This is a genomic window from Methylobacterium sp. 22177 (assembly GCF_052045615.1).
GTDB lineage: Bacteria > Pseudomonadota > Alphaproteobacteria > Rhizobiales > Beijerinckiaceae > Methylobacterium > Methylobacterium radiotolerans.
On record NZ_JBQEPK010000003.1, the window covers coordinates 1 to 55,311 of the forward strand.

53 protein-coding genes and 1 pseudogene are annotated in these 55,311 nt (G+C 73.1%); 27 read left to right on the forward strand and 27 right to left on the reverse strand.

Annotated features, from left to right (window positions below; genetic code table 11):
- Positions 1–387: CheR family methyltransferase (locus tag ACTJK8_RS04405; protein ID WP_440761575.1), on the forward strand; the 387-nt coding region annotated here is incomplete at its 5' end.
- Entirely contained in the window at positions 384–1,469 is a 1,086-nt protein-coding gene (locus ACTJK8_RS04410) for a protein-glutamate methylesterase/protein-glutamine glutaminase (protein ID WP_440761576.1), read from the forward strand. The genes ACTJK8_RS04405 and ACTJK8_RS04410, both read left to right, overlap by 4 nt.
- 14 nt (positions 1,470–1,483) lie before the next feature.
- On the opposite strand, the gene ACTJK8_RS04415 is transcribed toward ACTJK8_RS04410, so the two are convergent.
- The 3 genes from ACTJK8_RS04415 to alr all read right to left on the reverse strand — a co-directional run bounded on the left by ACTJK8_RS04415 (position 1,484) and on the right by alr (position 4,778).
- Positions 1,484–1,819 (reverse strand): hypothetical protein, encoded by a 336-nt coding sequence (locus tag ACTJK8_RS04415; protein ID WP_024828563.1) that lies wholly within the window; start codon positions 1,817–1,819, stop codon positions 1,484–1,486.
- 305 nt (positions 1,820–2,124) lie between these two features.
- Entirely contained in the window at positions 2,125–3,384 is a 1,260-nt protein-coding gene (locus ACTJK8_RS04420; RefSeq protein ID WP_024828562.1) for a D-amino acid dehydrogenase, read from the reverse strand.
- Positions 3,385–3,392: 8 nt separating this feature from the next.
- Positions 3,393–4,778 (reverse strand): alanine racemase, encoded by a 1,386-nt coding sequence (alr, locus tag ACTJK8_RS04425; protein ID WP_440761577.1) that lies wholly within the window; start codon positions 4,776–4,778, stop codon positions 3,393–3,395.
- Here alr and ACTJK8_RS04430 point away from each other — a divergent pair.
- The 7 genes from ACTJK8_RS04430 (at position 4,674) to ACTJK8_RS04460 (ending at position 12,526) form a co-directional block, all read left to right on the forward strand.
- Complete coding sequence (locus ACTJK8_RS04430; protein WP_053621892.1) at positions 4,674–5,123, forward strand: Lrp/AsnC family transcriptional regulator; 450 nt, start codon at positions 4,674–4,676, stop codon at positions 5,121–5,123. The two genes, alr and ACTJK8_RS04430, sit on opposite strands and share 105 nt — an antisense overlap.
- Before the next feature lie 14 nt (positions 5,124–5,137).
- Positions 5,138–6,379 carry an amidohydrolase gene (locus ACTJK8_RS04435; RefSeq protein WP_440761578.1) on the forward strand — a complete coding sequence of 414 codons (1,242 nt, stop codon included), beginning with the start codon at positions 5,138–5,140 and terminating at the stop codon, positions 6,377–6,379.
- The gene (locus tag ACTJK8_RS04440; protein ID WP_012321736.1) at positions 6,376–7,287 is read left to right on the forward strand and encodes a LysR family transcriptional regulator; all 912 of its coding nucleotides are present in this window, start codon (positions 6,376–6,378) and stop codon (positions 7,285–7,287) included. Before ACTJK8_RS04435 ends, ACTJK8_RS04440 begins: the two co-directional genes overlap by 4 nt.
- 101 nt (positions 7,288–7,388) lie before the next feature.
- Positions 7,389–8,273, forward strand: a complete 885-nt coding sequence (locus tag ACTJK8_RS04445; protein ID WP_182178524.1) for an NAD(P)-dependent oxidoreductase — start codon at positions 7,389–7,391, stop codon at positions 8,271–8,273.
- Positions 8,273–9,811, forward strand: coding sequence for an aldehyde dehydrogenase family protein (locus tag ACTJK8_RS04450; protein ID WP_209650887.1), 1,539 nt, complete (start codon positions 8,273–8,275; stop codon positions 9,809–9,811). Before ACTJK8_RS04445 ends, ACTJK8_RS04450 begins: the two co-directional genes overlap by 1 nt.
- Before the next feature lie 100 nt (positions 9,812–9,911).
- On the forward strand, positions 9,912–11,294 hold the full coding sequence (locus tag ACTJK8_RS04455) for a DUF3100 domain-containing protein (protein ID WP_182178527.1): 1,383 nt from the start codon (positions 9,912–9,914) through the stop codon (positions 11,292–11,294).
- A gap of 77 nt (positions 11,295–11,371) precedes the next feature.
- On the forward strand, positions 11,372–12,526 hold the full coding sequence (locus ACTJK8_RS04460; RefSeq protein WP_059409409.1) for a M20 aminoacylase family protein: 1,155 nt from the start codon (positions 11,372–11,374) through the stop codon (positions 12,524–12,526).
- Between the two features lie 59 nt (positions 12,527–12,585).
- Here ACTJK8_RS04460 and katG read toward each other — a convergent pair whose 3' ends face one another.
- From katG to ACTJK8_RS04475, 3 genes are all read right to left on the reverse strand, one after another.
- A complete protein-coding gene (gene katG, locus ACTJK8_RS04465; RefSeq protein ID WP_440761579.1) occupies positions 12,586–14,904 on the reverse strand; it encodes a catalase/peroxidase HPI in 2,319 nt (772 codons plus the stop codon).
- 146 nt (positions 14,905–15,050) lie between these two features.
- A complete protein-coding gene (locus ACTJK8_RS04470) occupies positions 15,051–15,230 on the reverse strand; it encodes a hypothetical protein (protein ID WP_029359534.1) in 180 nt (59 codons plus the stop codon).
- Between the two features lie 60 nt (positions 15,231–15,290).
- A complete protein-coding gene (locus tag ACTJK8_RS04475; protein ID WP_440761580.1) occupies positions 15,291–15,530 on the reverse strand; it encodes a hypothetical protein in 240 nt (79 codons plus the stop codon).
- Positions 15,531–15,689: 159 nt separating this feature from the next.
- On the opposite strand from ACTJK8_RS04475, the gene ACTJK8_RS04480 reads away from it, so the two are divergent.
- The 4 genes from ACTJK8_RS04480 (at position 15,690) to ACTJK8_RS04495 (ending at position 20,067) form a co-directional block, all read left to right on the forward strand.
- Entirely contained in the window at positions 15,690–16,430 is a 741-nt protein-coding gene (locus tag ACTJK8_RS04480) for a GntR family transcriptional regulator (protein ID WP_024828552.1), read from the forward strand.
- 86 nt (positions 16,431–16,516) lie between these two features.
- On the forward strand, positions 16,517–17,752 hold the full coding sequence (locus tag ACTJK8_RS04485) for an MFS transporter (protein ID WP_024828551.1): 1,236 nt from the start codon (positions 16,517–16,519) through the stop codon (positions 17,750–17,752).
- A gap of 4 nt (positions 17,753–17,756) precedes the next feature.
- On the forward strand, positions 17,757–18,668 hold the full coding sequence (locus ACTJK8_RS04490; protein ID WP_012321746.1) for an amidohydrolase family protein: 912 nt from the start codon (positions 17,757–17,759) through the stop codon (positions 18,666–18,668).
- Positions 18,669–18,708: 40 nt separating this feature from the next.
- Complete coding sequence (locus tag ACTJK8_RS04495) at positions 18,709–20,067, forward strand: MFS transporter (RefSeq protein ID WP_024828549.1); 1,359 nt, start codon at positions 18,709–18,711, stop codon at positions 20,065–20,067.
- Positions 20,068–20,081: 14 nt separating this feature from the next.
- Here the strand turns inward: ACTJK8_RS04495 and ACTJK8_RS04500 are convergent, their stop codons facing one another.
- From ACTJK8_RS04500 to ACTJK8_RS04510, 3 genes are read right to left on the reverse strand one after another with little or no spacing between them, the layout of a single operon-like run.
- On the reverse strand, positions 20,082–20,873 hold the full coding sequence (locus tag ACTJK8_RS04500) for an ABC transporter ATP-binding protein (RefSeq protein ID WP_440761581.1): 792 nt from the start codon (positions 20,871–20,873) through the stop codon (positions 20,082–20,084).
- On the reverse strand, positions 20,867–21,871 hold the full coding sequence (locus tag ACTJK8_RS04505; RefSeq protein WP_440761582.1) for an ABC transporter permease: 1,005 nt from the start codon (positions 21,869–21,871) through the stop codon (positions 20,867–20,869). The genes ACTJK8_RS04500 and ACTJK8_RS04505 overlap by 7 nt, the downstream gene beginning before the upstream one ends.
- Before the next feature lie 8 nt (positions 21,872–21,879).
- On the reverse strand, positions 21,880–22,980 hold the full coding sequence (locus ACTJK8_RS04510) for an ABC transporter substrate-binding protein (RefSeq protein WP_440761583.1): 1,101 nt from the start codon (positions 22,978–22,980) through the stop codon (positions 21,880–21,882).
- Between the two features lie 489 nt (positions 22,981–23,469).
- On the opposite strand from ACTJK8_RS04510, the gene ACTJK8_RS04515 reads away from it, so the two are divergent.
- The 7 genes from ACTJK8_RS04515 (at position 23,470) to ACTJK8_RS04545 (ending at position 29,931) form a co-directional block, all read left to right on the forward strand.
- Positions 23,470–24,615 (forward strand): acyl-CoA dehydrogenase, encoded by a 1,146-nt coding sequence (locus tag ACTJK8_RS04515; RefSeq protein WP_440761584.1) that lies wholly within the window; start codon positions 23,470–23,472, stop codon positions 24,613–24,615.
- 27 nt (positions 24,616–24,642) lie between these two features.
- Positions 24,643–25,737, forward strand: a complete 1,095-nt coding sequence (locus ACTJK8_RS04520) for an LLM class flavin-dependent oxidoreductase (RefSeq protein WP_440761585.1) — start codon at positions 24,643–24,645, stop codon at positions 25,735–25,737.
- Complete coding sequence (locus ACTJK8_RS04525) at positions 25,737–26,675, forward strand: ABC transporter substrate-binding protein (RefSeq protein WP_234741011.1); 939 nt, start codon at positions 25,737–25,739, stop codon at positions 26,673–26,675. The genes ACTJK8_RS04520 and ACTJK8_RS04525 overlap by 1 nt, the downstream gene beginning before the upstream one ends.
- A 19-nt stretch (positions 26,676–26,694) precedes the next feature.
- The gene (locus ACTJK8_RS04530; protein WP_440761586.1) at positions 26,695–27,249 is read left to right on the forward strand and encodes a cupin domain-containing protein; all 555 of its coding nucleotides are present in this window, start codon (positions 26,695–26,697) and stop codon (positions 27,247–27,249) included.
- Between the two features lie 19 nt (positions 27,250–27,268).
- A complete protein-coding gene (locus ACTJK8_RS04535; RefSeq protein WP_209650893.1) occupies positions 27,269–28,615 on the forward strand; it encodes an LLM class flavin-dependent oxidoreductase in 1,347 nt (448 codons plus the stop codon).
- Between the two features lie 77 nt (positions 28,616–28,692).
- Positions 28,693–29,328, forward strand: a complete 636-nt coding sequence (locus tag ACTJK8_RS04540) for a hypothetical protein (RefSeq protein WP_043074818.1) — start codon at positions 28,693–28,695, stop codon at positions 29,326–29,328.
- Positions 29,329–29,550: 222 nt separating this feature from the next.
- Complete coding sequence (locus ACTJK8_RS04545; protein ID WP_012321757.1) at positions 29,551–29,931, forward strand: response regulator; 381 nt, start codon at positions 29,551–29,553, stop codon at positions 29,929–29,931.
- Positions 29,932–29,944: 13 nt separating this feature from the next.
- On the opposite strand, the gene ACTJK8_RS04550 is transcribed toward ACTJK8_RS04545, so the two are convergent.
- On the reverse strand, positions 29,945–30,805 hold the full coding sequence (locus ACTJK8_RS04550) for a hypothetical protein (protein WP_012321758.1): 861 nt from the start codon (positions 30,803–30,805) through the stop codon (positions 29,945–29,947).
- 57 nt (positions 30,806–30,862) lie between these two features.
- Entirely contained in the window at positions 30,863–31,138 is a 276-nt protein-coding gene (locus ACTJK8_RS04555; protein WP_012321759.1) for a hypothetical protein, read from the reverse strand.
- Between the two features lie 154 nt (positions 31,139–31,292).
- Between ACTJK8_RS04555 and ACTJK8_RS04560 the strand changes: the two are divergent.
- From ACTJK8_RS04560 to ACTJK8_RS04570, 3 genes and pseudogenes are all read left to right on the forward strand, one after another.
- Positions 31,293–31,714: pseudogene (locus tag ACTJK8_RS04560) on the forward strand (polyphosphate kinase 2); the annotation flags it as partial.
- Between the two features lie 110 nt (positions 31,715–31,824).
- Positions 31,825–32,073: a hypothetical protein gene (locus ACTJK8_RS04565; protein ID WP_182178593.1), complete on the forward strand. Its 249-nt coding sequence runs from the start codon at positions 31,825–31,827 to the stop codon at positions 32,071–32,073.
- 595 nt (positions 32,074–32,668) lie between these two features.
- Positions 32,669–32,896, forward strand: a complete 228-nt coding sequence (locus ACTJK8_RS04570; RefSeq protein WP_024828541.1) for a hypothetical protein — start codon at positions 32,669–32,671, stop codon at positions 32,894–32,896.
- Between the two features lie 7 nt (positions 32,897–32,903).
- Here the strand turns inward: ACTJK8_RS04570 and ACTJK8_RS04575 are convergent, their stop codons facing one another.
- The gene (locus ACTJK8_RS04575) at positions 32,904–33,872 is read right to left on the reverse strand and encodes a helix-turn-helix domain-containing protein (protein ID WP_058606319.1); all 969 of its coding nucleotides are present in this window, start codon (positions 33,870–33,872) and stop codon (positions 32,904–32,906) included.
- Between the two features lie 121 nt (positions 33,873–33,993).
- Between ACTJK8_RS04575 and ACTJK8_RS04580 the strand changes: the two genes are divergently transcribed.
- Positions 33,994–34,434 carry a MucR family transcriptional regulator gene (locus tag ACTJK8_RS04580; RefSeq protein WP_012321763.1) on the forward strand — a complete coding sequence of 147 codons (441 nt, stop codon included), beginning with the start codon at positions 33,994–33,996 and terminating at the stop codon, positions 34,432–34,434.
- 77 nt (positions 34,435–34,511) lie between these two features.
- Here ACTJK8_RS04580 and ACTJK8_RS04585 read toward each other — a convergent pair whose 3' ends face one another.
- The 14 genes from ACTJK8_RS04585 to ACTJK8_RS04650 form a co-directional block, all read right to left on the reverse strand.
- Positions 34,512–35,030: a hypothetical protein gene (locus ACTJK8_RS04585; protein WP_012321764.1), complete on the reverse strand. Its 519-nt coding sequence runs from the start codon at positions 35,028–35,030 to the stop codon at positions 34,512–34,514.
- Between the two features lie 31 nt (positions 35,031–35,061).
- On the reverse strand, positions 35,062–35,625 hold the full coding sequence (locus ACTJK8_RS04590; RefSeq protein ID WP_440761587.1) for a hypothetical protein: 564 nt from the start codon (positions 35,623–35,625) through the stop codon (positions 35,062–35,064).
- 166 nt (positions 35,626–35,791) lie between these two features.
- Positions 35,792–36,730 carry a pirin family protein gene (locus ACTJK8_RS04595; RefSeq protein ID WP_024828537.1) on the reverse strand — a complete coding sequence of 313 codons (939 nt, stop codon included), beginning with the start codon at positions 36,728–36,730 and terminating at the stop codon, positions 35,792–35,794.
- A 160-nt stretch (positions 36,731–36,890) separates the two neighbouring features.
- On the reverse strand, positions 36,891–37,922 hold the full coding sequence (locus ACTJK8_RS04600; RefSeq protein ID WP_012321767.1) for an aldo/keto reductase: 1,032 nt from the start codon (positions 37,920–37,922) through the stop codon (positions 36,891–36,893).
- 103 nt (positions 37,923–38,025) lie between these two features.
- Positions 38,026–39,021 (reverse strand): HlyD family secretion protein, encoded by a 996-nt coding sequence (locus tag ACTJK8_RS04605; RefSeq protein WP_440761588.1) that lies wholly within the window; start codon positions 39,019–39,021, stop codon positions 38,026–38,028.
- A gap of 1 nt (position 39,022) precedes the next feature.
- Positions 39,023–39,247: a DUF1656 domain-containing protein gene (locus tag ACTJK8_RS04610; RefSeq protein ID WP_012321769.1), complete on the reverse strand. Its 225-nt coding sequence runs from the start codon at positions 39,245–39,247 to the stop codon at positions 39,023–39,025.
- Positions 39,244–41,100: an FUSC family protein gene (locus ACTJK8_RS04615; RefSeq protein WP_440761589.1), complete on the reverse strand. Its 1,857-nt coding sequence runs from the start codon at positions 41,098–41,100 to the stop codon at positions 39,244–39,246. The genes ACTJK8_RS04610 and ACTJK8_RS04615 overlap by 4 nt, the downstream gene beginning before the upstream one ends.
- 47 nt (positions 41,101–41,147) lie before the next feature.
- Positions 41,148–42,134: a cytochrome d ubiquinol oxidase subunit II gene (cydB, locus tag ACTJK8_RS04620; RefSeq protein ID WP_012321771.1), complete on the reverse strand. Its 987-nt coding sequence runs from the start codon at positions 42,132–42,134 to the stop codon at positions 41,148–41,150.
- Between the two features lie 6 nt (positions 42,135–42,140).
- Entirely contained in the window at positions 42,141–43,553 is a 1,413-nt protein-coding gene (locus tag ACTJK8_RS04625; protein ID WP_012321772.1) for a cytochrome ubiquinol oxidase subunit I, read from the reverse strand.
- 107 nt (positions 43,554–43,660) lie between these two features.
- Positions 43,661–45,172 (reverse strand): malate dehydrogenase (quinone), encoded by a 1,512-nt coding sequence (gene mqo / locus ACTJK8_RS04630; protein ID WP_012321773.1) that lies wholly within the window; start codon positions 45,170–45,172, stop codon positions 43,661–43,663.
- A gap of 11 nt (positions 45,173–45,183) precedes the next feature.
- The gene (locus tag ACTJK8_RS04635) at positions 45,184–45,582 is read right to left on the reverse strand and encodes a hypothetical protein (protein WP_071000240.1); all 399 of its coding nucleotides are present in this window, start codon (positions 45,580–45,582) and stop codon (positions 45,184–45,186) included.
- A gap of 30 nt (positions 45,583–45,612) precedes the next feature.
- Positions 45,613–47,340: a ubiquinone-dependent pyruvate dehydrogenase gene (poxB, locus tag ACTJK8_RS04640; protein WP_440761590.1), complete on the reverse strand. Its 1,728-nt coding sequence runs from the start codon at positions 47,338–47,340 to the stop codon at positions 45,613–45,615.
- Between the two features lie 45 nt (positions 47,341–47,385).
- On the reverse strand, positions 47,386–48,843 hold the full coding sequence (gene fumC, locus ACTJK8_RS04645) for a class II fumarate hydratase (RefSeq protein ID WP_440761591.1): 1,458 nt from the start codon (positions 48,841–48,843) through the stop codon (positions 47,386–47,388).
- A gap of 276 nt (positions 48,844–49,119) precedes the next feature.
- Positions 49,120–50,568 carry a CoA transferase gene (locus ACTJK8_RS04650; RefSeq protein WP_024828532.1) on the reverse strand — a complete coding sequence of 483 codons (1,449 nt, stop codon included), beginning with the start codon at positions 50,566–50,568 and terminating at the stop codon, positions 49,120–49,122.
- Between the two features lie 75 nt (positions 50,569–50,643).
- On the opposite strand from ACTJK8_RS04650, the gene ACTJK8_RS04655 reads away from it, so the two are divergent.
- A complete protein-coding gene (locus ACTJK8_RS04655; RefSeq protein WP_081437823.1) occupies positions 50,644–51,783 on the forward strand; it encodes a citrate synthase family protein in 1,140 nt (379 codons plus the stop codon).
- A gap of 34 nt (positions 51,784–51,817) precedes the next feature.
- Here ACTJK8_RS04655 and ACTJK8_RS04660 read toward each other — a convergent pair whose 3' ends face one another.
- On the reverse strand, positions 51,818–52,681 hold the full coding sequence (locus ACTJK8_RS04660; protein ID WP_012321779.1) for a class II aldolase/adducin family protein: 864 nt from the start codon (positions 52,679–52,681) through the stop codon (positions 51,818–51,820).
- Positions 52,682–52,810: 129 nt separating this feature from the next.
- Between ACTJK8_RS04660 and ACTJK8_RS04665 the strand changes: the two genes are divergently transcribed.
- Both ACTJK8_RS04665 and ACTJK8_RS04670 read left to right on the forward strand, forming a co-directional pair.
- Positions 52,811–53,743, forward strand: coding sequence for a LysR substrate-binding domain-containing protein (locus ACTJK8_RS04665; RefSeq protein ID WP_440761592.1), 933 nt, complete (start codon positions 52,811–52,813; stop codon positions 53,741–53,743).
- 177 nt (positions 53,744–53,920) lie between these two features.
- Positions 53,921–55,282 (forward strand): NAD(P)H-dependent oxidoreductase, encoded by a 1,362-nt coding sequence (locus tag ACTJK8_RS04670; protein ID WP_024828529.1) that lies wholly within the window; start codon positions 53,921–53,923, stop codon positions 55,280–55,282.
- Positions 55,283–55,311: the final 29 nt, after the last annotated feature.

Below are 55,311 nucleotides of genomic sequence, written 5' to 3' on the forward strand. Positions count from 1 at the left end.
GCCCGCACGGCGATCTACCCGGAGGAGATGCTGGCCGCCGTGCCGCCGGACCTGCGGCGGCGCTACGTGATGGTCGCGCGCGACCGGGCCCGGCGCGAGGGGCGGATCGTGCCGGAGCTGCGCGCCCGGGTGCGTTTCCAGCGGCTCAACCTGATGGACGAGGCCTACCCGATCGACCGGGACGTCGACCTCGTCTTCTGCCGCAACGTGCTGATCTACTTCGACAAGCCGACCCAGAAGGCCGTGGTCGCGCGCCTCGCCGCGCATCTGCGCCCCGGCGGCTACCTGATCGTCGGCCATTCCGAATCGATGGCGGGCGTCGGCGTGGCGGGCCTCGACCAGATGTCCTCGACCGTCTTCAGCAAGCTGAGGGATTCCGGCCGGTGAGTGCGTCGAGACCGATCCGCGTCCTCATCGTCGACGACTCGGCCTCCGTCCGCCAGACCCTGTGCGGCATCCTGGAGACGGCGCCCGACATCGAAATCCTGGGTACCGCGGCCGATCCGTTCATCGCCGCGCGCCGGATCCAGGAGGAGATCCCGGACGTCATCATCCTCGATCTCGAAATGCCGCGCATGGACGGCCTGACCTTCCTGCGCAAGATCATGGCGCAGAAGCCGCTCCCGGTGATCGTCTGCTCGACCCTGACCGAGGCGGGTTCCCGGATCCTGTTCGAGGTGCTGGAGGCGGGCGCCGTCGACGTACTGCCGAAGCCGCGGGTCGACACCCGCCAGTTCCTGCTCGAATCCACGGTGCGGGTCTGCGACGCGGTGCGTGCGGCCGCCCGGGCCAAGCTGCGCGGCAGCCGGCCGCCGCGACAGCTCGTCGAAGCGAAGCTCTCGGCCGATGTCGTCCTGCCGCCGCCCGTGCCCGGACGCGTCGTGGTCGAGACCGACCGGATCGTCTGCATCGGCGCGTCGACGGGCGGGACGGAAGCCCTGCGCGACGTGCTCGAGGTGCTGCCCGCCGAGTCCCCCGGCCTCGTCATCGTGCAGCACATGCCGGAGCATTTCACGGCGGCGTTCGCCAAGCGCCTGAACGGGCTCTGCGCGATCGCCGTCAAGGAGGCGGAGGACGGCGACCTTGTGCTCCGCGGCCGCGCCCTGATCGCTCCGGGCGGGCGGCACCTCATGGTCGAGCGCCGCGGAGCCAGCTACGCGGTGTCGGTGAAGGACGGGCCCCTCGTCGCGCGCCATCGGCCGTCGGTCGACGTCCTGTTCCGGTCGGCCGCCCGGGCGGCCGGCGCGAACGCCCTCGGCATCCTGATGACCGGCATGGGCGACGACGGCGCCAACGGTCTGCTGGAGATGCGCCGGGTCGGGGCCCAGACCGTCGCGCAGGACGAGGCGAGCTGCGTCGTGTTCGGCATGCCCAAGGAGGCGATCGACCGCGGCGCGGCCGCCAAGGTCCTGCCGCTCGAGCAGATGCACCTGGAGATCCGGCGCTTCGGCCTGTCAGCGGCGCGCTGAGGCCGGGGCCGGACTCAGGACGGGTCGCGTTGCCCGGACTGCGCCTCGGCCATCGCCCGGCGCCCGCGCGCGCGGCTGGACGGGCGAGCCGCTCCGCGACGCGTCCCGCGGGTGCCCGTCTTCACCGACCGGGCCCCGGGAGGCCCCTGGTTCCCGCCGCGCCGCGCGCCGCGCTGGACGACCTGCCCGGGGCGGTCACCCTCGTCCCGCGTTCCGGCATCCAGCAGGTCCTGAACGCCGGGCGGGTGATCGGGCACGCGGAACAGGCGGGCCAGCCCGTCGGCGACGCCCCGGAGAACGGCGTCCGCCTGCTCGTGATCTTCCTGGCCCTGTACGACGATGAAACTCATCTGCGCACCCGGATCGTTCGTTCAGATCCTAAACTCGATCCGGTGCGAGGGGTTGCCCGAGTCTGTCAGAAGTTATGCCGCGATGTCGTGACTCCGCCATTCATGGACATCATGTAATCAACCGGTGGTCGTATCGCGATGAATAATGAATGACCGTGCCGGGGTCGCGAACATGCCTCGCGGTGACTCGCGGCGCATTTTTCAACGCAGAGTCATGTCTCGTTCTGCACTGCGCGGGGCAGGGTTGTGCTGGTGCGCAACGACACGCGTCGCGCGGCGCGCCGGCGTTGCCATGACCGCGCGGCTCACGCGGCGTAGCGGTCGAGCGCCAGATCGTCGCTCGCGATCTCGGGGGCGCGGCCGGACACGAGGTCGGCGAGCAGGCGGCCCGAGCCGCAGGCCATGGTCCAGCCCAGCGTGCCGTGACCGGTGTTGGTGAACAGGTTCCCGACCCGCGTGCCCCCGACGATCGGCGTGCCGTCCGGCGTCATCGGCCGCAGGCCGGTCCAGAACGAGGCGCGGTCGAGATCGCCGCCGGCCGGGAACAGGTCCTGCACCGAGCGCGCGAGGGTCTCGCGGCGCGGCCCGCGCAGGGCGTTGCTGAAGCCGGCGAGCTCGGCGGTGCCGCCGACGCGGATGCGGTCGCCCAGCCGGGTGATCGCGACCTTGTAGGTCTCGTCCATCACCGTCGAGACCGGCGCGGCCTCCGCGTCGGTGATCGGCAGCGTCAGGGAGTAGCCCTTCACCGGGTAGACCGGCAGGGCGATCCCGAGGGGGCGCAGCAGGGCCGGCGTGTAGCTGCCCAGCGCCGCCACGTAGGCGTCCGCCCGCAGAAGCGCCCCGTCGGCGGTCTCGACCGCCGTCACCCGGTCGCCGGCGTGATGCAGCCGCGCGATCGCCGTGCCGTAGCGGAAGGTCACGCCGAGGCTCTCGCAGAGCGCGGCGAGGCGCTGTGTGAACAGGTGCGCGTCGCCGGTCTCGTCGCCCGGCAGCCGCAGGCCGCCGACGAACACGTCGCGCACGGCGGCGAGTGCCGGCTCGGCCGCGATGCAGCCGGCCGGATCCAGCACCGTGTAGGGCACGCCGTAGGCGTCGAGGACGCGGGTGTCGTCGCCGACATGGTCGAGCTGCTTCCGCGTCCGGAAGAGCTGCAGCGTGCCCTTCTCCCGGTGATCGTAGGCGATGCCGGTCTCGGTGCGCAGGTCGCGCAGCGCGTCGCGGCTGTACTCGGCCAGCCGCACCATGCGGCCCTTGTTCCGCCGGTAGGCCTCCTCGGTGCAGTTCGCGAGCATGCGCGTGAGCCACGCGTAGAGGCGGGGCTCCAGCCGCGGCCACAGCACCAGGGGCCGGTGCCGCATCATCAGCCACCTGAGCGCCTTCACGGGGATCCCGGGCGCCGCCCAGGGGGCCGAGTAGCCCGGCGAGACCTGGCCGGCATTGGCGAAGCTGGTCTCCAGGCCGGCGCCGGGCTGGCGCTCCAGCACGGTGACCTGATGGCCGGCCCGGGCGAGGTAGTAGGCCGAGGTGACGCCGACGACGCCGCCGCCGAGGATGAGCACGTGCATGGCGGGCCTCAGGCTCCGAGATAGACGCGGTGGAAGCGGTGGCCGAGGTTGGTCAGGACCTCGTAGCCGATCGTGCCGGCCGCGGCGGCGGCGGCGTCGACGTCGCGCTCCGGCCCGACGATGTCGACGAGCGCGCCCGGGCCGAGGGTGCCGGGCGCCGCGTCGGTGACGTCGAGGACGAGGCTGTCCATCGAGACGCGCCCGACCACCGGCAGGCGAACGCCGCCGAACCACGCCGCGCCGCCCGCCGTGCTGCGGAAGAACCCGTCGGCGTAGCCGATCGCGACCGTGGCGAGGCGGCTGTCCCGGGCGACCGTGGCCGCGTGCCCGTAGCCGACCGGCGTCCCCGCCGGGACGCTGCGCGTCTGCATCACCCGGGCCCGCAGCCCGATCACCGGCCGCATCGGGTTCGGCGCGCCCTCCTGCGGGGCGATCCCGTAGAGGGCGGCGCCGGGGCGCACCAGGTCGAAGTGGAAGTCCGGACCGAGGAAGATCCCCGACGAGGCCGCGAGGCTCGCCGGCACCGCGGGCAGGCACCGGCGGACGGCCCGGAAGACGGACAGCTGCGCCGCGTTGACCGGGCTGTCCGGCTCGCCCGCGCAGGCGAGGTGGCTCATCACCAGCCGCAGGTCGAGGCCCGCGAGGGCGTCCGGCCGGTCGAGCAGCACGCCGACTTCGTCCGGCGCGAAGCCGAAGCGGGCCATGCCGGTGTCGACCTGGAGGATCGCGGGCAGGCGCCGCGCGCGCCGCCGGGCCAGGCCCTGCCAGCCGTCGAGCTGGGACCGGTCGTTGAGGACGGGCACGAGGTCGTGGTCCGCGCAGGTCGCCTCGCTGCCCGGGGCGGCGCCGTTGAGCACGGCGATCACCGCGCCGGGTCCGAGGATCGACCGGAGCGCCACGCCCTCGCCGACCTGGGCGACGAAGAAGTGCCGGCAGCCCGCGGCGGCCAGAACCGGCGCGACCCGGTCGGCGCCGAGCCCGTAGGCGTCCGCCTTGACGACGGCCGCGCAGGTCGCGGTCCCCGCCCGGGCGGCGAGCAGGCGGTAATTCTCCGCGAGGGCCGCGAGATCGATCGTGAGGAGTGCGGAGGCCGTCCCGGCCGGGCCCGCATCGGGCCGGAGATCGCGATCGATCATGCTCATGGCGGCCCTCGGGACAGCGCTCGGATGCAGTGCCGGAAGGCTACACGGAGGATCGTCGAATGAGCGTGCGTCCTGTCGAAGGCCTTTGAATTCGAAGCTTGGCTGTGCAAGTTTCTGCGGCCTCATCGAAGATCCTGCGAGTCGCGCGTGGACGAGATCGACCGCCGCATCATCCAGGCCCTGCGCGGCGACGGCCGGATCAGCAACGCGGATCTCGCCGCGGCGGTCGGCCTGTCGGCCTCGGCCTGCCATCGCCGCGTGCGGCTGCTGGAGGAATCCGGCACCATCCGGGGCTATACGGCGCTGATCGGCGGCGCGGTCGACGGGCCGGGCCTCGTGGTCCTCACCCAGTTCACCCTGGACCGCCAGACCGAGGATTACCTCAACCGGTTCGAGGCGGCCGTCCGGCGCTGTCCCGAGGTGCAGGACTGCTATCTGATGACCGGGACGGCCGATTACCTCGTGAAGCTCAAGGTGATCGACGCGGCCGATTACGAGCGGCTGCACAAGGATGTGCTGTCGCGGCTGCCGGGGGTCGCCCGGCTGCAGTCGAGCTTCGCCATCCGGACCGTCGTGGCGGCGGGCCGGCCGCTCTGAAGGAAGTCCCCGCCATGACGTCGATCGCCGAACCGCCCGCGGACGCTCCCTGCGACCTGCGCCTCCGCGACGCCGCGCTCGCCGACGGAAGCCGGGCAACCGTCGACATCCGGGGCGACCGCGTGGCGGCGCTGCGAGATCCCGGCGCGCCGCTGCCGCCCGCCGGCCGCACGATCGATCTCGGCGGCGCCCTGGTCTTGCCGGGCCTGACCGACGGGCACGTCCATCTCGACAAGTGCCTGCTCGGCCTCCCGTGGCGCCCGCACGCGGCGGCGGGATCCGTCCGGGCGATCATCGACGACGAGAAGAGGTTCCGCCGCGCCACGCGGATCCCGCTCGCCGAGCAGGGCGCCGAGGCGCTGCTCGAACGCATGCTCCGCGGCGGCACGACCAGCTTGCGGACCCATGTCGACATCGACGACGTCACGCGGCTCGACCACCTCGCCCAGATCCTCGAGCTCCGGGCGCGCTGGTCCGACCGCCTGCAGATCCAGATCGTCGCCTTCCCGCAGAGCGGGATCCTGGGATGCCCGCCGGTCGCCGACGACCTGGACGCCGCCCTGCGGATGGGCGCGGACCTCGTCGGCGGCCTCGACCCCGTCGGCATCGACGGCGACCGCGACGGTCACCTGGACGTCGTCTTCGCCCTGGCCGAGCGGCACGGCAGGGGCATCGACATCCATCTCCACGAGGGCGGCGCGGCCGGCCTCGCCACGATCGCGGCGATCGCGGCCCGCACCGAGGCGGCCGGGCTCGGCGGGCAGGTCACGATCAGCCACGCCTTCGCCCTCGCGGAGGCCGACGACCTGGAGCTCGGCCGGATCGCGGAGGCCCTGAACCGGGCCGGCGTCGCGATCCTCAGCAGCGTGCCGGGCGGGACCCGCTGCCCGCCGATCCTGCGATTGCGGGACCTCGGCGTCCCGGTCTGCTTCGGCACCGACAACGTCCGCGACTGCTGGAATCCCGCCACCGTCACCAGCATGGTGGCCCGCGCCCAGCTCGCCGCCTACCGGTTCGACCTGCGCACCGACGCCGACCTCGCGGCGCTGCTGGCGCCGATCACCGCCGTCCCGGCGCGGATGCTTGGCCTCGGTCCGGGTGCGGTGGCGCCCGGCGCGCGGGCCGACCTGATCGCCTTCGCGGCCGGCGGCGTGCCGCAGGTGATCGTCGAGCGCCAGGAACCGGTGCTCGTCGTGGCGCGGGGCGCCGTCGCGGTCGACCGGCGCGGCGCGGCAGACGGGAACCCGCCGCCGTGAACGACCGCGCCCTGCGCTACCTGCTGGCCGTCGTGCGCGCGGGCTCTGTCCGGGCGGCCGCCGAGGTGCTGAACGTCGCCGCCTCGGCGGTGAGCCGGCAGATCATCGAACTCGAGGCGCAGGTCGGCGAGACCCTGCTCGAGCGCCTGCCCCGGGGTGTCGTCCCCACCGAGGCCGGCCGTCTGGTCGCCGCGCACGCGCAGCGGCAGGCCGACGAGGCGGCGCTGCTGGAGGACCAGCTGAAGCGCCTGCGCGGGGTGCAGCGGGGCACGGTCAGCCTGCGCTGCGGCGCCGGCTTCCTGATCGACCTCCTCGACAATGCACTCGCCGGGTTCGCGCAGGACCATCCGGGCATCGCCTATCAGGTCGAGATCGGCACCACCGACGGGATCCTCGCGGCCATAGCCCGGGGGGACGCGGATATCGGCCTCGTCTACAACCCGCCCGCGCATCCGGATGTCCGCGGAATCGTCACCGCCCGGCAGCCGCTGCTCGCCATCCTGCCGAAAAACCATCCCCTCGCGGATGGATCGGCGCCGGTTCCGCTGCGCAGCTTCGCTACCGAGCCCGCCGCTCTTCTGCCGCCCGACCACGGGGTGCGCCAGCTGATCGGCCGCGTCGAGGCGGATGGCGGCTTCCGGCTGGTGCCGCGGCTGGAGACGGCGTCCTTCGAGCTGCATCGCCGCTTCGTCATGGCCGCGATGGGCGTCGCCTTCCTGCCCCGCTTCGTGGTCGCGGCCGAGCTGCGGGCCGACCTCCTCGACGCTGTGCCGCTGCGCGACAGCATCCTGTCCGAGGCGACCGCCCACCTCGTCATCCGGGCCGGGCGACGGCTGCCCGAGGGCGCGGCGCGCCTGCTCGGCTGGCTGGCCGACCACATGGTGGCGTTCCGTCCGCCACCGGCCTGACCCTACCGTGCTGGATTTCCGCACGTTACGTGCAGAAATCCATGATTGTAGCAACGCTCGTTTGCCGAGATCATCCTCCCGCACGGTGAGGACGGATCGGTATGACCATCGCAACGGTAGGGGTCGTCGGGCTCGGCAATATGGGTCTGGGCATGGCCGCGACCCTGGCCCGCAAGGGCTTCGCGGTCCTCGGCTACGACATCGACGCGGGCCGGCGCCCCGCTGCCGAGGCGGCCGGCGTCACCACCCTCGACGCCCTCAACGACGTGCTCCGCCGGGCCGACGCCCTGGTGTTCTCGCTGCCGCTGGCGCGGGACGTGGAGGCGGTGGTCACCGCGGAGGGCGGCCTCCTGTCCCGGACCGACCGGAAGGTCGTGGTGATCGACACCTCGACCTCGGATCCCGGCACGACACGGCGCCTCGCCGAGCGCCTCGCCGCGGCCGGTCACGCGCTCCTCGACGCCCCGGTGAGCGGCGGCCCGTCCGGCGCCGCCGAGGGCACCCTGACCATGATGATCGGCGGAGCGGAGGCGGATTACGAACTGGCCCGTCCGGTCCTGGAAGCCATGTCGGCCCGCGCGCCGCATGTCGGGCCGTCGGGCGCCGGCAACATCGTCAAGCTCGTCAACAACCTGCTGGTGGCGGCCCATCTCGTGACCACCGGCGAGGCCCTGCGCCTGTCCGAGGCGGCGGGCCTCTCGGCCGAGGAGGCCGTCAAGGTCGTGAACACCGCGACCGGCCGCAGCGCGATCAGCGAAATCATGGTCCCGCGCTGGGTCCAGTCCGGCACCTTCGACAGCGGCTTCTCGGCCGGCCTGATGCGCAAGGACGTGCGCCTCGCCCTCGAACTCGCCGCCGAATGCGGGATCGACCTGCCGCTCTCCGCCGAGGTGAAGCGCATCTGGCAGGCCACGCAGGCCGCCATCCCCGACGCGGCCGACTTCACCCGCATGGCCGATTACCGCGATCCCAAGGGAGCCCACTGATGTCCGGCACGCCGCACTCGCCCGCCGCCGATCGGGTCGCCGCCCTCCTGGCCGACCTGCTGCCGGGCGGCCGCATCGGCAGCGTCGTGGCCGGCGAGATCCTCGCCGGGACCGGCGCCGCCCTCGATCTCACCAACCCCGCCGACGGCGGCGTGCTCGCGACCTTCGCCGATGCCGGCCCGTCGGTCGTCGAGGCCGCCATGGCGGCGGCCCGCGACGCCCAGCGCGCGTGGTGGGGCATGAGCGCCGCCGCCCGCGGCCGCGCGCTGTGGGCGGTCGCCGCCCTGGTCCGGCAGCACGCCGGCGCGCTCGCCGAGCTGGAGACCCTCTCGGCCGGCAAGCCGATCCGCGACACCCGCGGCGAGGTCGCCAAGGTCGCCGAGATGTTCGAGTACTACGCCGGCTGGTGCGACAAGCTCCACGGCGACGTCATCCCGGTCCCGACCTCGCACCTGAACTACACCCGCCACGAGCCGTTCGGCACCGTGGTGCAGATCACCCCCTGGAACGCCCCGATCTTCACCGCGGGCTGGCAGATCGCGCCGGCGCTCTGCGCCGGCAACGCCGTGGTGCTGAAGCCCTCCGAGCTGACGCCCCTGACCTCGCTGGCGCTGGGCCTGCTCTGCGACCGGGCCGAGGGGATGCCGCGCGGCCTCGTCTCGGTGCTGGCGGGCGCCGGCCCGACCACCGGCGCCGCCGCGGTGGCCCATCCCGAGACCCGGCTGGTCGTGTTCGTCGGCTCGGCCGAGGCCGGTGCGCAGATCGCCGCCGCGGCGGCCCGCGCCATCGTGCCGAGCGTGCTGGAGCTCGGCGGCAAGTCGGCCAACATCGTGTTCGCCGACGCCGATCTCGACCGGGCGCTGATCGGCGCGCAGGCCGCGATCTTCGGCGGCGCCGGGCAGAGCTGCGTGGCCGGCTCCCGGCTCCTCGTGCACCGCTCGATCCACGCGTCCTTCGTCGAGCGCCTGTCCCACGCCGCCGCGCGCATCCCGGTGGGCGCGCCGACCGACCCGGCGACGCAGATCGGCCCGATCAACAACCGGCGCCAGCGGGATAAGATCGCCGCCATGGTCGAGGCCGCCGCGGGGGCGGGGGCGACGATCGCGGCGGGCGGGGCCTGCCCCGCAGCCCTGCGGGACACGGGCGGCTTCTACTACGGCCCGACCATCGTGGACGGCGTCGCGCCGGACGCCGCGATCGCCCGGGAGGAGGTGTTCGGCCCGGTCCTGGCGGTCCTGCCGTTCGACGGCGAGGACGAGGCGGTCGCGCTGGCCAACGGCACGCCTTACGGCCTCGCCGGCGCGGTCTGGACCGGCGACGGCGGGCGCGGCCACCGGGTCGCGGCGGCGCTCCGGGCGGGCACCGTTTGGGTCAACGGCTACAAGACCATCAACGTGGCCTCGCCCTTCGGCGGCTTCGGCCGTTCGGGCTTCGGCCGCTCCTCGGGCCGCGAGGCGCTGATGGCCTACACCCAGACCAAGAGCGTCTGGGTCGAGACCGCCGCCGCGCCGGCCGTGACCTTCGGCTACGTGGGCTGAGCCCGACGCCGGGCGGACCGTTCGACAGGATCAGGCGACAAGACCGGCGATCGAGACCGGCAGGCGGAGCAACAGGCAGGCCCGAGCAGGGCAGGGGAGAATGACGATGGCGGGCGAACTCTATGCGGCGGAGGCGAGACCGGTCGCGCCCGCCGTCTCGGGCGGCGGGAAGCTGACGCTGTTCCTGCTCGCCCTGGTCATCGTCGTCATCGCGGAGGCGATCGGCAACGTCAGCATCCCGGTGGGGTCGGGCAAGATCGTGCTGCTCCCGCTGCTCTGGGCCCTGCTGCTGGGCGGCGCGCTGGGGCTGATGAGCCCGCGCCTGCCCGCGCCGCTGCGGCTGTCGGGCGCCCTGCAGAACGCGGCCGGCGCCTACCTGCAGCCGGCGCTCCTGATCTTCATCGCCAAGCTCGGCCTGCTCGTCGGCGGGTCGCTGCCGAAGATCCTGGCCTCGGGCTGGGCCCTGGCCTTCCAGGAGTTCGGCCACTTCTTCGGCACGATGGTGTTCGGCCTGCCGGTCGCGCTCCTGCTCGGCATCAAGCGCGAGGCGATCGGCGCGACCTTCTCGGTCGGCCGCGAGCCGAGCCTCGCCATCATCGGCGAGCGCTACGGCATGGATTCGCCGGAGGGGCGCGGCGTGCTGGCCGAGTACCTGACCGGCACGGTGTTCGGCGCGGTGTTCATCGCCCTGCTGGCCGGGCTGGTCACCAGCCTCGGGATCTTCAACCCGCTGGCGCTGGCGATGGGCGCCGGCGTCGGCTCCGGCAGCATGATGGCCGCGGCCTCGGGGGCGATCGCGGCCCAGCAGACGCCCGAGATCGCCAAGGACGTCGCCACCTTCGCGGCGGCCAGCAACCTCGTCACCACCACGATCGGCACGTACTTCACGCTGTTCCTGTCGCTGCCCTTCACGATCTGGGCCTACGGCAAGCTGGAGCCGATCCTCGGCCGCAACCGGCCGGACGCCGCCCGCCCGGCGGCCGCCGACCCGCAGGGCGCCGCGCAGGCGGCCGCGCCGGCCCATCAGGAGGTGCGGATCGGCCTCGGCGAGACCGTGCTCGCCTGGATCCTGATCGGCGCCTACGGGCTCATCGGCAACTGGCTCACCTACGGCGTCGTCCCCGACGCGCAGGTCGTGGCCGGGATGGCGATCATCATCGGCACCGTGCTCGCCGGCTGGGGCCTCTACCTGCTCCTCGGCCGGCGCCTGCCCGCCGTCCTCTGGGTCTCGATCATCGGCATGGCGCTGACCTATCCCGGCACGCCCTACGCCGCCGAGATCGCCGCCCTGACCGGCAAGCTCAACTTCCTGGCGCTGGCCACGCCGATCCTGACCTTCGCGGGGCTCTCGGTCGCCAAGGACGTGCCCGCCTTCCGCCGCCTCGGCTGGCGGATCGTCGTGGTCTCGTTCATGGCCAATGCCGGGACCTTCCTCGGCGCGGTCCTGATCGCCCAGTTCTTCATGCACGCCCCGCTGGGGTGAACCGCCGCGCCGATCGGCGTAGGGTCCGGACGGGGGATCGAGGCGCTCCGGCAGCGCCGGCATTTGAGAGAGGTCGCATGGGCATCGAGGCGGAGACCGTGGAGCGGATGGTCGCGTGGCGGCGCGACCTGCACGCCCACCCCGAGCTGGCCTTCCAGGAGGTCCGCACGGCGGAGCTCGTCGCCCGGGAACTGGCCGCCTGCGGCCTCTCGGTGAAGACCGGGCTCGGCCGCACCGGCGTGGTCGGGACCCTGAGCCGGGGCGACGGGCCGACCGTCGGCCTGCGGGCCGACATGGACGCCCTGCCCATCCAGGAGGCGACGGGCGCGAGTTACGCCTCCCGGACGCCCGGCGTGATGCATGCCTGCGGGCACGACGGCCACGTGGCGATGCTGCTCGGCGCGGCGCGGCACCTCGCGTCGCGCACCGACCTCTCCGGCACGGTGCACTTCATCTTCCAGCCGGCGGAGGAGTGCGAGGGCGGCGGGCGCGCCATGGTCGAGGACGGCCTGTTCCGGCTGTTCCCGTGCGATTCCGTCTACGGCCTGCACAACTGGCCGGGCCTGCCGCTGGGGACCTTCGCGACCCGGGTCGGCGCCATCATGGCCTCCCTCGACACGTTCGAGATCACGGTCGCCGGGTTCGGGACCCACGCGGCCATGCCGGAGCGCGGCACCGACACGCTGGTGGTCGCTTCCGAGATCGTCCTCGCCCTGCAGACCATCGTGAGCCGCCGGATCGCGCCCACGGACCCGGTCGTGCTCAGCGTCACGCAGATCCACGGCGGCGACGCCTACAACGTCATCCCCGAGCGCGCGGTCATCCGCGGCACGGTCCGGTGCCTGGACGAGGCCGTGCGCAAGCGCGTCGCGGAGCTCGTCGCGGCCATCGCGGGCGGGACGGCCGGCACGCACGGCGCCCGCGCGGAGGTGGACTACCGGTTCGGGTACCCCGCCACCGTCAACACCGCCGACGCCGTCGGCACCGCCCTGGAGGCGGCCGGGACCGTGCCGGACATCACCGCGCGCCGCGGCGAGGTCGGACCCTCCATGGCGTCGGAGGATTTCGCCTACATGCTCCAGGCCTGTCCCGGCGCCTATGCCTGGATCGGGACCGACGGGGCGCAGCGGAGCCTGCCGCTCCACAATCCGGGCTACGACTTCAACGACGAGGCGCTGCCGGTCGGCGCCGCGTACTGGGCCGCGCTGGCGTCGCACAGCCTCAGGCCGTGAGGCGAGCGCTCTGAGGGACCGCCCGCGCCGGGAGGCGCGGGCGGTCCCGATGGCGGGTCTCAGGCCGCCATCGGCCCGTAGCGCCGGTGACCCTTCACGTCGAAGCGGTCGAGCATCATGACCTTGTCCCAGGCCTTGACGAAGTCCGCCACGAAGCGGCGCTGGCCGTCGCTGCCCGCGTAGGCGTCGGCGATGGACCGGAGCTGCGCGTTCGACCCGAAGACGAGGTCGCTGCGGGTCGCCTCGAACTTCCTCTGCCCGCTCGCGCGGTCCTTGAGCGCGAAGGTCATCCCGTCCGCGTCCGCCTTCTCCCAGACCAGGTCGACGTCGGTCAGGTTGCGGAAGAAGTCGGTCGTCAGCACCCCGACCCGGTCGGTCAGGACGCCCCGGTTCGACCCGTCGTGGTTGGCGTTGAGCGCGCGCAGGCCGCCGGTCAGGACGGTCCATTCCGGGGCCGTCAGCGTCAGCAGGTTGGCCTTGTCGAGGAACATCTCCTCCGGCGACACGCTGCGCGTCATCTGCCCGAAGCCGTCGTCGACGTAGTTGCGGAACCCGTCCACCACCGGCTTCAGCCACTCGAACATCTCGAGGTCGGTGAGCGCCTGCGTCGTGTCCACCCGGCCCGGCGTGAACGGGACCGGCGTCTCGACCCCGGCGTCGCGGGCCGCCCTCTCCACGGCGACGCAGCCGCCCAGCACGATCAGGTCCGCCAGCGAGATCTTCTTCCCGTCGCTGCGCCCGTCGTTGAAGGTCGCCATCACGCCGCGCAGGGCCTCGACCACGGGCGCGGCCCGCCGGTTGACGGCCCAGTCCTTCTGCGGCGCGAGCGCGAGGCGGCCGCCGTTGGCGCCGCCGCGCTTGTCGCTGTCGCGGTAGGTCGAGGCCGCCGAGAAGGCCGTGAAGGCGAGATCGGAGACCGACAGGCCGGTCGCGGCGATCGCCTGCTTCAGCGCGGCGATCTCGGCCTCGCCGACGAGCGCGTAGTCCCGCTCGGGCAGCGGGTCCTGCCACAGGAGCCCGTCCTCGATCACCGCCTCCGGGCCGAGGTAGCGGTGCTTCGGACCCATGTCGCGGTGGGTCAGCTTGTACCACGCCTTGGAGAAGGCCTGGGTGAAGGCGTCGAAGTCGTTGAGGAACTTCTCGCAGACCTTGCGGTAGTCGGGGTCGACCTTCAGGGCGATGTCGGAGGTCATCATCATCAGCGGGTGCATCTGGCCCGCGACGTGGGCGTCCGGCGTCTTCGGCGCGTCGGGATCCTTGGGCGTCCACTGGAGGGCGCCCGCCGGGCTCCTGGTCTGCTCCCACTCGAACCTGAAGAGGTTCTCCAGGTAGGCGTTGTCCCACTTGGTCGGATCGGGCGTCCAGCTGCCCTCGATGCCGTTGGTCATCGTGTCCTTGCCGGCGCCGGACCCCTTCGGATTGTGCCAGCCGAGGCCCATCGCCTCCATCGGCGCCATCTCGGGGGGCGGACCGATCTCCTTGGCGGGGGTCATGCCGTGGCTCTTGCCGAAGGCGTGCCCGCCCGCGATCAGCGCCACCGTCTCCTCGTCGTTCATCGCCATGCGGGTGAAGGTGATCCGGATGTCGCGCGCGGAGGCCAGGGGGTCGCCGCTCGCGTAGGGGCCCTCCGGGTTCACGTAGATCAGCGCCTGGTGGGAGGCGGCCAGCGGGTTCTCCAGGTCGTAATCGGCGTCGCCGTTCTTGCCCCGCCAGCGCTTGTCGCGGTTCACCATGTCGTCGAAGCTCGAGACCGAGCCCATCTCGACCACCTCCGGACCCCAGTAGGTGGCGTTGTCCGCCTCCCAGGCGTCGAGGCGGCCGGCGGCGAAGCCGTAGGTCGGCAGGCCCATGATCTCGAGGGCGCAGTTGCCGGTGAGCACCATCAGGTCGGCCCACGACAGGGCGTTGCCGTACTTGTGCTTGATCGGCTGCAGGAGGCGCCGCGACTTGTCGGTGTTGCCGTTGTCCCACCAGCTGGAGATCGGGGCGAAGCGCTGCAGGCCGGTGCCGGCGCCGCCGCGCCCGTCGGCGATCCGGTAGGTGCCGGCCGAGTGCCAGGCCATCCGGATCATCTGCGGGCCGTAATTGCCGTAGTCGGACGGCCACCACTCCACCGACGAGGTCAGGAACTGCTTGATGTCGCGCTTGAGCGCCTCGAAGTCGATCTTGGCGAACTCGGCCGCGTAGTCGAAATCCGGGCCGAGGGGATCGGCCGCCAGCCCGTTCTGGTGGAGCACCTCCACCCGCAGGCGATGGGGATACCAGTTCTCCAGCGTCGGCCGGTTGCCGAGGGCGCCGCCGATCCGGTCGCCGCCGAACGGGCATTTGCCTTCCATGTGAAACGTCGTCGTGTCCGTCTTGTCGATCGTCTCGCTCATCGGGTGGTCCCCCTTGGGTGTTGCGCGACGACCGGGCGCGCGGGGCTCGGACGTCGACGGCGTTGGGCGGTGCAGGCGGTCCGAACCCTCAGGCGCTTCCCGTCGCGCTCGAGCCTCGTGACGAAATGAGGCGGTTCCCGGCGGGATCAAGTTCGGGTCGCCGAAGTCTTGCCCGGGCGCCCGGTCGACGACCGCGCAATGATCGCGATGACGTTGTCGCGATCAGCCCTGTCGCCGGCATCGCCGAGCGACGGCGTCGACTCGACGTCGACGCGGGCCCGCGCCCGGGCATTACCCTTCGTCTTGGGGGCGTCGTCGAGCGTCATGAGGGACGTCTCGGCTCCCCTCGAAGGCCGGGCGAGGCCGCCGGTGCCCGTCGTCGTGGGTCAGGGCGCGGACCGCGGGCCGGACGGCGCGGCGCCCGCGCCGCTCCCGGAGCCGGTGACGGCCGTGCGGGCGGCGGCCTGGCTCTGGCTGGCGTAATCGGGCGGCGCGGTCTCACCCTGCCAGATCATCAGCCCGGCCAGGGCGGCGATCATGAGCCCCACGCTGACGAGCAGCACGACCAGCACCGGCCTGCCGCGCCGGCCCTGTCGGCTCTCCTGGGCCGTGTGACCTTCGACCATCCGCGCCTCGCTGGAGGTTGGTTCCGGGAAATCCCGGCGAGAACCCGCGACCCCGCGGATAGATCCAGTCCTGCGACGCTGTGGACCGGCCCCTCGGGCACGCCGACACCGCTGTGCCACCCATTGGCGTCCGCCGGCGTTGGTCATACAGTCATACACATGACCGCAACGTCCGCGCCGCAGCCCGATCTCCGTCTGCCGCTCTATCAGCGCCTGCGGGACGAGATCGCCTTCCAGATCGCCCGCAACGTCTGGCGCTCGGGCGAGCCGATCCCCACGGAGGCGGAGCTGGCGGCGACCCACCGGGTCGCCATCGGCACCGTGCGCAAGGCGATCGACGTCCTCGTCGCCGACGGCCTCGTCGAGCGTCAGCAGGGCCGCGGCACCTTCGTGCGGCGGCCGCGCTTCGACCGGTCCCTGTTCCGGTTCTTCCGGCATCTCGGGCCGGATGGCACGCAGGCGGTGCCGGAGGGGCGGATCCTGTCGCGCGAGGCCCGTCCGGCCCCCGCGGCCGCACGCGAGGCCCTCGGTCTCGACGCGCGCGGCGCGGCGATCCGCCTGATCCGGACGCGCCACCTGCAGGGCCGCCCGATCCTGTCCGAGGCGATCTGGCTGCCGGCCGCACGGTTCGCACCGATCCTGACCGCCCCGCTGACTGAGATCGGCGACCTCCTCTACCCCGCCTACGAGCGCCTCTGCGGCGAGATCGTCGCCCGCGCCGAGGAGACCCTGACCGTCGGCATCGCCGACGCGACCGACGCCGAGCGCCTCGAGATCGCGGACGGAGACCCGGTCGTGGTCATCGAGCGCCTCGCCTTCGGCTTCGACGCCCGCCCGATCGAGTGGCGCGTGACCCGCGGTGCGGCCAAGGACTTCCGGTATCACGTCGACATCCGCTGAGAGGCCGGCGCCTTGACGCGCCGGCGCGCGCGTGCTCATTTATTCATATAAATGACTAGTCCTCTTCGGAGGGCGGAGGAAAGCCCGTGTTCCGCTGGTACCGCGACGTCGGTCCGGCCGAGCGTCGCACCTTCTGGGCCTGTCTGGGCGGGTGGTCGCTCGACGCCCTGGACGTGCAGATGTTCAGCCTCGCCATCCCCGCGCTGGTCGCGAGCTTCGGGCTCAGCCGCTCGGAGGCCGGCCTGATCGGCGCGGTCACGCTCGTCGCGGCGGCGCTCGGCGGCTGGCTCGGCGGCCTCGCGGCGGACCGGATCGGCCGCGTCCGGGCCCTTCAGATCACGGTGCTGTGGTTCGCGGTCGCGACCTTCCTGGCGGCCTTCGCGCAGAGCTTCGCCCAGCTGCTGACCCTGAAGGCGCTGCAGGGGATCGGCTTCGGCGCCGAGTGGGCGGCCGGCGCCGCGCTGATGGCGGAGGCGATCGGGCCCGAGCACCGCGGCCGGGCGCTGGGCGCCGTGCAGGGGGGCTGGGCCCTCGGCTGGGGGGCGGCCGTGCTCCTGGCCACCGCGGCCTTCTCGGTGCTGGATCAGGAGACCGCCTGGCGGGCCCTGTTCGCCTGCGGCCTCGCGCCCGCGCTCCTCCTGATCTACCTGCGCCGCTCGGTCCCGGAGCCGGCGCGGCCGGTCGGAAGGCCGGCCCGGCCGCCGGCCGGATCGCTCGCGATCTTCGCGCCCGGCCTGCGCCGGGTCACGGTGCTCGCGACGCTGCTCGGCCTGGGCGCCCACGGGGGCTTCCACGCCCTGTTCACGTGGCTGCCCACCTACCTGAGCGTCGAGCGCGGCGCCTCGGTCCTCGGCACCGGGCTCTACCTCGCGATCATCATCGCGGCCTTCGGCCTCGGCTGCCTCGTCGCCGGCGGGCTCGTGGACCGGCTCGGGCGGCGCCGGACGGTGGCGCTCTACGCGGCCGGCTGCATGGCGCTGGTCGTCCTCTACCTGCTGCTGCCGGTCGGCGGCACGGGCCTGCTCCTCCTCGGGGCCCCCCTCGGCTTCTGCACCGCCGGCATCCCCGCGAGCCTCGCGGCCCTGTTCAGCGAGCTCTTCCCGGACGGCCTGCGCGGGACCGGGATGGGCTTCTGCTACAACGCCGGCCGCCTCGCCTCCGGCCTGCTGCCCCTCGGCGTCGGCCTGCTCAGCGAGATCCTCGGGCTCGGCCCGGCGATCGGCCTGTCGGCCCTCGGTGCCTACGGGCTCGTCCTCCTCGCCGTCGCGCTCCTGCCGGATCGGCAGTCCGGCGGCGCGCTGATCCCCCAGACCGTGAGATGATCCGATGAACCGGCGCCGCTTCTGCCGCACCCTGCTCGCGGGCGGCGTCACGCTCGCGCTTCCGGCCCGCGGCCGCGCGGCCGGGCCCGGCTCCGCCGCCGACGGCGTGGCGGCGGTCGACACCCACGCCCACGTCTTCACCCGGTCCCTCACCCTCACGGGGGACCGCCGCTACGCCCCCGACTACGACGCGAGCATCGCCGACTACCGCGCCATGCTGGACCGGAACGGCATGGCCCGCGGCGTGCTGATCCAGCCGAGCTTCCTCGGTACCGACAACGGCTACATGGTCTCGGCCCTGCGGTCCGCGCCGGAGCGGCTGCGCGGCATCGCCGTGCTGGCCCCGGAGGCCGAGACCGCCGCGCTGCGCGACCTCGCCGGGCAGGGCGTCGTCGGCCTGCGCCTGAACCTGATCGGGCGGCCGGACCCGGACTTCGCCGGCCCGGTCTGGCGCGCCCACCTCGCGCGCGTGGCGGATCTCGGCTGGCAGATCGAGGTCCAGGCCGAGGCGCGGCGCCTCGCGCGGCTGCTGCCGCCGCTGGTCGAGGCGGGCGTCCCCGTCGTGGTCGACCATTTCGGCCGGATCGACCCGGCCCTCGGCATCGCCGATCCGGGCTTCGCCGACCTGCTCGGCTTCGGCCGCGGCGGCCGCGTCTGGGTCAAGCTGTCGGGCGCCTACCGCATCGGCAGCGGCGAGGCCGGCCGGCAGACGGCGCTGCAGGCCGCCGAGCGCCTGCGCGGCGCCTTCGGGGCGCGGCGCCTGCTCTGGGGCAGCGACTGGCCGCACACGCAGTTCGAGACCCAGGCCAGCCCCGCCGAGGCCCGGCGCGACCTCGACGCCTGGGTGCCGGACCCGGCCGAGCGCCGGATCGTCCTGGCCGAGACGCCCGCCGAACTCTTCCGCTTCGACCGCTAGGCCGGGGCGCGCCCGCCCGAATTCCAGCGAGGACAGGACCATGGCAACACCGACCACGCCACACGCGGCGGACGCGGCCGCCTTCGAGAGCCGAACGATGCGGAAGGTCGGCCTGCGCCTGATCCCCTTCCTCGTGCTCTGCTACTTCATCGCCTACGTCGACCGGGTCAATGTCGGCTTCGCGGCGCTGACCATGAACCACGATCTGGGCCTCTCCGCCGCGGCCTTCGGCCTGGGCGGCGGCCTGTTCTTCGTCGCCTACGTCCTGTTCGAGGTGCCGAGCAACCTCGCGATGGAGCGCGTCGGCGCGCGGATCTGGATCGCGCGGATCATGATCACCTGGGGGCTCGTCGGCATCGGCTCGGCCTTCGTCACCGGTCCGGTCAGCTTCGCCACCGCCCGTTTCCTGCTGGGCGCGGCCGAGGCCGGGTTCTTCCCGGGCGTGATCCTGTACCTGACCTACTGGTTCCCCAAGGCCTACCGGGCGCGGATCGTGGCGATGTTCATGGTCGCGATCCCGCTCTCCAGCTTCTTCGGCTCGCCGCTCTCGGCGGCGCTGCTCACCCTCGACGGCGCCGCGTCCCTGCGCGGCTGGCAGTGGCTGCTGATCATGGAGGCGGTCCCGGCCGTCATCCTCGGCGTCGCCGCCCTCGCGCTGCTGCCGAGCCGGCCGGCCGAGGCGACCTTCCTGAGCCCGGCGGAGCGCGGCTGGCTGACGGACCGGCTGGAGGCCGAGCGGCGCGCCGCCGAGGCGGGCGCCGGGCACCACGCCCACGGCCTCGCGGCGGTCTGGGCGGTGCTCGCGAGCCGGCAGGTCTGGCTGCTGGCCGTGATCTACGCGGGCAGCTCGGCCACCAGCAACACGCTGTCGCTGTGGATGCCGCAGATCCTCAAGGGGTTCGGCCTCAGCAACCTGCAGACCGGCCTGCTGAACATGATCCCGTTCGGCATCGCCTCGGTCTTCATGATCGTCTGGGGCCTGCGGGCGGACCGCAGCGGCGAGCGGATCTGGAGCACGGCCCTGCCGCTGGCGCTGACCTCGGTGAGCTTCGCCCTGACGCTGCTGACCGGCTCGCTCTGGATGACGCTGGTCCTGCTCTCGCTGGTCCTGCTCGGCAACTACGCGATCAAGGGCCCGTTCTTCGCCCTGGCGACCGAGACGCTGCCGCCGGCCCAGACGGCCGCCGGCATCGCGGCGATCAACACCCTGGCGCATCTCGGCACCGGGGCGATCACCTCGCTGATCGGGGTGCTGCGCGAGCAGACCGGCAGCTTCCCCGTCGCCCTGCTCCCGCTCTGCGCCCTCACCGGCGCCGGCTGCGCCCTGGTCTTCTGGATCGGCCGGCACCGGCCGCGGGCAGCGGCCGTCGGGGCGGCCCCGTCGGCGGCGCGGGGCTGACGCGGCGGCGACGCTCAGGCCGGCTGGCCGAGGATTCCCAGGATCTCCCGGCGCAGCCGCACGATCTCGGGATCGTCGCGGTGGCGCGGATAGGGCACCGCGACCGGCAGCGCGGCCCGGATCGCGGCCGGGCGGTCGGAGAGCACGATCACGCGCTCGGCCAGCACCAGCGCCTCCTCGACGTCGTGGGTGACGAGGAGCGCGGTGAAGCGCTTCTCCTGCCAGAGCCGCAGGATCTCGGCCTGCATGGCCAGCCGCGTCAGGGCGTCGAGCTTGCCGAGCGGCTCGTCGAGGAGCAGCAGCCGCGGCGCGTTGACGAGCGCCCGGGCAAGGGCCGCCCGCTGCGCCATGCCGCCGGAGAGCTGGTGCGGGTAGACATCCGCGAAGCCGGACAGGCCGACGAGCCCCAGCGCCCGGTCGACCCGGGCCGCCCGCGACCGCCCGACGCCGCGGGCCTCGAGCCCGAGGGCGACGTTGCCGCGCACGGTCCGCCACGGGTAGAGGGTCGGGTCCTGGAAGACGAGGAGCCGGGACGGGTCCGGGCCCTCGACCGGGTCGCCGTCGACCCGGATCGCGCCCTGGTCGGGCGGCTCCAGGCCGGCGACGAGCCGCAGCAGGGTGGACTTGCCGCAGCCCGAGGGGCCGAGCAGCGCGACGAAGCCGCCGGGCTCCACGTCGAGGCTCACCCGGTCGAGGACCGGCAGGGGCGCGCCGCGGATCGCGAAGGCGTGGCTGACGGACTCGACCGTCAGGCGGGCGCCGGCCGCGCCGGCTTCGGGGCGTTCGAGGGTCGCGGCGGCTACCATTGCACCAGCCCCTTCTGCCAGGCGAGCAGGCGGTCGCGCAGGCGGAACAGCAGCGTGATCAGGGACGAGCACATCAGCGCCATCACGATCAGCACCGCGTACATGTTGGCGTAGGCGGCCCAGCCCTGCGCCCACTGGAGGTACCAGCCGAGGCCGGACTTCACGCCGAGCATCTCGGCGACGACCAGCACCGCGAAGGAGCCGCCGAGCCCCATGAACAGCCCGACGAAGACGTGCGGCAGCGCCGCCGGGATCGCCACGCGCAGGATCAGGAAGCCGCGCGAGGCGCCGAGCGTCCGCGCCACGTCGAAATAGGCCTTGTTGACGCCCGCCACGCCCGACCAGGTGAGCACCGTGACCGGGAAGCCGGTGGCCAGAGCCACCAGGAAGGTGCTGGCCGACCACGAGGACGGGAAGACGAAGAAGGCGAGGGGCAGCCACGCCGTGGCCGGCAGCGGCCCGACGAGGCGCAGCACCGGATGGGCCCAGTAGCCCACCGCCCGGAAGCTGCCGATGGCGACGCCCAGGACGAAGCCGGTCGCCGCCCCGATGGCGTAGCCGCCGGAGAGCAGGATCAGCGAGTTGAGGATGCTGCCGCCGAGCTTCGGCCAGTCGTCGAGGAAGACCTCCAGGATCGCCTGGGGCGAGGGGAAGAACGGCATCGGCAGCAGGGCGAGCTTCGCCGTGACCGCCTCCCAGGCGATCAGCGCCAGGGCCAGCGCCGCGAGCCAGGGGCTCCCGTGCCGCAGCCGCGCCCCGAGGGTGCCGAGGCGGCCGGCCGCGGGCGCGAGGACCAGGAGGGCGAGGCCGAGCGCCGCCGCGCCGGAGCCGAGGGCCGCGGTCTCGGGCAGGTCGTCCGCCTCGGGCAGGCCGAGGGTCACCCCGGCCAGGGCGAGCCAGGCGGCACCCGCGAGGACGATCCGCCAGGGCGGCCGCGGCAGCCTTCGGGACGGGGCGGCGGCCCGCGGGGCGACGCCGGCGGCGATGCTTCCGGACATGGCGCGCCTCAGCTCAGCACTTCGGCGTAGATCCGCTCGGCGAACTTCGCCGTGTCGGTGGACCGCCGCAGGACGTTCACCTGCTTCAACTCGTCCCCGTAGAGCGCGAGCTGCTGCTTGAGATCCCCGCCGACCGGGCTGTCGCCGTGCTGCTGGCTGCGCAGCATCGCGGCGAGATCCGCGATCGAGCCCTTGCCGCCGTAGCCGGAGAACGCCCGGGCCGCGGCCTCGGGATCCCGGTGGACGGCGTGGCCGCCCTCCAGGATCGCCCGGGTCAGCGCGCGCGCCACCGCGCGGTCGTTCCGGATCAGGCTGCCGCGGGCCGCCACGACGCAGCAGGTCCGGCTGGCGTATTCTCCGGACAGGTTGGTGGCGACCTCGGTGAAGCGCGGGTCCTTCAGCCAGATCCAGGTCCGCGGGTCGGAATCGGCCAGCGCCTGCGCCTCGCCCTTCTCCACCGCGAGGTTCAGCAGGTCGGCCGGGTACTGCCGCCACTCGACCCCGCTCTCCGGGTCGATCCCCGCCTTGGCGAGCAGCAGGCCGAAGAAGTTCTTGGCCGGGCTCGCCTGGTCGCTGATCGCGACGGTCTTGCCCTTCAGCCCGGCGATGTCGGCGATGCCGGAGGATTTGGCGCTGAGCAGCCGCAGGCAGCCGCCGTGCAGCCCCGCGGTGATCTTCACGTCGAAGCCCTGCTCCAGGGGCTTGAGCCAGCGCAGGGCCATGCCGATCCCGGCATCGGCCTTGCCCGTGGCGATCGCCTCCAGCAGGGCCTCGGTCGAGCCGCCGAAATTGACGAACTCCACGTCGAGGCCGTGCCGGGCGAAGATCCCCTGCTCCTTGGCGAGCGGCGCGGCCGCCGTGCAGATGGCCGTGGCGTTCCAGGCCAGCTTCACGGTCCGGAGCGGGCCCGCGGGCGCCTCCGCGGCGGCGGGCCGGCAGAGCGGGCCGGGATCGAACGGTGCCCCCGGTCCGGGCGCCCAGGCGCGGCCGGTGCCCATGCCGAGGCCGAGCGGCAGGGCCGCGGCCGCGGCGCCGACCTGCAGCAGGCGCCGCCGGGAGGGCGCGGGATCGGAGGAGGGGCTGCCCGGTCGGGAGGGCGCGTCGGTCATCTCGGGTCTCCGGGCCGCGCGACCGCGCGGCGGGAACGGCGCGCGTCACCGCCCCGGTCGCGCGACCGGGCGGATCTGGCGTCCTCGTCTTCGGGAATGATCCGTCGAGGGATCAGGGTGCCGAGTATTCGATCGCTGCGAGACCGAGTCAACGAAAGCGTTTCCTCTATTTTCGCGCGATCGGGTAAGATCATTCACGGATCGGCGCCGTCGCGCGGCGCTCGGGCGGCTCGGCTCATCGGCGCGAGGCATCGTTCGTCTGTCTCTCGATGATGGGATGCCGAACGATGACGGGAGAAGGTTCGATGCCGGCCCCCTGTGGGCGGAACCACGTTCTCCTTCGCCGTCCGACGACGCGGCAACATCCTCCTGCCGATCCATGAATATTGGGAACGGCATTCCGTTGACGCGAACCGGGTCCGGGCGGACCATCGCGGCTCCCGGGATGGCGCCGCGCGGCCGCCCGCCGATCACGTCGCCGAACACCCCATGACCGTCGCCGTCCCGCCCCCCGACATCGTCAGCAGCCTCGCCGGGCGGCTCGCCGCCCGCGCGGCCGACCACGACCGCGCGGGGACCTTCCCGCACGATTCCCTCGCGGCGCTCCGGGAGGCCGGGCTCCTGGCTCTCACCGTGCCGCGGCGTCTCGGCGGCGGCGGTGTGGGCCTCGCGCGGGCCGCCGCTCTGGTGCGGGCGCTCGGCGCCGCCGACCCGGCGACCGCCCTGGTCGTGGCGATGCAGTATCTCCAGCACGGGCTGATCCACCGGCCGGATACCCCGTGGCCGCGCGCGCTCGCCGACGCGGTCGGCGCGGCGGCGGTGGCGCGGGGGGCGCTGATCAACGCCCTGCGGGTCGAGTCCGAACTCGGCACGCCCGCGCGGGGCGGCCTGCCGGCCACGGTCGCCCGCCGCGACGGCGCGGGCTGGCGGATCTCCGGGCACAAGATCTACGCGACCGGCGCGCCGGGGCTCGCCTACGGCCTCGTCTTCGTCCTCACCGACGAGGCGGAGCCGCGCACCGGCAACGTCCTGGTGCCGTTCGACGCGCCGGGCATCCGCATCGCGGAGACCTGGGACCATCTCGGCCTGCGCGCCTCCGGCAGCCACGACGTCCACTTCACGGACGTGCCGATCCCCGGGGACCACGCCGTCGACCTGCGGCCGCCGGGCGGCTGGTCGGGGCCCGATCCCTGGCAGCAGGCCTGGAGCTGCACCCTGCTCGCCGCCCTCTACGACGGCGTGGCCCGGGCGGCGCAGGACTGGTTCACCGGCTTCCTGCGGGCGCGCCGGCCCGGCAGCCTCGGGGCGCCGCTCGCGAGCCTGCCGCGCTTCCACGAGGCGGTCGGCGAGAACGAGCGGCTGCTCGCCGTCAACGCGCGCCTCGTCGCCGGGCTCGCCGCCGAGGTCGACGCGGGACATCCCCCGCCGCCGCGCGAGTCCGGATTCGTGAAGCTCACGGCAACGGAGAACGCCGTCGCGGCGGTCCAGCGCGCCGCGGAGCTGTGCGGCAACGCCGCCCTGTCCCGGGCGAACCCGCTGGAGCGGCACCTGCGCGACGTCCTGTGCGCGCGCATCCACTGGCCGCAAGGGGACGCCGTCCGCGCCGCCGCCGGCAGGGCCGCCCTCGGCGCCTGAACCCGCCCTCGACCCGGAGATCGCCCCATGAGCCTGCTTCCCCCCGACGCCGTCGAGTTCATCGGCTTCGTCGCCCCCCGCCACACCTCCGAGATCCACCCGGCCGCGGGGCCGGCCATCGACCGCGACTACCTGAAGCTCCTGGCGCAGGCGCACGAATGGGGCGGGTTCGACCGGGTGCTGGTGGCCTTCCACGCGACCACGCCGGACGCGCTCCTGCTCGCAGGGCAGGTCGCCGCCGTGACCGAGCGGCTGGGGCTGATGATCGCCCACCGCACCGGATTCACGGCACCGACCGTGGCGGCGCGGCAGTTCGCGACCCTCGACCAGCTCACCGGCGGCCGGGTCGCGATCCACGTGATCAGCGGCGGCGACGACCGGGAACTCGCCCAGGACGGCGACCACCTCACCAAGGACGCGCGCTACGCCCGCACCCGGGAGTTCCTCGACATCGTCCGGCAGAGCTGGTCCGCCGCGGAGCCGTTCGACTACGCGGGCGATCACTACCGGGTGGAGCGCGGCTTCTCCGAGGTGAAGCCGGTCAACGCGATCCCGGTCTATTTCGGCGGCGCCTCGCCGGCGGCGCTGGCGGTGGCCGGCCGCCACGCCGACACCTACGCCCTCTGGGGCGAGACGCACGCGCAGGTCGCCGAGCTGATCGGCCGGGTGCGGGCGGCGGCCGCGCCCCACGGGCGGGCGCCGCGCTTCAGCCTGTCGGTCCGGCCGATCCTGGCCGAGACGGAGGCGCGCGCCTGGGAGCGCGCCGAGGACATCCTGGCCCGGACGCGGGCGGTCCGGGCCGCCAGGGGGCTCGGCCCGGCCGCGACGCCGCAGAACGAGGGCTCCCGGCGGCTCCTCGCGGCCGCCGCCGCGGGGCCGCGCCACGACAAGCGCCTGTTCACCGCCATCGCGGCCGAGACCGGGGCGGCGGGCAACTCGACCGCCCTGGTCGGCACCCCCGAGCAGGTCGCCGACGCCCTGCTCGACTATCACGACCTGGGCGTGCGGACCTTCCTGATCCGCGGCTTCGACCCGCTGGAGGACGCGCTCCAGTACGGCCGGGCGCTGCTGCCCGCCTTCCGGGACGCCCTCGGGCGCCGCGGCGCCGCCGAGGCCGCCTGATGCGCGCCGTCATCCTCGCCCTGCTGGCGATCCTGGCGGTCCGGCCGGCGCAGGCCCAGGACGTGCTGCGGGTCGGCGACCAGCGCGGCAATGCCCGCGCGCTGATGGAGGCGGCCGGCGTGCTCGACGGACTGCCCTACCGGCTCGACTGGAGCGAGTTCCCGGCGGCCGCGCCCCTGCTCGAGGCGCTGAACGCCGGCGCGATCGACGCGGGCGGCGTCGGCGACGCGCCCTTCACGTTCGCGGCCGCCGCCGGGGTGCCGGTGAAGGCCTTCCTGGCCTTCCGCAACCGGCAGGACGGGTTGGCGATCCTGGTCCTGAAGGAATCGCCCCTGCGCACCGTGGCGGACCTGAAGGGCAAGCGCGTCGCGACGAACCGCGGCTCGATCGGCCATCAGGTGGTCCTGGCGGCGCTGGAGGAGGCGGGGCTGCCCGCCGACAGCGTGACCTTCAGCTTCCTGCCGCCGGCCGACGCCAAGATCGCGCTGGCTTCCGGGGCGGTCGACGCCTGGTCGACCTGGGAGCCCTACACCTCCACGGCGGAGCTCGCCGGCCTCGTCCGGGTGATCCGCGACGGCAACGGCATCACCCCGGGCCTGACCTTCGCGGTGGCGAGCGACGACGCGATCCGGACCAAGCGGGCGCTGCTCGCCGATTTCGGCGCGCGCCTCGCCCGCGCCCGGGCCTGGGCCCTGACGGATCCGGCGCCCTACGCGGCCGTCTGGTCGAAGCTCATCGGCCTGCCCGAGGCGGTGCCGCTGCGCTGGTTCGGCCGCGCCGCCTACCGGGCCGTCCCGATCGACGCGTCCGTGATCGCCGACGAGCAGCGCAGCATCGATCTCTACGTCCGCGCCGGGCTGATCCCGAAGGCCCGCGCGCCGCGGGCCGAGGCGATCCTCGACACGAGCGTCTCGCAAACCGCCGCCGCCGTGCAATGATGGCGCGGGAGGATCCGACATGCACGACAGCGGCGACGACCACGGCCACGCGCACGAACATGGCCACGCGCAGGACCACGCCCACGCCCACGCCCACGCCCACGCCCACGGGGCGTCCGAGCGCTGGAAGCACGACGGCGTGCGGGTGATCCCCGGCGACCGGCTCGACGCCAACACCGCGCAGACGCCCGGCATGTACCGGCAGGCGGCGATCAACGCCGCCCGGGTCGGCGCCCAGAAGATCTGGGCCGGCACGGTGGCGATCCAGCCCGACGCCAAGACCGGCGTGCACCACCACGGCGCGCTGGAGAGCGTGATCTACGTGGTCTCGGGCCGCGCCCGGATGCGCTGGGGCGACAAACTCGAATACGTCGCCGAGGCCGGGCCGGGCGACTTCATCTTCGTGCCGCCCTTCGTGCCGCACCAGGAGATCAACGCCTCGACCGACGAGCCCCTGCACTGCGTGCTGGTTCGCTCCGACAACGAGGCGGTGGTGGTCAACCTGCCCGACGTCGAGGCCGCCGAGGCGCCCGAGACCGTGTACTGGGTCGACCCGATCCACAAGCATCCGTGAGAGACCGGAGCGGACAGCGATGAGCCGGGACCGCCAGCTGCATCTCGGCGCCTTCATGCGCCCGGTCGGCATCCACACCGCGTGGTGGCGCTATCCGGGCGGCTATCCGGACGCGAACTTCAACTTCGAGCACCTGGCGCACTTCGCCCGGCGGCTGGAGGCCGCGAAGTTCGACGCGTTCTTCATGGCCGACCATCTGGCGGTGATGAACATGCCGGTGGCGGCACTCCGCCGCTCGGCCACCGTGACGTCGTTCGACCCGCTGACCCTGCTGCCGGCGCTCGCCGTGCTCACCGAGCGGATCGGCCTGATCGCCACCGCGTCGACCACCTACAACGAGCCCTACCACGTGGCCCGCAAGTTCGCCTCCCTCGACCACATCTCGAAGGGGCGGGCCGGCTGGAACCTCGTCACCTCCGGCAACCCGGACGAGGCCCTGAACTTCGGCCGCGACGCGCATCTGGAGCACGCCACCCGCTACGCCCGCGCCCGCGAGTTCTTCGACGTGGTGACCGGCCTGTGGGATTCCTTCGCCGACGACGCCTTCACGATGGATCCGGCGAGCGGCCTGTTCCTCGATCCGGCGAAGATGCACGTCCTCGACCACCGCGGCGACTTCCTGAAGGTGAAGGGCCCGCTCAACGTCGCCCGGCCGGTGCAGGGCTGGCCGGTGATCGTCCAGGCCGGCGCCTCCGAGGCCGGCAAGCAGATCGCCGCCGAGACCGCCGAGATGGTGTTCGGCGCGGGCTCGACCCTGGAGGCGGCGCAAGCCTTCTACGCCGACGTGAAGGGTCGGATGCCGGCGGCGGGGCGCGACCCGGACCAGCTCAAGATCCTGCCCGGCTGCTTCGTCGTCCTGGGCCAGACGGAGGACGAGGCGCGGGCCAAGAAGGCGCGCCTCGACGACCTCGTCCATCCCGACAGCGGCCTCGCCAACCTCTCGGTCCGCCTCGGCGTCGACGCGACGGGCTTCGACCTCGACGCGCCGCTGCCGGAGCTCCCCGAGAGCAACGCCAGCAAGAGCGGGCAGGCCCAGATCGTCGACTACGCCCGGCGCACCGGCGCGACCGTGCGGGCGCTCGCCCGCAAGGTCGGCGGCTACGGCGGCCTGCAGATGGTCGGCACGCCCGCGCAGGTGGCCGACCGGATGGAGGAATGGCTGGAGACGCGCGCCTGCGACGGTTTCAACGTGATGTTCCCGTTCGTGCCCGAGGGGCTCGACGACGTGGTCGACCGGCTGGTGCCGGAGTTGCAGCGGCGCGGGCTGTTCCGCCGGGACTACGCGGGAACGACGCTGCGCGACCATCTCGGCCTCGCGCGACCGGCCAACCGCTTCTTCCCGCCCGGCGCCCCGCCACCCGCATGAGCGCGGCCGGGCGCCGAACAACGCCGAGAAGCGGGGGTTGAACCACAGGTGATCCCAAGCGTCTGAAGGGAACCTGTATGCGCCTGTTCAACCTGCTTCGCGGGGCCGCGGCCCTGACCGCCCTCACCACGATCCCGGCCGCCGCCCTCGCCCAGGAGGGCGGCCCCTGCACGGACGCCATCGCCCAGCTGAGGCGGGACATGGGCAACCAAGTCGGGATGGGGGCACCCACCTCCGAGCCCGATTACGGGCAGCGCAAGGGGCCTGAGAACGCCGCGAGCCGGCAGACGGCCGGCACGACCACGGGCACCACCACGGGTAGCGCGGCCAAGCCGGTCGGCACGCCCGACACGGACCGCGCCCAGAAGGGCGGGGCCTCCCGCGAGAGCGGCGGCACGCCCGGCACCGTGGGCGGTGTGTCGGGACCGGTCGGGGCGGCGAGCGGCAAGGGGCAGGCCGACGACGTGGCGAGTGGCCGGGTCGCGACCTCGCCGGACGATGTCCGGCGCCAGTCCGAGAACCGGCCGACGGCGGCCGCCGCGGCCGCGCAGGGCGGCGACGCCAAGGCCGCGCCGGGCCTCGCGTCGGAGGACAAGGTCTCGCAGGCCAAAACCGCCCTCCAGCGCGCCGTCGACCTCAACGCGAAGGGCGACCAGGGCTGCCGGGACGCCGTGCAAGAGGCCCGCAACCTGCTGCCGAAATCGGATCGCTGAGACTTGCGGCGCGGGATCTGACACAGGTAAGTTCGCGCCGGCGCGACCGGTGACATGCTCGATCCGCCGACGGTTCGCCGTCGGTGTGGCCCCGCCCCGACGTTCCTCCGACACAGCCGGGTGGGGCCACGCTTTCGAGCGCGCGGCCGATCCTCTGGACGGGCGAACCTCCGGTGGTTGCGCGGGATCGCGGTTGAAGGTCGCGCAAGGACGGGAGGGGTCGTGCCCGAGGCTGTTCCCCCGCTCTCGGGGTGCCGCGTCCTCGTCGTCGAGGACGAGTATCTCATCGCCAGCGAGGTCAAACGCTGGTTGCGCAGCGCCGGGGCCGAGGTGATCGGTCCGGTCTCGCGCGCCGATCTCGCGCTGGATCTGATCGCGGAGCGGAAGCCCGACGCCGCGGTGCTCGACGTGAATCTGGGGGACGGGGACACCGTCTATCCGGTCGCCGACCGGCTGGGCGTCCTCGGCGTGCCGTACCTGTTCGCCACCGGCGACGTGCGGGTCTCCGGCGCCTCGGCCGGAGCCAGCCGGCCCATCCTCGAGAAGCCGTTCGTGGCGTCGGAGCTCGTCCGGGCGCTGACCAAGCTCGTCGCGGTCCCCTGAGGTCGCCGCGGCCTCAGAGGGGGCCCGGTCCCGGATGCGGGCCCATGCGCCGGCGGTCGTGCTCGATGGCGAAGACGTGGGCGTAGAGGTTCGCGACCCAGCCCCGCCCCTCGACCGTGAGGTCGAGGAACCGGATCGCGTCCCCGATCACGGGCTCGATCTTGCCCCAGAAGAACGACGGGTAGCGCTCCGCGAGGTCGGCCGGGCTGTCGTAGCCGAGTTCGGCGTTGACGCCGATCTCGGCGAATTCGTGGAACAGGGCGTTCAATTTGCGCGGGTAGAGCGGGTCTCCGAGCTGACCGATCAGGTCGGCCGCCCGCAACAGGCCGGCCTCGGTTCCGGTCTCGCGATGGGAATCGGCTTCCGGCACCGGGAAGCGGGTCAGCTCGATCGCCCGGATGACCCGGGCCGCGTCGACGAGATCGTGCGTGCCGAAGCGCTCCTGCACGGCGAGCTTCGAGCGCTCGACGTGGTAGGGCGCCAGCGCCGCGTCCGAGGCGCCCCGGGGCAGGCTGACGGTCGTGCCCTGCGCGTCGATGACGAAGGCCTGCAGCCGGTCCCCGGCGCAGACGCCGCGCACGTAGCCGATGTCGTGGTAGAGGGCGGCCAGGATCATGTGCAGCCAGTCCTCGGGCGTGATGCCCTGCTGCAGGAAGCGGCCGCGGAGGATGTCCTGGGCGACCAGGGTGACGAGGGCCGTGTGGTCGCCGTCGTGGTAGAGGGCGTCGCTCCCGACGAGCCGCTCGATCGTCAGGCGCGCCGCGGCCTCGATGATTTCGGCGTAGCGCGGCTCCCGGCTGCCGAAGGTCCGCTGGTAGGTGAGGGCGAGGTGCTCGCCGAGGGCGTCGGCGAGCATCTTCGTCGCGTCGAACATGGTATCCTCGCGGTCAGCTGCGGTGGGCGGCGGCGCGCCCGGCCGGGTCGATGGAGATCACGCGGATCGCTCCCCGCGATCGACGAGCCGCTCTTCGAGATAGGCCGCCGCGTCCGCGTAGAGTTCGTAGCGGCGCAGCAGCACCGCGCGCTTGTCGGCCTTCGTCGCCGCGTCGAGCTTGGCGTGGGCCTTGTCGGCGCGGGCGCGCAGCTTCCCGGCGAGCTTCTCGAAGGCGGCATCGATGCGCGCGCCGACCTTCTCGCCCTCGGCGCGCGCCGGATCCGGATCGTCCCGCCGACGCTTCGGCGCGGCCCTCGTCGCTTCTCCAGCCATGACGCATCTCCGGTCGCCCTGATCGGTGGCGGAACCGTATGACGGAACGATCACCGGCGCGACACGGGAACGGCCGCCGGCGGCGCGGCGCTTTCTCAGGCGTGTCACGGAACACTGCCCTGGCTCGATCCCGCGACGCGCAGGAGAACCGGCGATGCGGCCCGACGACAGTGCCGTCCTGGACGCCACCCCGGATGCCACCTTGGAGGTGATCCGGCACGACCTCGCCGACAGCTGCGACGAGGAGCCGGGCCTCGGGCTCGAGGAGGAGCGCCCCGACCGGCTGGCGGCGGACCACGGCGGCGCACCGCCCGGTCGCCTCGACCGCAAGGTCCACGTCCGCGAACGGCTCCGGCTGCAGCACGAGCTGGTCCCCCGGCAGGACTGGGTGCAGGATCGGAAGCTGCGCGTGGTCGTGCTGCTCGAGAGCCGCGACTCGGCCGGCAAGGGCGGGGTGATCGAGCGGATCACGCAGCGCCTCAATCCCCGCGTCTGCCGCGTGGCCGCCTTGCCCGCCCGAGCGAGCGCGAGCGGACGCGATGGTATTTCCAGCGCTACGTCTCTCATCTGCCCTCCCCACCGCGATGGTCGGGCCGAGCGCGTCCTGACCGCGGCGCAGAGAGCGGCAGGGAGTCGTGATCCTGTCGCGGTGGCGCGGCTATAGCGCCGCCATGGCGAAGCGCCCGATGACTCTCGACCTGTTCACGACCCTGGATATCGTCGATGACGACGTCTCGGCCGTCGTCGACGCCTATCTGGCCGATCCCACGCCCGGTTCGGTGGCGTTCGGGGACGGCTTCCGCATCGACCCCGCGGCGGCGGTGGCCTCGCATCCCTTCGCCCGGACGCTGATCGATCAGCCCTGGGCCGATGCCGGGCTGCGCCGGGCCGCCATCCGCGCCGCCATCCTGCTGGCGGAGCCGGAACGGGCCTGACCCGACCGGCCGTGTGTCACGCGACGGCCGCGCGACAAGTCACGCGCCTGTCATGCGGCTGTCGTGCGGCTGTCATGGGCAGAATGGCAGGTCGCCGCCACGGCGAACCTCCCGACCCTATGCCGCCACTTCGCCCGCCCGGTCCTGCCGTGGCGGGCTTTTGTCTGCCCGCGGGACGGCCTTCGACGGAGCGCGTCGGATCGGTGCGGCATCCGATCCCGGTCACGGACGGCAGCGCTCCGCCGGTTCCTACGCCTAAAACGGTACGTGCGCGGCCCTCCGCCTGCACGTCGCTCGGTTGTAGCCTCCGGCGGATACGGGGCGGATGAACGGCGTGCCGCCACGGTGAACGGTTGGTTTACCCAAACCGCACAATTGCGCCGACCGCCCCGATCCGGGCGCGATCGGCGGGCGTTCTACGGGCAGGTCCACCGGAGACGTGCTGTCATGCTGATCCTGAACCCGATGACCGGACAGATGGTCGAGGTGCGCGTGCCCCGGCCGAAGCCGAAAACCGCCTGACCGCACGCGTCCTCCGCCCCTTTCCCGCACGCCCGCGACCCGGACGGCGTGCTCTCCCAGCCCCGCGCGACCCATGATGCCGACCGACCTCGACAGGCCCGCCGAACTGACCCTCTGGCCGGGCTACGCGCCCGCCCGGGTGGCCGTGTCACACAGCTTCCCCACGCTGCGGGCAGCCCTCGCCGCCGCGATCGCGGCGATCGACGCCGAGGATGCCAATCCCTGGATCATCACCGAGGGCGGCGACATCCTCGCTCCGGGATGGATCCGCGCGAACACGGCGGGCGCCGTCCTGCAGTAGCGGATCGTCAGCCGACGAGTTCGGGCGCGCTCCGGTTGCGCCACCGGTACTCGCTCGGTGAGATCCCGTAGCTGTCCTTGAAACGTCGGCTGAAATGGCTCTGGGTGCAGAAGCCGCAGCTATAGGCCAGTTCCCCGACGGCGAGATGGGCGAAGCCGGGATCGGCCAGACGCTGCGCGGCGATCTCCAGGCGCCGCCGCCAGATCCAGTCGGCGATGTTCCTGTCCTGCTCGCGGAACAGGGCCTGGAGGTGGCGCAGCGACACGCCCACGGCCGCCGCGAGCCGGGCGGGGTCGAGGTTCAGGTCGCCGAGATGGGCCTCGATATGCGCCAGGGCGCGCTGGAAGATCAGGACGCCCTGGATGTTCTTGGGGGTGTCGTGCGCGAGGCGCTCCGCGATGCTCGCGACGATGAGATCGATGCCGACCGACGCCATGCGGTTCGACATGTCGGGCGTCAGCCGCCCGGCATTGCGGACCAGTTCCTGGAAGAAGGTCGTGACCATCGACGTGCCGACCTGATCCGCGCCGATCGTGAGGGACGTGAAGCGGCGCGTCGAGCCGAGGGCGCGCTCCAGCGACTCGCGCGGCAGTTCGACGAACAGCGTCTGCGTGTCGACGTCGGAGGCCATCGTGGCCGGCCGCCGGTCCATCACGACGATGTCGCCGGGATTCTGGATGGCGGTGCGGTCGTCCTGCGCGCTGTACACGCGGCCCTTCAGCGTGATCGCGACGTTCAGGGTCTCGTGCTTGCCGTGCCGGCGGATCGTGTCCGGGGTCGCGACGGTGGTGACGGCGCTCTGCGTCACGCGCGTGATCAGCAGCGGTCCGACCTCGGCGGCCTCCAGGGTGCCGGCGAAGGCGTGTGCCGTGGCAGGGGTCAGCTCGACCGGCACGATGCGCTCGAAGATCGTTTCACGCCAGAGACGGAAACTGTCTTTCGGCTTGAAATCCGCCGTCGAGAACAAAGTCCTCATCGCAACTTCTTGTATTCATGCTTCGCCGCGCGCGCTCGGGAAAACGGTAGCACGCTCTCAGGCAAGCGCAACGGCGCGGGCCGACTTATGAAGGTTCTTGACCTTCCCAGGAGCCTAGACCGTGTCCGATTCGACCCTCGTCAGCCCGCAAACCAATATCGAGCTGACGGCCGGGCTCGTCGCTGCCTACGTATCGAACAATCGGGTTTCCGCCGGGGATCTCCCGGCCCTCATCGCGCAGTGTCACGACGCGATCACCGCGCTCGCCAACCGCGGCGAGGCGTCGATCGCGGCGGCGGATCTGGACGCGCTGCGCGACCGGCCCAGCGCTGCGCAGATCCGCAACTCGATCCGGCCCGACGCCATCGTGAGCTTCATCGACGGGCGCCGCTACAAGACGCTCAAGCGCCACCTCACGGCCCACGGCCTGCACCCCCAGAGCTACCGCGAGCGCTACGGTCTGCCGGCGGACTATCCGATGGTCGCGCAGGAATATGCCGAGCGTCGGTCCGCGCTGGCGCGCTCCATCGGCCTCGGCGTGCCGAGCGAGCGCGCCGCCTGAGCCGACCGGCCCCGTCAGGTCGCCGCTGATTCGCGGCCGACGCCCGGTCGCCTCCGCGCCGGCCGGCGCTCCCCGCCTCAGGCGGCCGCGTGCCGCCCGTCGGGCCGCAGGTCCCGGCTGGCCTGCTCGATCCGCCTCAGCCAGTCCTCGGCCGCCGCCGCCCGCAGGGTCGCGGCCTCGGCGCGCGCCTCCGCCTCCCGGACGCGCCGGTCGGCCTCCGTCTCGCGTTCGTGGATCTGCCGCGCCGCCTGCGCCCGCGTCTCCTCCAGAAGCGCCCTCAGGGTCTGGATCTCCTGCTGGGCGGCCTCGAGATCCGCGGCCAGGGTCTCGCAGGTGGTCGATTGCCGGCGCAGGCGCTGATCCTGCGCCTGGGCCGCGACGGTCGCGGCCGAGAGCGTGTCGAGGATCTGGCTCCAGTCCGACACCGGCCGCGACGGGCGATCCGCGGCGGGTTCGGGGGGCGCTCCGGAAGGCGCCGCCGGGCTCAGCGCGTCGGCCGTCCCGGGGCCGTCGGCGAGCGCCGGGGCCGGCTCCGCCGGCTCATCGCGGGCGCGCGCGATGCGGGCATCGAGCTCGGCCCAGAACGCCGCGTTCATCGCCGCGGCGACCCCGCCGGACCCGCGCCCGTCACGAGGCCGCCCGCGTCGCGGAGGCCCGGGTGCGGGCGTCCTGGGTGCCGCCCGCCTGCCCGGCCGCCTGCCCGGCCGCCTGCCCGCCCGGCTGCATCACGAACTCCGCGTCGATCGTCTCGGCGATGCGCTGGAGCATCTGCTCCGCCGCCGCGGCCCGCTCCTCGGCGGCCGCGGCCCGGTCCTCGGCGGCCTGGATCAGCTTGATGGCCTGCGCGTGGACCTCGTGGGTCTCCCGCTCGGCCGCCAGCACCTGGGCGCGGGCCGCGTCCATGTCGGCGCGCACCTGCCGCAGCAGCTGCTGGACGTGCGACTCCTGCTCCTGCGCCCGGTCCTCGACGTCCCGGATGTAGCGCGCCGCGCCCTGCACCCGCTCCAGCAGGTCGGGCCAGCGCTCGACCGGCGACGGGTTCTGGTTGCGCCCCTGCGCCGAGACGCGCTCGTCCGCGGCGAGCAGGACGAGGTTGCCGGTGCGGATCCGGGTCGTCGGCTCGCGGGCCTCGCGCGCGACGGCGTCGATCTGGTCCAGCGCCTCGGCCTTGGGGTGCTTCGTCTGTTCCATCACGCGTCCTGCCGACAGGGTGCAGCGCAAGCCTTCGGTGAGGCATCGGGATCCGTCTCACACCGACGGAAAATGGTTAACAACTCCTTAATGTTCGCGCTAGGGTTGCGTTGGTGCGGCGATGCCCGCGCGGGTGCCGCGCGGGACAGTCGGGGCGCGGCCCGTTTCACGGGTAGCGGACGGGCTGCGGGTCCTCCGGCAGCGGGATGAACTCGGCGTCGTTCGGCACGGTGTCGAACCGGCCCTGGCGCCAATCCTCCTTGGCCTGCGCGATCCGCTCGGGCCGGGACGAGACGAAGTTCCACCACAGGTGGCGCGGACCGTCCATCGGCTCGCCGCCCAGCACCATGAAGCGGGCCGAGTCCAGGGCGCGCACGCTGATGCGGTCGCCGGGCCGGAACACCAGCAGCTGGCCGGGGCCAAAGCCGTCGCCGGCGATCTCGATGGCGCCCGCGACCGTGTAGATCGCCCGCTCGTCGTAGGTCGGATCGAGGGGCAGGACCGCGCCGGCCTCGAGCGCCACGTCGGCGTAGACCATCGGGCTCGAGGTCCGGACCGGCGAGCGCGCCCCGAAGGCCTCGCCGGCGATCAGCCGGACGGTCTTGCCCTCGCCGGTGAGGACCGGCAGCGCGGCGGCGTCGTAGTGCTCGAACGCGGGGGCGTTCTCCTCGTCCCGGTCCGTCAGGGCGACCCAGCTCTGGATGCCGAACAGCCGGGAGCCGGTCTGACGCAGTGTCGGGGCGGTGCGCTCCGAGTGGGTGATGCCGCGGCCGGCGGTCATCCAGTTCAGCTCGCCCGGCCGGATCGGCAGCTCCGTGCCGAGGCTGTCGCGGTGCATAATCTCGCCGTCGAACAGGTAGGTGACGGTGGAGAGGCCGATATGCGGGTGCGGCCGCACGTCCATGCCCTGCCCGAGCAGGAACTCCGAGGGGCCCATCTGGTCGAAGAAGATGAAGGGGCCGACCATCCGGCACTCGGTGGAGGGGAGCGCCCGCCGCACCGCGAAGGAGCCGAGATCGCGCGAGCGGGGCACGATCAGGGTTCGGATCGCGTCGCAGCTGAAATGGTCGCCCGGGATCGGGTCCTCGGCACTGTGCCAGCTCATCGCCTTGCTCCTTCGCGCGGGGGGAGGGCCGGGCCGACGCCGTCGCGAGCCGGCCCGCCATCCGCAGGCATCCTGGACCGGGACCGAGTGAGTTGAAACAGAAACGATCGAAACGCATCGTTTCCGATCGACGCCTGATCGTCCCGGCCGAGGCGGCGGTCTACCAGGGAGTCGGCTTGGGGTTGCGCTCGTCGAAGCCGCGCTGGTGCCAGTACGGGTAGATCGGCGTCTCCTGGCTCGCCGCGTCGAGGCGGGCGACCTGCTCGGCCGTCAGGGTCCAGCCCAGGGCGCCGAGGTTCTGCTTCAGCTGCTCCTCGTTGCGGGCGCCGACCACGATGTTGCAGACGGTCGGCCGGGTCAGCAGCCAGTTGAGCGCCACCTGCGCCACCGTCTTGCCGGTCTCGGCCGCCACGGCGTCGAGGGCGTCGACCACGCCGAACAGGTAGTCGTCGGAGACGGGCGGCCCGCCCTCGGCGCCGCCGGCGGCGATGCGACCGCTCTGGTTGGCCTGTCCGCGGCGGATCTTGCCGGTGAGACGGCCCCAGCCCAGGGGGCTCCAGACCATCAGGCCGACGCCCTGGTCGAGGCCGAGCGGCATCAGCTCCCACTCGTAGTGCCGGCCGATCAGCGAGTAGTAGCCCTGGTAGGCGACGTAGCGGGCGAGCCCGTGGCGCTCGGACGTGGCGAGCGCCTTCATGAGCTGCCAGCCCGAGAAGTTCGAGGCGCCGATATAGCCGATCTTGCCCGCGCGGGTGAGGTCGTCCAGCGCCCGCAGCGTCTCGTCCACGGGCGTGAGCGCGTCGAAGCCGTGCATGAAGTAGACGTCGATATGGTCGGTGCCGAGCCGCTTCAGGCTGGCCTCGCAGGCGCGGATCAGGTGGTAGCGCGAGGAGCCGACCTGGTTCAGGTCGTCGTTGAACCGGAAGGTCGCCTTGGTGGAGATCAGTGCCCGGCCGCGCTTGCCCTTCAGGGCCTGGCCCAGGATCTCCTCCGAGGCGCCGCCGGAGTAGATGTCGGCCGTGTCGAAGAAGTTGACCCCGGAATCGAGGCAGAGATCGACCATGCGGGTCGCCTCGGCGACGTCCGTCTGCCCCCAGCGCTGGAAGAATTCGTTCGTGCCGCCGAAGGTGCCGGTGCCGAAGCTGAGCACCGGCACGGTGAGGCCGGAGCGTCCGAACTGCCTGTAGTCCATCGGATCCTCGTCGCGATCGCGGGCGCCGCGCGTCGGCGCGCCTGCCGGTCTAACGCGGCGAGACGCCCCGGCTTTCCCGGACGGTGCGGCCCGACGCGGGCTCTCAGCGCCGCGATTCGACGACCGGCGCCCCGTCGCAGCGCCGGCCGGCGGCCGCGCCGGTGCGCCGGTCGGGCGGCAGGGCGTCCGGCGGTCCGGCCTTCTCGGCCAGGATCGCGACGTTCGCCGTCATCCCGGCCGCCAGCACGATCGGGCAGGGCACGTCGTCGAGCTCGACCCGGATCGGCACCCGCTGCGCCAGCCGGACCCAGGTGAAGATCGGGTTGACCGTCGGCAGCCCCTGGACGCCCGGGGCGGCGTCGGCGACGCTGATCCCGCGGCCGAGGCCGGTGACGCGGCCCCGGATCGGACGGTCCGGCCACGCCATCAGCGACACGCGCGCGGCGTCGCCCTCGCCGATGCGCGGGAGCTGCGTCTCCTCGAAATAGCCCTCGATCCAGAAGCTGTCGCCGTTGACCAGGGTCAGCGCCGGCTGCCCCGTGGCGGCGAACCCGCCCTCCTGCAGCAGCAGGTTGGTGACCCAGCCGTTCACGGTGGCCCGCAGGGTCGTGCGCTCCAGGTTGAGCCGCGCCTGCGCCAGGGCGCCCTCCGCCTGGACCACGCTGGCCTGGGCGGCTTGCGCCTGCCCGCTGGTCGTCTGCTTCTGCTCCGGCGTGGTGGCGAGATCGTCGAGATCGGCGGTGCGCCGCGCGATCCCCGCGAGGTATCCGGCCTGCGCCCGTGCGCTGGCGAGGACGCCCTCGGCCTGGGTCACGGCGTTCCTGAACGTGCCGGGGTCGATCTCGAACAGCACGTCGCCCTTGCGGACGAACTGGTTGTCGCGGACCCGGACCGCCACCACCGTGCCCGAGACCTCGGGCGCCACCTGCACGGTGTAGACGCGCACGCGCCCGTCCCGGGTCCAGGGCGTGTAGGCGTAGTAGAGGAAGGCGAGGTAGGCGAGGCCCACGGCCGCCGCGAGCGCCAGCAGAGTGGCGGCGACGTTGTAGGCGGGCGGCGGCTGCCAGTCGCGCAGGGACGATCGCGGGTTCGCGGCCATGTCACGGACCCTGGACGCGCAGGGACAGGATCAGCAGCGCCGTCACGGCGGTCAGGAGGCTGAAGTCGAGCAGGGCGCGGTTCCAGACAAGGTGGTTGATGCCGATCCGGTCCAGGATCCAGCGCAGGCCCCAGGTGATCACCAGGGCGGCGAGCAGGCAGATCACCGCGGGCTCGACGTAGAGCCCCAGCACGTCGACCGCCCGCAACCCGACCACGCCGATCACGCCCGCCCTCCCGGATCGAGGTTGGGCCAGCCCGCGCGGTCGAGATCCGACACGAGGGCGGCCAGCGCCCCGATGCGCTCCGCCTGGAGCGGCAGGGTCGCCCGGTCGGCGAGATCGCGCAAGGGATCCGGCGCCGTCTCCGGCCCCGCCGGACGGGGCGCGGCGAGCCGCGCCCAGACCGCCCGGCCGACGCGGCGGCCCTCCCGGTCGTCCGTCTCCCGCAGGGCGAGCAGCAGGAGCCCGATGACGAGCAGGCGCTCGCCGCTCCGGGCCGCCGCGTCGTCCGCGCCGATGAGGGCCAGCCGGCCGAAGCCCCGGGCGAGGTAGCGGTCGAGGGGCGGCAGCAGGGGTGCCGGGTCGAGGGCCGCGCCGCGCACCGACCGGACCAGCCGCCGGCGGGCCCGCATCCGCAGGGTCGCGGCGCTCACGGGCGGCGGCAGGGCGGCGAACGCGATCGCCGCCACCGCCATGCCGAGCAGCTCGGCCAGCACGGTGTTGAGCGAGTCGGCGAGGTCGTAGGTCATCGGGTTCTTGGGATCGAGCACGCCGAAGACGAAGAAGCCGAAGCCGATCCCGTAGATCGCGCGCTTGTCGGCGCGGCCGACCACCGCCAGCATCGCCACCGGCAGCAGCACCGCGGCCAAGAGCGCGAAGCTCCCGGTGGTCGTCAGCAGGGTGTAGCGCAGGGTCAGCCCGACCACGCCGGCGAGCAGCGCGCCGATCAGGAAGGCGCGGGACTCCGCCCGCGGGTCGGCATGGGCGGCGAGCAGGACGCAGACGAGGCTCGCCCAGGTCGCGGCGCCGGCCCCGTGCGACCAGCCGGTGACGTACCAGAAGCCGTTGACGAGCAGGACGGCGGCGGCGGTGCGCAGGCCGTTGTCGAAGGCGTGCCAGCCGTCCCAGTCCAGGTCGTTCCACAGGAGCAGGTGCGGGCGGAACGGCACCCGCCGCCGGCCCACGCGGCCCCCGGCCCGCAGGAGCCGGGCCGAGACGCGGACGCGCCCGATCTGCCGGACGGCGATCGCCCCGCCGGCCCCGATCAGGTCGGTCGAGCGCGATCCCGGCCGGTCCGGCAGCAGCGCCCGCAGCAGGCCCGCGGCGAGCACCCGCCGCAGCCGGGGCGCGGCGTTGCGGATGCCGCGGCCGCCGGAGCGGAGGGAGGGCTGCTCGGTGAACGCGTCGGTGACCTCCTCGCCCAGGGTCATGACGGCGGCGATCGGCATCGGGCCGGGCCGCTCGCCCCGCCGCAGGGCGGCCATCCAGGCATCGCAGGCCGCGGCGGCCGCCTCGAGCCGCCCCGCCAGGGCGCGGCTGACGGCGGGGACGCCCGGCGCCACGAACACGTTCGACGCGTAGGCGCAGCCGATCCCCAGGAGGATCGTCGAGCAGCGGTCGACGCCGATCTGGAACACGGCCTCGGGGTTCTGCACGTCGGCCAGCGCGATGATCGGCACGGTGAAGCCCATCGAGGCGAAGCCGTAGGCGCGCTGGCCGCTCTCGACGCTGGAGGCCGCGGTGAGCAGGCCCATCCACAGGGCCAGCGCGAGGTCGAAGGCCAGGGTTGCCTGGGCGAAATTGGCCACCAGCACCATCGCGACGGTGACGCCCACCAGCGTGCTGCCGGCCCGCCACAGGCTCTTGCGCAGGGAGGCCGCGCGGGTGGCGAGCGTCACCGAGATGACCGTCCAGCCGGCCCAGTGCGGCAGCGCCAGCTCGAGCCACATGGCGAGCCAGACCGCCGCGATGGCGGTGAGCGCGATGCGCACGGCCTCGGCCGCTTCGCGCGGCCACCACGCGGCGGCGCGCTGCAGGAGGCCGGGCGCGTCGTCGGGGAGCGCGACCTCACCGGCCACGGCGCGGCCTCACCGGCCGGGGCGGGTCCGGGTGTCCGGTCGCGGGCTCAGTCATAATGCTCGGCGACGTCGACCTTCCCCTTGAACACCCGGTAGACCACCAGGGTGTAGATCAGGGTGATCGGCAGGACCACGACGCCTGCCCCCCAGAACATGAAGGACAGGCTCGCCTCCGGCGCCGCCGCCTCGGTCACCGTCACGCTGAACGGCACCATGTAGGGCAGGAACGAGGCGGCGAGCGTCGCGAAGGCGGCGGCGAAGATCAGCGCCACCAGCGGGAAGGGCAGGGCGTCGTTCCGGCGCCGCGCCGCGTAGAGGAGCCCGGCGCAGGCCGCGGCCCCCACGAGGGGCAGGACCAGCATCTCGGGCCGCTCGAGCCAGCGGTGCAGCACCCGCAGGTTCATCGCCAGCGCGTACGCGAAGGCCGCGCCGAGGAAGACCAGCACCCCGAGCAGGAGCCGCGGCAGCAGCCGGAAGCCGAGGTCGCGCACGTCGGTCTCGGTCTTGCCGCACAGCCACGCGGCGCCGAGCAGCGCGTAGCCGAGGCACAGGCCGAGACCGCAGAGCAGCGAGAAGGGCGTGAGCCACGTGAACGCCCCGCCGGCGTAGAGCCCGTCGCGCACCGGCAGCTCCTGCACCAGCGCCCCGACCGTCACGCCCTGCACGAAGGCCGCGCAGGCGGAGCCGCCGACGAAGCCCGCGTCCCAGACCCGCCGCAGCCGCCGGGACTTGTAGCGGAACTCGAAGGCGACGCCGCGCAGGATCAGGGCCGCGAGCATCAGGAGGAGCGGCAGGTAGAAGGCCGAGAGCAGCAGCGCGTAGACCGTGGGGAAGGCGCCGAACAGGATCGTGGCGGCGAGCACCAGCCAGGTCTCGTTGCCGTCCCAGACGGGGGCGATCGCCTGCATCATGTGTCGGCGCGCGGTCTCGTCCGGGGCGATCCCGAACAGCATGCCGACGCCGAGGTCGAACCCGTCGAGCAGCACGTAGAGCATCAGGGTGAGGGCGAGGGCGGCGGCCCAGAATTCGATCACGGCCGCTCACTCCGCCGGATTGCTGCTGGGGGTGCCGGGACTGTTGCCCGGCACGGCGAGCGGCCGCTTGGGGTTGGCGGCGCTCCCCACATGGGCCGGCGTCGGCAGGATGCCGGCCCTGAGCATGCGGTAGATGTAGACGGTGCCGGCCGCGAAGATCAGCGCGTAGACCGCGCCGAACACGGCGAGCGAGGTCGCCACCTGCGGGGAGGTCAGGAACGGCGTCGCCGCGTCGGCGGTGCGCAGCTGGCCGTAGACCGTCCAGGGCTGGCGCCCGACCTCGGCGGTGAACCACCCGGTCAGCGTCGCGACGAAGCCCAGGGGGAACGACAGGAAGATCGCCCATTGCAGCCAGCGCGCCCGCTCCAGCCGCCCGGTGGCGTAGAAGGCGATCCCGCCCCAGGCCAGGGCGAGCATCAGCAGCCCGCAGCCGACCATGATGCGGAAGGCGAAGAACGGGATCAGCACCGGCGGCCGGTCGGCCTTGGGGATGTCCTTGATGCCGATCACCTTGCCGGTGAGGGTGCCGTCGTCGATCAGGCTGCCGGCGGGCGCCGGCAGGGCGATGACGAAGTGGTTCTTCTCCTGCGCCTCGTCGGGCCACGCGAACAGGATCTCGCCGGCCGGCGCCCGGCTCTCCCAGTGGCCCTCGATCGCGGCGATCTTCGAGGGCTGGTGCTTGACCACGTAGTCGCCGGTGAGGTGGCCGAAGAACAGCTGCAGCGGCACCAGGACCGCGGCGAGGCCGAGCCCCATCCGGACCATGGCACGGGCCTCGGCGCGGTCCCGACCGCGCAGCATCGACCACGCGCCCGTCGCCGCCACGCAGAAGCTGGTGGTGACGTAGGCGGCCAGGACCATGTGGGGGAAGCGGACCCAGACGACCCCGTTGAAGATGATCGCCCACCAGTCGGTCGGCACGAACACGCCGTCCGGCCGGAGGGCGAAGCCGGTCGGGTACTGCATCCACGAGTTGTTCACGAGGATCCAGAACGACGACAGGCTGGTGCCGAGGCAGACCATCAGGCAGGCGAACAGGTAGAACCAGCGCGGCACCCGCCTGCGGCCGAACATCAGCACCCCGAAGAACGAGGCCTCCAGCGCGAAGGCCGTGAAGCTCTCGTAGCCGAGGAGCGGTCCCTGGATCGGGCCGGTGCGGCGGGCGAGCTCGCTCCAGTTGGTCCCGAACTGGAACGCCATGACGATGCCGGAGACGACGCCGAGCCCGAAGGCGACCGCGAAGATCTTGAGCCAGAAGTCGAACAGGCGGTCGTAGACCGGCTCGCCCGAGATCATCGCCCGCGCCTGGAGGAAGGCGAGCCAGGCCGCCAGCCCGACCGTGAAGGCCGGGAAGATGATGTGGAACGAGACCGTGAAGGCGAACTGGATGCGCGACAGCATCAGGGCGGAGATGTCCATCGGTCCTCTCTCCGGCCGAAGCTCGCCGGTCCGCCGCCCCGGAGCGGGCGCGCCGCCCCCTCAGATGTCCGCCGGCGGGGCGCGGGGAACCGCGCCTCGCGGAACTGTCAGACGTTGTCGATCCGCAGGACCGGCGCGGTCTCGGCCCGGCTGCGCCGGCAGGCCTCGGCGTCCTGCTTGAGGTCGATGCCGTAGGTCGGGATCACGGCCTTGAGGCGGGGCAGCCAGGCGTCCGGCGTCAGCCGGTCGGCGAAGCACTTCTCCAAGACCTCGACCGCGATGTAGGCCGCCGTCGAGGCGCCGGGCGAGGCGCCGAGCAGCGCGCAGATCGAGTTGTCGGCCGCGGCCACCAGCTCGGTGCCGAATTCGAGGTAGCCCTCCTCCAGCGGGTTCGACCGGCCGGTCGGCTTGATCGTCTGCACCCGCTGGCCGGCCACCGCCGACGTCCAGTCCTGCTTCAGCGCCTTGGGGAAGAATTGCTTCAGGGTCGCGAACTGGTGGTCGGAGCTCTGGAGCACCTGCCCCACGAGGTACTCGGTGAGCGCGACGTTGTCCTTGGCGACGTCGAGCAGCGGCACGACGTTGTGCGGCGTCAGCGCGGTGAACAGGTCGGTGAGCGACCCGTGCTTGAGGAAGCGCGACGAGAAGCCCGCGTACGGCCCGAACAGCAGCGAGCGCTTGCCGCCGATGATGCGGGTGTCGAGGTGGGGCACCGACATCGGCGGCGAGCCCGAGGCCGCCTTGCCGTAGACCTTGGCGTGGTGGCGCGCGCTGACCGCGTCGACGTCGCAGCGCAGCCAGATGCCCGAGACCGGGAAGCCGCCGTAGCCGCGCCCCTCCGGGATCTTCGAGGCCTGCAGCAGCGGCAGCGAGCCGCCGCCCGCGCCGATGAACACGAACTTGGCCGTCACGGTCCGGCGCGTGGCGTCGTAGGTGTCCTCGACGGTCACCGCCCAGCGGCCGTCGTCGACCCGGTCGAGGGCGACGACCTTGCGGTTGTAGTGCACGGCGAAGCCCTGCTGCGCGGCGAGCTGCCCGACCAGCAGGTGCGTGAGGGCGCCGTAATCGACGTCCGTCCCGGTGACGATGCGGGTGGCGGCGATCGGCTCGCCGGGGGCGCGGCCCTCGATGATCAGAGGCGCCCAGCCGGCGATGACCTGCGGGTCCTCGCTGTACTCCATGCCGTGATAGCAGTGGTGCGCCGACATCGCGGCGTAGCGCGCCTTGAGGAAGGCGACGTTCTCGGCCCCCCAGACGAAGCTCATGTGCGGGCAGGGATGGATGAAGGCGCGGGGATCGGGGATCGCGCCCTTCTTCACCAGATGCGCCCAGAGCTGACGCGAGATGTCGAACTCGGTGTTGACCTCCAGGGCCTTGGCGATGTCGACGCTGCCGTCGGGGCGCTGGGGCGTGTAGTTCAGCTCGCAATTGGCCGCGTGGCCGGTGCCGGCGTTGTTCCAGCCCTCCGAGCTCTCCTGCGCGCAGTCGTGCAGCGTCTCGAACATCGCGATCCTGAGCGAGGGCTCCAGCTCCTTCAGGACCGTGCCGAAGGTCGCGCTCATGATCCCGGCGCCGATCAGCACCACGTCGGGATTGTCGTCGTCGCTCGTGTCGGCCATCGGGCCCCTCCTCAGGCGGTCTTGTTCGGGACGAAGGGGAGCCGGGCCTCGGCGCCGGGGGCGAGGATCACGTAGGCCCGGCACCAGGGCTCGTCGTCGACGAGGCGCCAGGAATGGCCGGAGCCGGCAGTGTCTTCGGCGATGAGGATGTCCCCCGGCCGGATCGTGAAGTGCGCCCCGGCCTTCGTCTGGAAGTCGAGGGTGCCGCGCAGGGTGATGACGAACTGCCGGGTCGGCGCCGCGTGCCACGCGTAGGTGCCGCCGGCCTGGGTCTCGCGGAAGGAGATCGAGACCACGTCGGTCGTGCCGCTGAGGATGTCGCCGCGCTCGCCGTGGGGCAGGTCGATGACACCTTCCGCGAAGTAGGAATTGTCGTCGTCACCGGTCCAGATGCGTACGCAGCGGATCATCGGGCAGAGCTCCGGCTTCGGAAGGGCGCCTCAGCGCCAGAGGTTGGTCTTGGCGAGGTCGATGATCTCGGTGCCGCGCCCGTCGATCACCGCCTTGGCGAGCCACATCCCGAAGCCCGTCGCCTGCTCGAGGCCGATCTTCGGCGGCATCGACAGTTCCTGGCGGGCCGAGACGACGTCGAGGAGCGCCGGGCCGTCGTGGTCCAGCATCGCGCGCATCGCGTCCGGCAGCGCGGCCGGATCCTCCACGCGCCGGGCGAAGATGCCGGCCCCGCTCGCCATGGCGGCGAAGTCCGGGTTCACCAGCGCGACGCCGGTCTCGAGGAAGCCCGCGGCCTTCATCTCCATCTCGACGAAGCCCAGCGTGCCGTTGTTCAGCACCACGATCTTCACCGGCAGCCTGTGCTGGTTGAGGGTCAGCAGGTCGCCCATCAGCATGGCGAAGCCGCCGTCGCCCGAGAACGAGATGATCTGCCGCCCGGGATAGGCCGCCTGCGCGCCGATCGCCTGCGGCAGGGCGTTGGCCATGGAGCCGTGGTTGAGCGAGCCGATCAGCCGGCGCTTGCCGTTCATGGCGAGGTAGCGCGCCGCCCAGATCGTCGGCGTGCCGACGTCGAAGGTGAAGACCGCGTCCTCGGAGGCCGCCTCGCTGAGCGTCCGGGCGACGTATTGCGGGTGGATCTTGCCGCCGGGCTTGCCCACCGCCAGCGCGTCGAGCCCGGCGCGGGCCTTGCGGTAATGGGCGAGGCTGTCGTCGAGATGCGCCCGGTCGGTCTTCGCCTGCAGCCGCGGCAGCAGCGCCGTGATGGTCGCGCCGACGTCGCCGATCAGGCCGAGGTCGATCCGGCAGTGGCGCCCGAGGCTCCCGGCCCGCAGGTCGACCTGCGCGACCTTGGCGTCCTCCGGGTAGAACTGGCGGTAGGGGAAGCCGGTGCCGAGCAGCAGCAGGGTGTCGCAGTCGAGCATCGCCCGGTAGCCCGACGAGAATCCGATCAGGCCGGTCATGCCGACGTCGTAGGGATTGTCCCACTCGACGTGCTCCTTGCCGCCGAGCGCGTGGACGACCGGGGCCTTCAGCGCCTCGGCGAGCTGCAGCAGCTCCGCGTGGGCGCCGGCGCAGCCGCGGCCGCAGAACAGGGTCACGCGCCCGGCCGCGTTGAGCATCCCGGCGAGGGCGTCCAGCTCGGCGTCGCGCGGGCGCACCACGGGCGGGGTCGGCACCAGGGCGGCCGAGAGGTCGGGCGCCCCGCCCGGCATGGCCATGAGGCCGACATCGCCGGGGATCACCACCACCGCGACCCCGCGCTCGGCGACGGCGACGCGGATCGCGGTCTCGATCACGCCGGGCAGCTGGGCCGGCGAGGAGACCAACTCGCAGTAGTGGCTGCATTCCTGGAACAGGTTCTGCGGGTGCGTCTCCTGGAAGTAGGCGCGGCCGATCTCCGCCGAGGGGATCTGGGCCGCGATGGCCAGCACGGGCACGCGGGAGCGGTGCGCGTCGAACAGGCCGTTGATCAGGTGCAGGTTGCCGGGCCCGCAGGAACCGGCGCAGACCGCGAGCGCGCCGGTCAGGTGCGCCTCGGCGCCGGCCGCGAAGGCGGCGCTCTCCTCGTGGCGGGTGTGGATCCAGGCAATCGAGCCGTCCTGGCGCAGGGCCTCGGTCAGGCCGTTGAGGCTGTCGCCGACCACGCCGTAGATGCGCTTCACGCCGGCCTGCGCCAGCGCCCGGACGAACAGATCGGCGACCTTCGTGCTCATGGTGTCTCGCTCAGCTGAGGGGGCAGGACGGACGGTCCCGGCGGGTCAGGCGCCGGCCAGCCCGTGGCCGATCATGGTCTTGGGATCGCACACCGCGTCGAAGCGCTCGGCCGGAACGCCCTCGGCCAGGGCGGCCGCGCGCAGCGTCGTGCCCTCGTCGTTGGCGCGGTGGGCGATCTTCGAGGCGAGGTCGTAGCCGATCACCGGCGACAGGGCCGTGACCAGCATCAGGGACTGGTTCACGGTCTCGTCGATCCGCTTCCGGTTGAGCTCCGTGCCCGCGACCGAGTAGGTCCGGAACTTCTCGCAGGCATCGCCCAGCACGCGGATCGCGTGCAGCGTGTTGCTGATGATGATCGGGCGCATCGCGTTCAGCTCGAAATTGCCCTGCGCCCCCGCGAAGGCGACCGCGTTGTCCTCGCCGATCACCTGGATGCAGACCATCACCATGGCCTCGCACTGGGTCGGGTTGACCTTGCCGGGCATGATCGAGGAGCCCGGCTCGTTGGCCGGCAGCAGCAGCTCGCCGAGCCCGCAGCGCGGCCCCGAGGCGAGCCAGCGCATGTCGTTGGCGATCTTCATCAGCGCGACGGCGAGCCCGCGCACCGCCGCCATGGCGGCGACCATGGCGTCCAGCGACCCCTGCGCGGCGAACTTGTTCGGCGCCGTGACGAACGGCCTGCCGGTGAGGTCGGCGATCTTGGCGGCGATCTCGGCGCTGAAGCCCTCCGGGGCGTTGAGGCCGGTGCCGACCGCGGTGCCGCCGGCCGCGAGCTTGTACAGCCCGGCGCGCGACGCCTCGACCAGGGCCAGCGCGTCGCGCATCTGCTCCACGTAGCCCGACCATTCCTGGCCGACCGTGAGGGGCGTCGCGTCCTGGAGGTGGGTCCTTCCGGTCTTGACCACGTCCATCCAGGCCCGCGCCTTGGCGTCGATCGCGTCGGCCAGCGTCCGCGCCTGCGGGAGCAGGACCTCGTCGAGTTCGAGCACCGTGGCGATGTGCATCGCCGTCGGGAAGGTGTCGTTCGACGACTGGCCCATGTTGACGTGGTCGTTCGGATGGACCGGGCTCTTGGAGCCGAGTTCACCGCCGAGGAGCTGGATCGCGCGGTTCGACAGCACCTCGTTGACGTTCATGTTGGACTGGGTGCCGGAACCGGTCTGCCAGACGTAGAGCGGGAAGTTCGCGTCGAGCTTCCCCGCGATCGCCTCGTCGGCGGCCTGGACGATGGCCTGCGCGCGCCAATCCTCCAGCCGCCCGGCGGCGGCGTTGACCAGGGCGGCGGCCTTCTTGACGTAGCCGTAGGCGTGGTAGACCCGCTTCGGCATGCGATCGTTGCCGATCGAGAAATGCTGGAGCGAGCGCTGGGTCTGCGCGCCCCAGTAGCGGTCCGCCGGAACGTCGATCCCGCCCATCGAATCCGTCTCCCGCCGCATCCCCGTGGCGGAGATGCCGATCGGGACATCGCGCAGGACGGGATGGTCCGGGACGGGCGCGTTCATCGTCATCCTTCTCGGCATCGAACCGTGTGGCACAGTGCAAGACGGGGTCGGCGAACCGGGTGCGCTTTGACGTAAACGGTGGCGGTTTTCTCTGCTTTCTGCGGATCTGAATCGTGTTTATGAAAATTGGATGCTTATCGATAGATCAAAGTCAATATTTAAAGCGGCTACAGATCGGATTTCAAATCATGAATGCGGATTGCCAGATAACATAGATCGGTGTCAAGCGTTCGCCGGCGCGGCGGCTGCAAAAACATTCCCAGGATTGGTCAATTTCTAGCGCTTCTGCTCCCCGAGATGGCGGATCGAGCCGGACAATCGTGCGCTATCGAACGTCCGGACTTGCGCCGCGTCCGTCGCGCCGAGTGGGCCGGCCGGGTGATCCCAGCGCAGAGGCGCGCCGCCGATCCGCACCGGGGGGTGCAGCCGCAGGGCCGGTCCCCACGCCGTGTGCTCCATCTGCGGGGCGTAATCGCAGTCGCGATATCCGCCGAAGGCGGGCCCCGGCGCGCTGCCGGGATGATCCGTGAGCAGGCACGCGGTCCGGGCCAGGGAGAGCCGGGCGGTGACGGCGCGCCCCTCGCTCCGCCGGGCGATCAGGCCGCGGATGGAGGCCGCCGCCATCAGGTAGCCGGTGGCGTGGTCGAGCGCCTGGACGGGCAGCGGCACCGGCCGCTCGGCCCGCATCCACCGCTGCCCGGCCGCCGCGATGCCCGCCGCCATCTGGACGAGGCTGTCGAAGCCGCGCCGTCCGGCCCAGGGCCCGGCCCAGCCGTAGGCGCAGAGCGCGACGTCGATCAGGTCCGGGTTGAGCGTCCGCCGCCGCGCCGCGCCGTAGCCGAGCCGCTCCAGGGCGTCCGGGCGGTACCCGTGCACGAGGATGTCGGCCTCGGCGAGCAGGGTCTCGAAGTGCCGGCGGTCGGCGGCCTGCCGGAGGTCGAGCCGCGTGCAGACCTTGCCCAGGGTGACGTCGGGCGCCAGGGACGGCTCGTCCCAGCCGGGCGGGTCGATCCGCAGGACGTCGGCGCCCAGACCGGCCAGGAAGCGCGTGGCCACCGGTCCCGCCAGGATGCGGGTCAGGTCGAGGACCCGGATCCCCGCGAGGGGCCGGTCCGGGTCCGGGCGCCAGGGCGCGCGGTGCTGGACGGGCCGGTCCGCGACCGCGACGAGCGGCTCGCCCCGGACCGCCCGGCCCTGATCGAGCCTCGGCCACTCGTCGAGACCGCGCATCGCCGCGGCGCAGCCCCCCGCGCGCAGGATGGCGGATTCCAGGCCTTCCGCCGCCGCCCGGGCGACCACCGACGCGACCGCCTCCCGCTGGCCCGGACAGTCGAGCACCGCGAGGGCGGCCGCGCGGTGACGGGGTGCGTTGGTGTGCAGGCGGATCCAGCCGTCCGCCGTCCGGTAGTCGCCGGCGATCGGGTCCCAGGCGGCCGGCAGCGTCCAGCCCTGCGGCCGCACCGAGGTGCCGAACCACGCCGAGGCCAGGTGCCGGTCGACCGTGACGGCGGGCGCGCGTCCGGACAGGCCGAGGAGTTCGGAGACGGCGAGGCCGGCGGCCGCGATCGACGCCGTCGCCAGCGCCGTGACCGGGAAGCAGGAGGGCAGGCTCCCGGTGCCGGTCACCGTCAGCCGGTTCCCGGCCTCGGGCGGGAGCGCCAGGGCCGCCAGCGCCTCGGCGAGGATCGGCGGCAGGGCGTCGTGGTCGGCATGTCGTTCGCGCATGGTCGCGGCCCTCGGGTGGTTCGCGCACGCTGCCGGCCGTCGACGGACCGATCAATCTTGATACATCTGATCAACATGACGGACTGGCTGGACCGCGCCGAAGCCCTCGACGCCCTCGGGATCCGGGCCCAGACGCTCTACGCCTATGTCAGCCGCGGGCTGATCGAGGCGCGGCGCGCCCCGGGCGGGCGCCGCAGCCAGTACCGGGCCGCCGACGTCGCGGCGCTCGCCGACCGGCGCGGCCGGAGCCGCGCCAGCGCGGCGATCGCCGCGGGGGCGATGGCCTGGGGCGAGCCGTCGGTCGTCACCGCGATCAGCACCGTCCACCGGGGCAGCCTGATCTATCGCGGCCGCGACGCCGTGGCCTTCGCCCGCGACGCGAGCCTGGAGGCGACGGCGGACCTGCTGTGGGACAGCCCGGAGCCGACCCTCTTCGATGTGCCGGCCGGCGCCGCCGCGACGCCGTTCCTGGCGCTGGCCGGCCTCCTGCAGGACGCCGAGGCCGCGCTCGGCCGCGGGCATCACCGCCTGTGCCGCGACGCGCGCCGCGCCGTCGCGCATCTCGCTGGCGCCTGCGGGATCCCCGAAGGCCGGGCGCCCCTGCATCAGGGCCTCGCGCGGCTCTGGTCCCTCGACGCCGCGACCGCCGACCGGGTCCGCCAGGCGCTGGTGCTGCTGGCCGACCACGAGCTGAACGCCTCGACCTTCGCGACCCGCGTCGCCGCCTCCACCGGCGCGCCGATCGCGGCCTGCCTCATGGCCGGGCTGAGCGCCCTGTCGGGCCCGCGCCACGGCGGCGCCGCCGCGGCGGTGCTGCGGCTCGTCGACGAGGCCGCCGCGACGGGCCCCCGGGCGGCCGTCCGCGCCTGCCTGGACCGGGGCGGCGCGCTGCCGGGCTTCGGCCACCCGCTCTACCCGGAGGGCGACGTCCGCGCCGCGGCCCTCGGCGCGGTCCTGCCCGCCGACCCCCTGCTGGACGCCGTCCGGGACTGCGCCGCGGAGGCGACGGGGGCGCGGCCGAACATCGACTTCGCGCTGACGGCGCTCGTGCGGACGGCGGGCCTGCCGCGGAGCGCGCCGTTCACGATCTTCCTGCTCGGCCGGAGCCTGGGCTGGGCGGCGCACGCCATGGAGCAGGGCCGCCAGGGCAGCCTGATCCGGCCGCGGGCCCGGTACGAGGGGCGGCGGGGGCCGGCGGATCGCGCCGGCTCGTAGCGGGAGGGCCGGCCCGCTCGGGTCGTTCCTGGTCTCAGGCGAACATGTCGGGCTGGGTCTCGGCGATGTGGTTGTACAGCGTCTGGAAGTGCAGCCAGCCGATATAGTCGCTGCCGACGTGCTCGCGGCTGTAGCGGGCGGTCTTCTCCGAGAGGAGCTGCGGCTTGATGCCGGACGCCTCGACCAGGAGCTGCTGCTGGCAGGCCCGCTCCAGGGCGATGAACCAGAAGGCGGCGTCGTCGATGCTGTGCTGCGAGCAGGTCAGCAGGCCGTGGTTCTGGTGCAGCACGCCGCGGTTGCGGCCGATCTGCTGGGCGACCGACAGGCCGCTCTCCTTCTCGACCGCCACGGCGCCCGCCGAGGCGCCGATCACCGCGTGGCTGTTGTAGAAGGCCGCCGCGTCCTGGCTGATCATGTCCAGCGGCCGGCCGGTGGCGCACCACGCGGTGCCGTAGGTCGTGTGCGCGTGGCACATCGCCATGACCTCCGGGTATTCCTCGTGCACGGCGGCGTGGAGGACGAAGCCCGCGCGGTTGATGGCGTGGCGCCCCTCGACCACCCGGCCCTTGTGGTCGGCCAGGATCAGGTTCGACATCCGCACCTGCGAGAAGTGCACGCACATCGGGTTGGTCCAGTACAGCTCCGGGCGCTCGGGATCGCGGATCGTCAGGTGGCCGGCGAAGCCGTAGTCGAAGCCGTGCAGCGCGAAGGCGCGGCAGGCGGCGACGAGGTGCTGCTTGCGGTAGGCGCGCTCCTCGGCGTGGTCGGCGAAGTCCGGGATTTCCGGGAAGATCAGGCCGGCCTGCTCGGGCTGGTAGATCGAGGTCCGCCTGCGGCCGGCATCGTCGTTCGGCAGGTCGAGGGCGACGGCCGCGTCGTGGGCGTGATCGTCGAGCATGGCGTATCCTCCCGTCGGGGCGCCCGTCCGGCGGCCGAGCGCGCAGTCGCCGGTACTCTCTTGCGCACCCGTTCCGTTGACAAACGACGATTTCTCACGCTTTTCGTGAATTCAATTCACGGATCGCCGATGCGCCGGATCCCGAGTTTCCCCGCCCTGCGGGCCTTCGAGGCGGCCGCGCGCCTCGGCAGCTTCGCGCGGGCGAGCGAGGAGCTGCACCTCACCCCCTCGGCGGTGAGCCACCAGATCCGCGCCCTGGAGCGGTGGTTCGGGCGCGCCCTGTTCCGGCGGGCGAACCGGCAGGCGACGCTCACGCCGGACGGGGGGCGCCTGCTCGCGGGGCTGACGGGCGCCTTCGACGCGATCGAGGCGATCTGCGCGGAGCTCGGCCCGCCGCCCGCGGCCCTCGCCGCGGCGCTCGCTGTCCACTGCACGCCGAGCTTCGCGGCGAAGTGGCTCGGGCCGCGGCTCCCCGCCTTCGTGGAGGCGCATCCCGGCATCGCCATCCACCTGTCGACCAGCGCCGACCCGGTGGATCTCGGCCGGCACGCGGAGATCGACATCCTGATCGCCTACGGCCGCCCGCCGCGCGGGCCCGGGCTGACCGTCGAGTCCCTCGGACCGGAGGAGATCGCCGCCCTGTGCACGCCGGCGGTCGCCCGGGCCGCGCAGCCGGACGCGGCCGGGCCGATCGGGCCCTTCGCGCGGCTCGACTCGTCCTTCAGTCCCGTCCGCTGGCCCGACTGGTTCGCCCGGAACGGCCTGCCGATGCCGACCGGGGCGGCGGGCGCGGCCTTCGACCGGGGCTCGCTGGTGATCTCGGCGGCCGCTCAGGGGCTCGGCGTGGCGCTCGAGACCCTGCGGTTCGCCCGGGACGAGCTCGCCGCCGGTCAGCTCGTGCGCCTCGGCGGCGGCCGGGCCGCGAGCCTGACCCGCGACCTCCACTTCATCTGCTACCGCGAGCGCGACGGGGCCCTGGAGAAGATCCGGGCCTTCCGGCGCTGGCTCCTGGACGTGGAGGCGGAGAGCCGGGCGGGGGCGGCCCGAGGCGCAGAGACCTGATCCCTCGCCCCGACCCTCGCCGGCACGGGCGAGGGCGCGCGTCGTCCGTACCGACGGCCAGACTTGTCAGGCCGCGGCCCTCAACGCCCTCGGGAACCGCACTAGGTCCCTGTCCAACAACGCGGCGAACGCGGCGGGGCTGGGTCCCGACCGCCCCGCCCAGGGAGAGAACGCCCCATGTCCCTCTTCGCGAAGCTGCGGCGGCGCGCCGACGAGGGCCGGCCTGTCCGGGTCGGCCTGATCGGCGCCGGCAAGTTCGGCTCGATGTACCTGTCGCAGGCGCCGCGCACGCCCGGCATCCACCTCGTCGCGGTGGCCGACCTGTCGCCGGACCGGGCGCGCGAAGCGCTGCGCCGGGTCGGCTGGGACGACGCCCGGTTCGCCGCGCGCTCGCTGGAGGCGGCCGCGCGCGGCGGCACGACCCTCGTGACCGAGGATGCCGAAGCGATGATCGCGAGCCCGTTCGTGGACATCGTCATCGACGCCACCGGCAGCCCGGCCGCCGGCATCCGCCACGCGCTCCAGGCCTTCGCGGCGGCCAAGCACATCGTCATGGTCAACGTCGAGGCCGACGTGCTGGCCGGGCCGCTGCTGGCGCGCCGGGCGGCCGAGGCCGGGGTGATCTACTCGATGGCCTCGGGCGACCAGCCGGCGCTCATCGCCGAGCTGGTCGACTGGGCCCGCACCATCGGGCTGGAGGTGATCTGCGCCGGGAAGGGCACCAAGTACCTCCCGGCCTACCACGCCTCCACGCCCGACACGGTCTGGGGCCATTACGGCTTCAGCGAGAGCCAGGTCGCGGGCGGCGACTTCAACCCGCAGATGTTCAACTCCTTCCTCGACGGCACCAAGTCGGCGCTGGAGATGGCCGCCGTGGCCAACGCCTGCGGGCTCACCCCGCCGCGCGACGGCCTCGCCTTCCCGCCCTGCGGCGTCGACGACCTGCCGGGCATCCTCAAGCCGGCGGCCGACGGCGGCCTCCTCACCGAGCGCGGCACCGTCGAGGTGGTCTCGTCGGTGGAGCGGGACGGGCGGCCGGTCTTCCGGGACCTGCGCTGGGGCGTCTACGCGGTGTTCGAGGCGCCGAGCCCCTACGTGCGCGACTGCTTCGCCCAGTACGGCCTCAAGACCGATTCGAGCGGCCGGTTCGCCGCGACCTACAAGCCCTATCACCTGATCGGCCTCGAGCTCGGCATCTCGGTCGCATCCATCGCGGTCCGCGGCGAGGCGACGGGGGCGACGGGCGAGTGGCGCGGCGACGTCGCCGCCACGGCCAAGCGCGCGCTGCGGGCCGGCGAGCGGCTCGACGGCGAGGGCGGGTTCACCGTCTACGGCAAGCTGATGCCGGCGGCCGAGTCCCTGGCGCAGGACGCCCTGCCGATCGGGCTCGCCCACAACATGGTCCTCAAGACCGACGTGCCCGCGGGCCGGGCCGTGCGCTGGAGCGACGTCGCCTACGACGCCGGTCAGGAGGCGATCCGCGTCCGTCGCGAGATGGAGGACCTGTTCCGCGGGGCGACGGGGCGGCCGGCCGGGTAGAGCCGTTCCCGACCGCGATGAGTCGGACG

Bases quoted from the DNA above. Each gene is read 5' to 3' on its own strand.
- ACTJK8_RS04520 (WP_440761585.1), top strand. From the start codon at position 24,643: ATGAGCCTGCTTCCCCCCGACGCCGTCGAGTTCATCGGCTTCGTCGCC.
- ACTJK8_RS04570 (WP_024828541.1), top strand. From the start codon at position 32,669: ATGATGCCGACCGACCTCGACAGGCCCGCCGAACTGACCCTCTGGCCG.
- katG (WP_440761579.1), bottom strand. From the start codon at position 14,904: ATGAGCGAGACGATCGACAAGACGGACACGACGACGTTTCACATGGAA.
- ACTJK8_RS04575 (WP_058606319.1), bottom strand. From the start codon at position 33,872: ATGAGGACTTTGTTCTCGACGGCGGATTTCAAGCCGAAAGACAGTTTC.
- ACTJK8_RS04670 (WP_024828529.1), top strand. From the start codon at position 53,921: ATGTCCCTCTTCGCGAAGCTGCGGCGGCGCGCCGACGAGGGCCGGCCT.
- ACTJK8_RS04420 (WP_024828562.1), bottom strand. From the start codon at position 3,384: ATGCACGTGCTCATCCTCGGCGGCGGCGTCGTCGGCGTCACCTCGGCC.
- ACTJK8_RS04415 (WP_024828563.1), bottom strand. From the start codon at position 1,819: ATGAGTTTCATCGTCGTACAGGGCCAGGAAGATCACGAGCAGGCGGAC.
- ACTJK8_RS04530 (WP_440761586.1), top strand. From the start codon at position 26,695: ATGCACGACAGCGGCGACGACCACGGCCACGCGCACGAACATGGCCAC.
- ACTJK8_RS04435 (WP_440761578.1), top strand. From the start codon at position 5,138: ATGACGTCGATCGCCGAACCGCCCGCGGACGCTCCCTGCGACCTGCGC.
- ACTJK8_RS04460 (WP_059409409.1), top strand. From the start codon at position 11,372: ATGGGCATCGAGGCGGAGACCGTGGAGCGGATGGTCGCGTGGCGGCGC.
- ACTJK8_RS04475 (WP_440761580.1), bottom strand. From the start codon at position 15,530: ATGGTCGAAGGTCACACGGCCCAGGAGAGCCGACAGGGCCGGCGCGGC.
- ACTJK8_RS04665 (WP_440761592.1), top strand. From the start codon at position 52,811: ATGCGCCGGATCCCGAGTTTCCCCGCCCTGCGGGCCTTCGAGGCGGCC.
- ACTJK8_RS04605 (WP_440761588.1), bottom strand. From the start codon at position 39,021: ATGGCCGCGAACCCGCGATCGTCCCTGCGCGACTGGCAGCCGCCGCCC.
- ACTJK8_RS04500 (WP_440761581.1), bottom strand. From the start codon at position 20,873: ATGGTAGCCGCCGCGACCCTCGAACGCCCCGAAGCCGGCGCGGCCGGC.
- ACTJK8_RS04455 (WP_182178527.1), top strand. From the start codon at position 9,912: ATGACGATGGCGGGCGAACTCTATGCGGCGGAGGCGAGACCGGTCGCG.
- ACTJK8_RS04515 (WP_440761584.1), top strand. From the start codon at position 23,470: ATGACCGTCGCCGTCCCGCCCCCCGACATCGTCAGCAGCCTCGCCGGG.
- ACTJK8_RS04595 (WP_024828537.1), bottom strand. From the start codon at position 36,730: ATGAGCTGGCACAGTGCCGAGGACCCGATCCCGGGCGACCATTTCAGC.
- ACTJK8_RS04450 (WP_209650887.1), top strand. From the start codon at position 8,273: ATGTCCGGCACGCCGCACTCGCCCGCCGCCGATCGGGTCGCCGCCCTC.
- ACTJK8_RS04540 (WP_043074818.1), top strand. From the start codon at position 28,693: ATGCGCCTGTTCAACCTGCTTCGCGGGGCCGCGGCCCTGACCGCCCTC.
- ACTJK8_RS04600 (WP_012321767.1), bottom strand. From the start codon at position 37,922: ATGGACTACAGGCAGTTCGGACGCTCCGGCCTCACCGTGCCGGTGCTC.
- ACTJK8_RS04525 (WP_234741011.1), top strand. From the start codon at position 25,737: ATGCGCGCCGTCATCCTCGCCCTGCTGGCGATCCTGGCGGTCCGGCCG.
- ACTJK8_RS04495 (WP_024828549.1), top strand. From the start codon at position 18,709: ATGGCAACACCGACCACGCCACACGCGGCGGACGCGGCCGCCTTCGAG.
- ACTJK8_RS04550 (WP_012321758.1), bottom strand. From the start codon at position 30,805: ATGTTCGACGCGACGAAGATGCTCGCCGACGCCCTCGGCGAGCACCTC.
- ACTJK8_RS04505 (WP_440761582.1), bottom strand. From the start codon at position 21,871: ATGTCCGGAAGCATCGCCGCCGGCGTCGCCCCGCGGGCCGCCGCCCCG.
- ACTJK8_RS04490 (WP_012321746.1), top strand. From the start codon at position 17,757: ATGAACCGGCGCCGCTTCTGCCGCACCCTGCTCGCGGGCGGCGTCACG.
- mqo (WP_012321773.1), bottom strand. From the start codon at position 45,172: ATGGCCGACACGAGCGACGACGACAATCCCGACGTGGTGCTGATCGGC.
- ACTJK8_RS04480 (WP_024828552.1), top strand. From the start codon at position 15,690: ATGACCGCAACGTCCGCGCCGCAGCCCGATCTCCGTCTGCCGCTCTAT.
- ACTJK8_RS04555 (WP_012321759.1), bottom strand. From the start codon at position 31,138: ATGGCTGGAGAAGCGACGAGGGCCGCGCCGAAGCGTCGGCGGGACGAT.
- ACTJK8_RS04625 (WP_012321772.1), bottom strand. From the start codon at position 43,553: ATGGACATCTCCGCCCTGATGCTGTCGCGCATCCAGTTCGCCTTCACG.
- poxB (WP_440761590.1), bottom strand. From the start codon at position 47,340: ATGAGCACGAAGGTCGCCGATCTGTTCGTCCGGGCGCTGGCGCAGGCC.
- ACTJK8_RS04535 (WP_209650893.1), top strand. From the start codon at position 27,269: ATGAGCCGGGACCGCCAGCTGCATCTCGGCGCCTTCATGCGCCCGGTC.
- alr (WP_440761577.1), bottom strand. From the start codon at position 4,778: ATGGCAGGCCGAGGCCGACAGGCCGACCGCCGCGGCGAGATCCGCGTT.
- ACTJK8_RS04585 (WP_012321764.1), bottom strand. From the start codon at position 35,030: ATGAACGCGGCGTTCTGGGCCGAGCTCGATGCCCGCATCGCGCGCGCC.
- ACTJK8_RS04655 (WP_081437823.1), top strand. From the start codon at position 50,644: ATGACGGACTGGCTGGACCGCGCCGAAGCCCTCGACGCCCTCGGGATC.
- ACTJK8_RS04660 (WP_012321779.1), bottom strand. From the start codon at position 52,681: ATGCTCGACGATCACGCCCACGACGCGGCCGTCGCCCTCGACCTGCCG.
- ACTJK8_RS04565 (WP_182178593.1), top strand. From the start codon at position 31,825: ATGACTCTCGACCTGTTCACGACCCTGGATATCGTCGATGACGACGTC.
- ACTJK8_RS04635 (WP_071000240.1), bottom strand. From the start codon at position 45,582: ATGATCCGCTGCGTACGCATCTGGACCGGTGACGACGACAATTCCTAC.
- ACTJK8_RS04590 (WP_440761587.1), bottom strand. From the start codon at position 35,625: ATGGAACAGACGAAGCACCCCAAGGCCGAGGCGCTGGACCAGATCGAC.
- ACTJK8_RS04510 (WP_440761583.1), bottom strand. From the start codon at position 22,980: ATGACCGACGCGCCCTCCCGACCGGGCAGCCCCTCCTCCGATCCCGCG.
- fumC (WP_440761591.1), bottom strand. From the start codon at position 48,843: ATGAACGCGCCCGTCCCGGACCATCCCGTCCTGCGCGATGTCCCGATC.
- ACTJK8_RS04650 (WP_024828532.1), bottom strand. From the start codon at position 50,568: ATGCGCGAACGACATGCCGACCACGACGCCCTGCCGCCGATCCTCGCC.
- ACTJK8_RS04470 (WP_029359534.1), bottom strand. From the start codon at position 15,230: ATGACGCTCGACGACGCCCCCAAGACGAAGGGTAATGCCCGGGCGCGG.
- ACTJK8_RS04445 (WP_182178524.1), top strand. From the start codon at position 7,389: ATGACCATCGCAACGGTAGGGGTCGTCGGGCTCGGCAATATGGGTCTG.